Below are 46,183 nucleotides of genomic sequence, written 5' to 3'. Positions count from 1 at the left end.
CAAAAACGGACAGGTCGAAATTCATCGACGTTGAGAACAGCACTTCGCGGATCTCTTCCACGTCAAAAGCCTGTTGAGCCCAGTGCAGGAAGTTAACCGTATTGCGGTGCTCAATCATCACCCCTTTTGGCACCCCTGTGGAGCCGGAGGTATAAATCACATAGGCCAGATGCCGGGAAGTCAGCGCAGGCACCAGTGGATTACTGTCTGGCTGATTTGGCAAGGTATTCGGGTCAAGTACGGTCAGTCTGGTCAGCGTTTCCTCGCCTAATGCAGACCTGCCGGTCTTATCCGCCAGCACCACTGTCGGCGCAGCGTCATGCAGGATATGCACCAGACGTTCACCCGGATAAGCCGGGTCCAACGGCACATAGGCGCCGCCGGCTTTCAGTATTGCCAATATTCCCACCACCATAGCCGGTGAACGCGCCACACAAATCGCCACTCGCTGATCTGGCTCTATGCCCAGCGCAATCAGCTGATGGGCCAGACGGTTAGCACGGGCATTTAATTCCGCATAACTGAGGGTCTGCTTTTCATACACTAAGGCTATCGCGTCAGACGTTTTCTCCGCCTGTTGTTCAAACAACTGATGGATACATAACTGGTCAGGATAAGCGGCTTCCGTGGCATTCCAGGTTGTTAACAGCAAGGTACGCTCCGTTTCCGGCAGAATGTCCAACTGCCGTACCGGCATTTGCGGGGCCTGTTCCAGCGCTGTCGCCAGGCTTTCCAGTGCTTGCTGCATATAACTGCACAGGCTTTCCGGCTCAAACGGCTGCACGACCTGCGCCGTCAGCCCCAGAGCATCGCCAAAATCCTCTACTGATAGCATTAACGGATAGTTGGTCCGCTCCTGTGCGCCAAGAAACTCAATACCGCTCATCAAATCATCTGACATTACCGGCAAAGTATTATGTCGATAGTTTAACAAGCTATTAAACAGGGGTATCTCACCCTGTACGCCGCTGCAACGCTGCGCCAGCGCCAGTGACGCATGTTCATGCGCTAATAATCCGGCCAGTCGGGTATGGGCGGTCTGTACACTTTCCCGTACCGAGGTCTCATCCATATCCAACCGCAACGGCAAAGTATTGATAAACAGTCCCATGCCATTGTCAGCCCCGTCTCCCGCCGCCATACGCCCAAACAGCACCGTACCGAACACCACTCGATCTTGTCCGCTGGTACGCGCCAACACCTGTGCCCAGGCCAAATGACACAACGCCGCCAGACTCACACTCAAACGTCGGGCCTGACTGCGCAAACGGTTATTGAGCTCAGGCGCCAACATCCGGTGAGATTCAGCCACCTGCGAACCATCACGATGCACTTCCGTCAACCCGAACGGTAACGTGGGTTCATCTACCCCCGCTAACATGTCAGTAAAGAAGCGGGTGTGTTCTGCCTGATTCATCCCCAACCGGGCCTGCGCGATCAGATTACGGAAAGGCGCAGGCGCGGGCAGGTTTTCCTCCTGACCGGCCAGATACGCCCGCACTTCACGGTGCATTACTTCCATCGTTTCATGGTCGCCAATTAGATGATGCAGCAATTGCAGCAGGATCCAACGACCATCAGTTTCTTGTGCCGCCACAAAACGTAATAACGGCGCTTCCCTCAAGTCAATACGATGCTGACGCGGATCAAAACGCCGGGTTAGTTGGTCACTGACCGGACCATCAACCGGGTTCAGTGTCAGTTCCGTCACCGATAAGGCGGCCTGACGCCAGACCACCTGCGCCGGGACTGACAATCCCTGCCAGAGAAAAGCGGTACGCAGGATATCGTGGCGATCAACCACCCGCTGAACCGCTGCCAGATAACGATCCAACAGCGCCCGGTCAGCAAAGGCCATCTGGCTGATCAACAGATAGGGATCGCCTTCATTCTCCAGCAAATGGTGGAACAAAATGCCGTCCTGCAATGGCGACAGGGCATAGATATCCTGAATATTAGCCACCCCGCCCGGCACTTGCCCGACGATGCAATCAATGTCAGCCTGAGTCAAATCAATCAGCGGCAACATTGTCGGCGTCAACGCTGTGGTTGCTGGCGTAATGACGTTAGGCGGCACTTTCACCGCCTGATGCCGTCCCAATGTTTGCGCCAGGTCTGACAGCACCGGCGACTGGAACAGATCACGCGCCGTCAGTGTCAATCCCAGGTGACGCAAGCGTCCAATCATACGTACAGCGAGCAACGAATGCCCGCCCAAGGCAAAAAAGCTGTCATACCGACTGATCTGCTCAATGCCCAGTAATTCACGCCAGATCGCCGCCAGCGCGATTTCTGTTTCTCCCTGAGGCTCAGCGTAAGCCTGACGGGCAACAATTTCATTGTCCGGCGCCGGTAATGCCCGATGATCCAACTTGCCGTTTGGCGTCAACGGAAACGCATCCAGCCGCACAAAGGCCGTTGGCACCATGTAGTCAGGTAAAATGGTACTCAAGTGAGTATGCAGACTATCCGCCAGCCCGTCATTCTCTGATCCCACCACATAGGCCACCAGCCGTTTATTCTGCCCTTCCCCCCGTACCAACACCGCCACTTCACGTACCATTGGGTGCTCGGCTAACCGGGCCTCAATTTCTTTTGGTTCAATGCGGAAACCGCGGATTTTAACCTGCTGATCATTACGGCCCAGGAATTCCAGATTGCCGTCAGGCAGATAACGCGCCAAATCCCCGGTGCGATACAGGCGAGCATCCGGGTTATCACTGAATGGATCGACAAGGAAACACTCGGCGGTCAATTCAGGCCGATTAAGATAACCACAGGCCACCCCATCGCCACCCACATAAATCTCTCCAACCCCCCCCAACGGTACCGGCTGACCATAAGCATCCAACAGATAAACCCGTGTGTTGGCTATTGGTCGGCCAATCGGAATGTTGGTCGCTCCCGGTGCGACTGCATTGATTCGGTAGGTTGCTGTAAAGGTGGTGCCCTCACTTGGCCCATAGCCATTTAATAGCTGTTGCGGTGGATTGGTGTTCAGTACCTGGCCGATAACATGCGGATCAAGAGCATCGCCGCCAACAATCAGCAGCCTTATCTGTGGCAAAACCGGGGACAGTTCTTCGGCTAGCTGGTTAAATAATCCGATGCTCAACCACAGAACCGTAATTCGTTGAACCTGTAGAACCTGTACAAATTCTGGCGGCGTCAGCAAAGTGGCGTGATCGACAACCACTAATGCGCCGCCATTCAGCAACGGCGCCCAGACTTCAAACGTGCTGGCATCGAAAGCCGGGTTAGCGGCAAAGGCCACCCGGTCATTGGGTTCGATTTCAGCATAGCCGTTGTTAATCACCAGCCGGACCACTGCACGATGGGGTACCAAGACCCCTTTAGGTATCCCGGTAGAGCCGGAGGTGTACATGATATACGCTAACTCAGTGCTGGCACGCGGTAAATCAAGGTTAAGGCGATCTTGCTCGTTGTCTGTATCTGTCTCATCCGAGAGACAAAACAGCGGCACAGCCAGATCCGCCGGAATATCCGCCTGTGTATCGGTCAGCAGCAATCTGGCGGAACTATCATTTATCAGCCAGTTTTTCCGCTCATCCGGCACATTGGGATCTATCGGCACGTAAACCGCGCCAGCTTTGAGAATCGCCAATTGGGCCATCACCAGTTCCATCGAACGCGCGAGTAAAAGCGCAACATGATCACCGGGACACACCCCTTGTTCGATGAGCTGACGAGCCAGCCGGTTAGCGCGGGCATTTAATTCGGCATAACTAAGGGTCTGATCTTCATACACTAATGCTATCGCGTCAGGCGTTTTCTCCGCCTGTTGTTCAAACAACTGATGGATACATAACGCATCAGGATAAGCGGTTGCCGTGGCGTTCCAGGTTGTTAACAACAACGTCCGCTCTGCTTCCGGCAGGATGTCCAAGGCCCGAACCGGCCTGTCCGGCGTTTGCTCAAGGGCTTCCACCAGACTTTCCAGCGTCTGTTGCATATAGCCGCAGACCCGTTCCGACTCAAACGGTTGCACAACCTGCGCTGTCAGCCCCAGTGCATCGCCAAAATCTTCCACCGATAACACTAACGGGTAGTTGGTTCGCTCCTGTATGCCAAGGAATTCAATGCCGCCAATCAGTTCATCTGATGCTGCCGATAAGGCATTATGCCGATAGTTCAGCAGGGCGCTAAAGAGCGGCGTACCGCTGGCAACCCCACTGCAACGCTGAGCCAACGCCAGTGACGCATGCTCATGCGCTAATAATCCGGCCAGTCGGGCATGAGCAGTCTGTACACTCTCTCGTACCGGGGTTTCATCGATATCCAACCGTAATGGCAGGGTATTAATAAACAACCCCATACCATTGTCAGCGCCATCCGCTGCCTGCATACGGCCAAACAGTACGGTGCCAAACACAACTTGTTCCTGACCACTGGTGCGCGACAACACTTGCGCCCAGGCCAAATGACACAACGCCGCCAGACTGACGCCCAAACGCCGGGCTTGACCGCGCAGACGGCTATTCAACTCAGGAGCCAACATCCGGTGAGATTCCGTCACCTGTGAACCATCACGATGCACTTCCGTCAACCCGAATGGCAGCGTGGGTTCATCGACTTCTGCCAGCATCTCGGTAAAGAAACGGGTATGTTCCCCCTGATCCCCCCCCATCCGGGCCTGCGCCACCAAATTACGGAACGGTACCGGCACCGGTAAGCTCTCCTCCTGACCTGTCAGATATGCCTGAACTTCGCGGTGCATCACTTCCATTGTTTCATGGTCGCCAATCAGGTGATGCAGCAATTGCAGCAGAATCCAACGGCCATCGGTTTCTTGCGCCACGACAAAACGCAATAGCGGCGCTTCACTCAAGTCGAGACGATGCTGACGGGGATCAAAGCGCCGGATTAACTGCTCTCCGACCGGACCATCAACCGGGTTTAATGTCAGTTCAGTCACCGATAAAGCGGCCTGACGCCAGACCACCTGCGCCGGGACTGACAACCCTTGCCAGATAAAAGCGGTACGCAAGATATCGTGGCGATCAACCACCCGTTGCACCACCGCCAGATAACGATCCAATAGCGCTCGATCAGCAAACGCCATTTGCCCCGTCAACAGATACGGATCACCTTCGTTTGCCAGTAAGTGGTGGAACAAAATACCGTCCTGCAACGGCGACAGGGCGTAAATATCCTGAATATTCGCGATCCCGCCCGGCACCTGTCCGACGATGCGGTCAATATCAGCCTGAGTGAGATCAATCAGCGGCAACATCGCTGGCGTCAGGGCCGTAGTTGCTGGCGTAATGACGTTAGGCGGTACTGCCACAGCCTGATGCTGCCCCAATGTTTGCGCCAAGTCTGACAGCACCGGCGATTGGAACAGATCACGCGCCGTCAGCGTCAATCCCAAGTGATGCAGGCGTTCAACCACCCGTATCGCCAGTAGCGAATGCCCCCCCAGAGCAAAAAAGCTGTCATACCGGCTTATCTGCTCAACCCCCAGTAATTCACGCCAAATCGCCGCCAACGCAATTTCCGTTTCTCCCAGAGGCGCTTCATAAGCCTGACGGGCAAAGGCTTCACTGTCCGGCGCAGGTAGTGCGCGACGATCCAATTTACCGTTCGGCGTTAGCGGAAACGCATCCAGCCGCACAAAGGCTGACGGTACCATATAGTCAGGCAAAATAGCTTGCAGATGAGCACGCAGACTGTTCGCCAGCCCGTCATGGGCTTCCGCCGCCACATAGGCCACCAGCCGTTTATCCTGCCCTTCCCCTCGTGCCAACACCGCCGCCTCACGCACCGTTGGGTACTCAGCTAACCGGGCTTCAATTTCCCCCAGTTCAACGCGAAAGCCGCGGATTTTAACCTGCTGATCGTTTCGGCCCAGGAATTCCAGATTGCCGTCAGGCAGATAACGCGCCAAATCCCCGGTGCGGTACAGGCGAGCATTTGGGTTATCACTGAACGGATCGGTCAGGAAACGCTCGGCGGTCAATTCAGGCCGATTAAGATAACCACAGGCCACCCCATCTCCACCCACATAAATTTCTCCGACCATCCCTAACGGCACCGGCTGACCATAGGCATCCAACAGATAAATCCGCGTGTTGGCTACCGGTCTGCCGATCGGGATATGGGTCGCTCCCGGTGCGACTGCATTGATTCGGTAGGTTGCTGTAAAGGTGGTGCCCTCACTTGGCCCATAGCCATTTAATAGCTGTTGCGGTGGATTGGTGTTCAGTACCTGGCCGATAACATGGGGATCAAGGGCATCTCCGCCGACAATCAGCAGCTTTATCTGCGGTAAAACCGGTGACAGTTCCGCTGCCAGACGGTTAAACAACCCGACACTCAGCCACAGAACCGTTATTTGCTGACTCTGTAGATCTTGTACAAACACCTGCGGCGTCAGCAAAGTGGCGTGATCAACAACCACTAATGCGCCGCCATTCAGCAACGGCGCCCAAACTTCAAACGTGCTGGCGTCAAAAGCCGGATTAGCGGCAAAAGCCACCCGATCATCCGGCCCGATTTCAGCATAGCCATTATTAATAACCAGCCGGACTACCGCCCGATGCGGCACCAACACCCCTTTGGGCGTCCCGGTAGAACCGGAGGTGTACATGATATACGCTAACTCGGCGCTGGAACGCGGTAAGCCAGGATTGATGCGATCTTCTTCACGGCCCGAGTTTGCCTCATCCGAGAGACGAAGCAGCGGCACAGTCAGGTTAGCCGGAATATCCGCCAGTGTATCGGCAAGCAACAATTTGGCGGCACAATCACTTATCAACCAGTTTTTCCGTTCATCCGGCACACTGGGATCTATCGGCACGTAAACCGCGCCAGCTTTGAGAATCGCCAATTGCGCCACCACCAACTCCATCGAACGCGCTAGCAGAAACGCAACATGATCACCGGGGCACACCCCTTGTTCGATAAGCTGACGAGCTAGCCAGTTGGCGCGGGTATTCAGTTCCATATAACTGAAGGTGTTATCTCCCGCTATCAGTGCCGTCGCTTCTGGGGTTTTCTCCACCTGTTGTTCAAACAATTGATGAATGCATAACTGGTCAGGATAGGCGGTTTCCGTAGCGTTCCAGGTTTCCAGTAACAACCTACGTTCAGCCTCTGGCAACAAATTAAGCTGCCCAACAGGGATTTCATCATTCGCCCTTTTTGATGACGCCAGCACCTGCAAATGTTCGCTCATCCGCAGAATCACTTCCTGGCTCAGGCGATTTTCATCATAGATCCAGCGAAAACCGCCCTGCGAATTTATCTGGAATGTCAGCAATTCGCCGGATACCGCCTGATCACTCGATTTATCATCCTGTATCACAGAAACGGCGATCTGCCACGGTCGGCTTGTTCTTAATGCCGGGATAGCCCGCAGTGAAGGAGAACGGGAGAGAAGATCACGACTAAATGTGCGGTGCCGCGCCAATCGGACCAGCTCGTTATCCATCCAGTCAGCTACCACAGACCACGGCTTATCAAACGCCACCTCGACAACCATCGGCACTACCGATGACAACCCGGTCAATATCTCTGGTTTATCGTTTGCCTCATCCACATACCAACCGATTTGCAGTTCAGTCTGCTGAGTCAAACGCGCAAGGTAGATAACGAATACCTGCAACAGTGTCTGTAATGGGTCTTCTCCAGCATTCGACAGTGGAGGCTGCCAGGGGCTGATTCCCCAGCGGGGTTCTGTCGGCTTCTCAATCATTTCAAAAGGCAACTGGAGTGGCTGCAACGAGGCAAGACGCTTATGCCAAAATGATTCACCAGGCGCGAGTGTTTGAAGGGTCTCTTTTACATTCTGCGCTTGTTGTGAGGAGAGTAAAGGAAGCTGTTTGCCCGGTCTAAGTCCCGATATCTCGGCAAGCTCTCTGGCAGACAGCAACTGCCCTTCAAGGGTGGCGAATCCCCCGATCCGCACATCCTCACTGCCGGTCGTCACCTGCCAGGCATCCTCCTCCACACTCATTAACGTACCGGGTACCCCCTCGGAACTCGTGTTCAACCGCTGAAGCCAGGAAATTTGTACCGGGCCTTGTTTCAGTAATAGTTTCGGGCAACCCAATGGATTTAAATAATTCTCCCCAAAATCTAATGCCCGCACTAAAGCTGACAGGACTTCGCCCGACTGCTCCCAACACAAATATCCCCCGCCATCGGGGCGACGTGACTGAGCATAAAAACTCCGTTGCGAAAGATCCTGAGGATGAGTCACCAGTGCGTCGCGGCCCAGATTTTTCAGCAGTGCGACAAATCCTTTCTGAGCCGCCTGGTAACATTTCAGATTCAATGAGAAAGCGTTATCCTGTTCTTCAATCGATACCGGCCATTGCACAGCAATATCGCCAGTATCCACACCACCTTCAATACAGTGCCAGGAAATAGCGTAATGAGTCTCCTGAGCTAACAACGCCCAAGAAGTTGCATGACTACCCGCATAGCGCGGCAGGGGACTATTGTGATAATTAAAGGCACCGCCACGAATGTGTTCAATTAATGACACCGGCAGGATGATTGGGTTGACGATTGAGAAAAGCCAATCGACAGGCTGTGACGTGATTTGTTCTTGTAATGCATCAACCGAGTTCACACAAACAATCCCTTGCTGGGCAGCCCACGTTTGTAGAACAGGATCAGTAGGTAGCACTGCTTGTATGGTATGCCCAGCCGCCAAAATTTGTTCGGCGCAAAACACCGCCAGGGTTGTTCCTCCCACCACAACACATTCTCGTGATGGAATCGATGTATCATACGTATTATGAGTTATATTTTCACATGACATCTGAGAGAGAGTTTCGTCTTTAAGAACATTTCCCGCTGTAGCAATGTTACCTTTCATCTATTACCTCAACGAATCTGTTAGAAATTTGAAAACTGTCATACCCGACAGCCATCACCAATATTTCTTTCTTACTTCTTGCCCCCAAGAAATAAAAACGGACGCATCCGACATCAATTCAAGATATTCAAAAATCGCACCATCGCTCGATTAATAACGGACAATTAGTCATTTTTGCACGCTAATTCCCCTAATAACCGAACAAATAATCAAGCTTAATTGAATAAATAAAATACTCTATTCTTATTCCTATAAGAACATTATTATATTCAATACCGTAAAGAAACAGTACAAATTACAATTAATATCACCACATACTATTTCACAATAATAAAACAATGTGGCATATATAATAATTAACTCAATAAAATACTGATTGTAACAAGATGTATTCCAATTAAATCGTTTTGTGATGTTATTTTTATGACGCCCAGAGATATTTATCAAGACGCAGTGCAAGATGGGATTAAATTTAATATTATTCAATTACATACCTCTCCCAATACATACATTTATTGCCTATCCAACAGGACTATTTTATTTGCTATTCTTTGCCATAGAGAACGAAGCGAATTACCCTTCACATATTACGTGTATACGTCAGGCTCTCTGCACTGTCTGTATTTGTTGTTCACTTATAATAACAGCCAGCAGTAATCACGCCTAATAGGTGGGATTTTAATTATCACGAACCTTTAAAATAAACCCAATATATTCAAAAACGAGCCATGAAATTAAGGGTCATTAAATCAGCCTATATCCCCCTAAAAAACACATTACCATGATCACATCTTCGATTATTTTCTCATAATTATCTATTACAATAAATATTCCCAACAATAACGACACAATTAAAAATATAATTTTGATACCAAGGCAATCAACAAAACAAAATAAAATCAACAATAAAATCCGTTCGAGATCACACAATATAAAATAGCAACAATAATAACAAAGAAACCTAAAAAAATAACCGATATGGGAATGATAAGTTCCCTTATTCTATTTTAATGCATAAAAAATCCGGCATAATAAATACATACCGGATTATCACACTCGAACTAAATAATTGAGTACTTCCTTAATATATCAGTATTACGAAGCCTCCTCGTCATAGTGGATTGCCAACGCCCTATTCAAAATCTGAGCTAACGCGGTTTTATTTTTATCATCCTCCAATAAACTAAAATGATTACCCGGAGTAGCAATCAACTGAAGTGAAGTATCAGGCATTACCCGCTCCCAACCTAACGATGGTTCTATGTTAACGGACTCCGGCTTTTCATCCGTCACAAAAGAAACGGCAGGGGAAGATTCTGCCGCATAGAACTGATGCAACGTTATTGCTAATGCTGGCGGCTCATAATCCGCAACTATCTGCGCGTAACGTTCGATCTGCTGCCAACATTTTGCGATCACATCAGCACGCAGGTTTGCTGGATATAACGCCAATTCTTGCGCCGCAGCAATAAACTGCACCAAATTCAGCTCATCAATTCGCCGATATAACGCCGCAATCTTTTCTTTGCACGCCTCCCCTGACTGCCGGGCCAGCTCAGTAAGGAAATGATGTTTGGACTGCATGACCTCTTTGCCAAAATAATGAGGCGCAGGCGTATCAATCAACCCCAGGAAACTGACTTGCTCGCCAGCGCTCAAAAGCTGCTGAGCAATGGCATAAGCCAATATCCCTCCAGAAGAGTAACCGCTTATCCGGTATGGGCCTGCCGGTTGAACGGCTTTCATCAAGGCGATCATTCTGGCTGCCTGCGCTTCCATCGTTAACATCGGTTCTTCACTGATGGACGGCCAGGGCAGCGCATAAATCTGGTAGCCCGACGGGATATGCTGAGCCAGCCCGAAGACATAAGAATAATCACCCATGCCACTGGGAACAAAGAACAGTGGCAATCCTGCCCCATCAGGTCGCACCGATATAGCGCTGCTTTGCGGTTGAGACAATAAATCTGAGGTGATTTTCGATGCCAATTCGGCCAGCACCGGGAATTGGAACAAAGTATTTAGTGTAAAAATCAACCCTCGGCCAGCGGCAAGATTCATCATTCGCATCGCAAGCAGCGAGTGACCGCCCAACGCGAAGAAATTGTCATACCGGCTAACCTGCTCAATCCCCAGCAATTCACGCCAAATCGCCGCTAATACGGTTTCCGTTTCGCCTTGTGGCGCCTCGTAAACCTGACGGGCAAACGCTTCACTGTCCGGCTCCGGTAACGCATGACGATCCAACTTACCGTTTGGCGTCAATGGAAAAGCGTCCAGACGCACAAAGGCTGACGGCACCATATAGTCAGGTAAAATGGCATTCAAATGAGTACGCAAGCTATTCGCTAACCGCTCATCCGCTTGCGCCGCCACATAAGCCACCAAGCGTTTGTCCTGCCCTTCCCCCAACGCCAGCACCACAGATTGACTTACCGCAGGATGCTCCACCAACCGGGCCTCAATTTCACCCGGTTCAACCCGGAAGCCGCGAATTTTCACCTGATGATCATTACGCCCCAGGAATTCCAGATTGCCATCCGGCAGGTAGCGAACTAAATCCCCGGTGCGATACATCCGTGCATTTGGATTATCATCAAACGGATCGGTCAGGAAGTAGTCCGCGGTCAGTTCAGCACGGTTGAGATAACCCCGTGCGACACCAGCGCCCCCAATATACAACTCCCCCACCGCGCCTAACGGGACTGGCTGCCCCTGTACGTCGAGCAGGTAAACACGTGTATTCGGCAGCGGACGACCAATGATATTGGCCTGCCCCATCCCCTCGCTTAGGCAGGATGTCGTCGTGGTAATTGTGGCCTCAGTAGGACCGTAGCAATTAGCCAGAACAGGGTATTCACCGTGAACCGATAGCCAGCGTTGTAACTCATGATCAGGTATCGCTTCCCCACCAATGCAGATAATTCTTAGGCCCTGATAGATATCGCCTTGATTAACATTTGAGATTATCCGCCAGAATTGGGCTGGTATCGCAAGGTAGGTAATTTTATAACACTCGCACAGACGCCAGAACTCCTGCGCACTCAGGAGCCACTGATCTGTTCTCAAAACTAATTGTGCCCCCAAGGTTATTGCGCAAAATATTTCTGATGCGCAAACATCAAAAGAGGGGTTGCAAAATTGTAATATATGGTCAGATGCGTTAAGCGACCACTTCATGTTCAAAGAAGTAATTTGACTCACCAGTTGCCGATGTTCAACCATCACCCCCTTTGGCGTACCGGTCGAACCGGAGGTGTAAATCACATACGCCAGATGTCGTGAGGTCAATTCCGGTATCTGTGGATTGCTGTCTGGCAGGTCAGGCAATCTATTCGGATCAAGCACTGTCAGCCCAGTCAGCACGTTTTCGCCCAACACAGTACGCCCAACGGCATCAGCCAGTAAAATAACCGGTGAGACATCGGTCAAAATATGTGATAGACGTTCGCCCGGATACTCCGGGTCCAGCGGCACATAAGCCGCGCCCGCTTTCAGCACCGCCAATAATCCCACGACCATCGCCGGTGAACGTGTCACGCAAATCGCCACCCGCTGGTCCGGTTCTACACCTAGCGCAATGAGCTGATGGGCCAACCGATTAGCGCGGGCATTTAATTCGGCATAACTGAACGTTTGCTCCTCATACACTAACGCTGTCGCGTCCGGGCTTTGCTCTACCTGTTGTTCAAACAATTGATGAATACATAACGGGTTAAGATACGAGGTTTCCATCGCATTCCAGGTGTTCAACAGTAACGTACTCTCTGTTTCAGGCAGAATGTTCAATGTCCGTACCGGCGTTTCCGGGGTCTGTTCCAGCGCCGCCGCCAAGCTTTCCAGCGCCTGTTGCATATAGCCGCATACCCGTTCAGGCTCAAACGGTTGGATCACTTGAGCCGTCAGCCCTAACGCATCACCAAAATCTTCCACCGACAAGGCAAACGGGTAGTTGGTAAATTCCTGCGCTCCAAGGAATTCAACGCCGTCCATCGTTCCATCCAGAGGATCAGGCTGATCGTTATGTCGGTAGTTCAACAGAGCGCTAAACAGTGGAATACCATCCTGCACGCCGCTACAACGCTGAGCCAGCGCCAGTGAGGCATGTTCATGTTCCAACAATCCCGCTAACCGGCTATGTACTGCCTGTACACTATCACGCACCGGCGTATCATCCATATCCAGCCGCAACGGCAAGGTATTGATAAACAGCCCCATACCGCTGTCAACCCCTTTCCCCACCGCCATACGCCCAAATATTACGGTACCGAACACCACCTGTTGCTGTCCGCTGGTGCGCGACAATACCTGCGCCCAAGCTAGATGACATAACGCCGCCAGACTAACACCCAAATGTCGGGCCTGACTGCGCAAACGGTTATTTAGCTCAGGCGCCAGCATCCGCTGCGATTCCGTCACCTGCGAACCGTCACGGTGCACCTCCGTCAATCCGAACGGCAGCGTCGGTTCATCCACCCCGGCTAACATGTCAGTAAAGAAGCGGATATGCGCTTCCTGACTCACTCCCAGCCGGGCCTGCGCCACCAAATTGCGGAAAGGCGTCGGCGTCGGCAGGCTCTCCTCCTGTCCATCCAGATAAGCTTGTACTTCACGGTTCATCACGTCCAGCGTGGTATGGTCGCCAATCAAATGATGCAGCAGTTGCAGTACAATCCAACGGCCATCAGTTTCCTGTGCCACCACAAAGCGCAATAACGGAACTTCACTCAGGTCCAGACGATGGTGACGGGGATCAAAACGCTCAGCCAATTGCCCGCTAACCGGTCCATCGACTGGGTTCAGTGTCAATTCAGTCACCGACAAGGATGCCTGACGCCAAACCACTTGGGCGGGCACTGACAGCCCTTGCCAGATAAAGGCGGTACGCAGGATATCGTGTCTATTAATCACCTGTTGCACCGCCGCCAAATAACGATCCAGCAAAGTTCGCTCGGTAAAGACCATCTGGCCGGTTAATAAATAGGGGTCCCCTTTGTTTGCCAATAAGTGATGGAACAAAATACCGTCCTGTAACGGCGACAGGGCATAGATATCCTGAATATTGGCAACCCCGCCCGGCACTTGCCCGACAATGAGGTCAATGTCAGTCTGAGTCAAATCAATCAGCGGCAACATTTCCGGCGTCAGCGCCGTGGTTGTCGAGAGGATAACATTAGTCGGCACAATGACGGCCTGATGCTGTCCCAACGTTTGCGCCAAATCTGACAGCACCGGCGACTGGAACAGATCACGCGCCGCCAGTGTCAACCCCAAGTGACGCAGGCGTTCAATCATGCGTACAGCGAGTAGTGAATGGCCGCCCAACGCAAAGAAGCTGTCATACCGACTAACCTGTTCAATCCCCAGTAATTCACGCCAAATCGCCGCTAACCTCATTTCCGTTTCGCCTTGTGGCGCTACGTAAACCTGACGGGCAACGGCTTCACTATCCGGTATCGGCAGCGCCCGACGATCCAGCTTACCGTTCGGCGTCAACGGAAACGTATCCAAGCGCACAAAGGCCGACGGCACCATATAGTCAGGCAAAATTTTGCTCAGGTAATCACGCAAACTATTCACCAGCCCGTTATCCTCGGGCGCTACCACATAGGCCACCAGCCGTTTATCCGACCCATCACCTAGCGCCGATACAGCCGCCTCACGCACCGCCGGATGCTCCACCAGACGCGCCTCAATTTCTCCCGGTTCAATGCGGAAACCGCGGATTTTAACCTGCTGGTCATTTCGGCCCAGGAACTCCAGATTACCGTCCGGCAAATAGCGAGCTAAATCCCCGGTGCGGTACATGCGTGCCTCTGGGTTATCACTGAACGGATCGATCAGGAAACGTTCGGCGGTTAACTCAGGACGATTGAGATAACCTTGGGCTACCCCATCGCCACCGACATAAATTTCACCGATCACACCCAGCGGTACCGGCTGACCATACGCATCCAGCAGATAAACCCGGGTATTGGCTATCGGCCGACCGATAGGTATCCGGCTCACTCCCTGCGGTAATGTTTCGATAGGATACATGGTGGTAAAGGTGGTTCCCTCACTCGGACCATAAGCCTGCAATAATTGTTGTGGCGGACGATTATCCAGAACCTGAGCAATCACCTGTAAATCGGGTATATCTCCGCCAAAAATCAGGATCTTAATTTGCGGCAGAATGGGAGATAACTCTGCCGCTAACCGGTTAAACAACCCGATAGTCAGCCATAGAACCGTGATGCGGCGCTCCTGTAAAGTCAGCACTAACTCCTGTGGCGTCAATAAGGTGGCGCGGTCGATAACCACTAAGGCACCACCGTTAAGCAACGGCGCCCAAACTTCAAACGTGCTGGCATCGAAAGCCGGATTAGCCGTAAAGGCCACTCGATCCTCCGGCCCGATGTTGGCATAGCCATTATTAATGACCAGCCGAACCATAGCACGATGCTGCACCAAAACCCCTTTGGGTGTGCCAGTCGAACCAGAGGTATACATGATATACGCTAACTCGGCGCTGGAACGCGGTAAATCAGGGTTGATACGATCTTGCTCGCTGTTCGCACTTTTTTCATCCGAGATACGCAACCGCGGAATAGTCAAGTTAGCCGGAATATCAGTCCGTGTATCCGTGAGCAACAATTTGGCTGCACAATCACTTATCAGCCAATTTTTCCGCTCATCCGGCATACTGGGATCAACCGGCACGTAAACAGCGCCAGCTTTGAGAATCGCCAATTGAGCCACCACCAGCTCCATCGAGCGCTCTAACAGGATCGCAACATGGTCATTCGGACGAATTCCCTGTTCGATTAACTGATGGGCCAACTGGTTAGCGCATGTATTCAGTTCCGTATAGCTTAAGGTTTTATCTCCCGCTATTAGCGCCGTCGCCTCCGGGGTCTTCTCTACCTGCTGCTCAAACAATTGATGAATACATAACGCATCAGGATAAGCGGTTTTCGTGGCGTTCCAGGTTTCTAATAACAGTGTACGTTCTGTTTCAGGCAAGATGTTCAAGGCGCGTATCGGTGTCTCCGGCGCTTGCTCCAAAGCTTCCACCAGACTCTCCAGCGCCTGTTGCATATAACCGCATAGACTCTCCGGCTTAAACGGTTGCACGACCTGAGCCGTCAGCCCCAGAGATTCACCAAAATCCTCCACCGATAGCACAAATGGGTAGTTGGTTCGCTCCTGTGCGTCAAGAAATTCAATACCGCTGATCAGTTCATCTGACGTTGCCGATAAAGCATTGTGCCGATAGTTCAACAGTGCGCTAAAGAGTGGCGTACCGCTGGCAACCCTACTGCAACGTTGAGCCAGCGCCAGTGACGCATGCTCATGCGCCAGTAATCCGGCGAGTCGGGTATGGGCGGCTTGCACGCTATCCCGTACTGGGGTCTCATCGATATCCAGCCGCAACGGCAAGGTATTGATAAACAACCCCATGCCACTGTCAGCACCGCTTCCCGCCTGCATACGGCCAAACAGCACAGTACCAAACACGACACTCTGCTGACCACTGGTACAGGACAACACCTGCGCCCAAGCCAGATGACACAACGCCGCCAGACTGACGCCCAAACATCGGGCCTGACGACGCAAACGATCATTTAGCTCAGGAACCAACATCCGGTAGGATTCCGTCACCTGAGAACCATCACGATGCACCTCCGTCAGCCCGAACGGTAACGTCGATTCCTCCACCTCCGCCAACATCTCGGTAAAGAAGCGGGTGTGTTCTTCCTGACTGACGCCCAACCGAGCCTGCGCCACCAGATTGCGGAAAGGAACCGGCGTCGGCAAATGCTCCTCTTGCCCTGTCAGATACGCCTGCACTTCGCGGTGCATCACTTCCATCGTTTCATGGTCGCCAATCAAGTGATGGTGCAATTCCAGTAACAACCAACGACCATCCGTTTCCTGCGCGATAACAAAACGCAGTAACGGGGCTTGACTCAGGTCAAGACGATAGTGAGCGGGATCAAAACGCCGGGTTAACTGGTCGCTGACCGGACCATCAGCCGGGTCCAGAACCAGTTCAGTCACTGACAATGGGGCCTGACGCCAGACCACCTGCGCCGGCATTGACAATCCTTGCCAGATAAAGGCGGTACGTAAGATATCGTGCCGAGCAATGGTCTGTTGAATCGCCGCCAAATAGCGATCCAACAGCGCCCGGTCAGCAAAAACCATCTGGCTGATTAACAGATACGTATCACCTTCACTCTCCAGTAGATGGTGGAACAAAATACCATCCTGCAACGGCGACAATGCATAAATATCCTGAATATTCGCCATCCCGCCCGGTACCTGTCCGACGATACGGTCAATATCAGCCTGAGTTAAATCAATCAGCGGCAACATCGCCGGTGTCAGCACCGTCGTATCCGATGTAATACCGTTGTCAGGCACCCGGATTTCATCATGCTGAACCAGAGACTGAGCCAAAACACAGAGTGTTGGATGTTGGAATAGCGTTTGTACCGATACACCCAGACCAATACGCCGCAATCGTTCAATCATGCGCACGGCAAGCAATGAATGGCCGCCTAAAGCAAAGAAACTGTCATGCCGACTAATCTGCTCAACGCCCAGTAACTCACACCAGACAGCCGCCAGCATCGTTTCTATCTTCCCTTGCGGAGCTTCATAAACTTGACGAGCAAACGCCGCCTCTCCCGGCGCCGGTAATGCCCGGCGATCCAGCTTGCCATTCGGCGTCTGCGGGAAGCTATCCAGCCGTACAAAGGCCGCCGGTATCATATAGTCAGGTAAAACTGCTTTCAGATGTTCACGCAAATCAACCGCCAATCCCTCATGCTCTTGTGCCTCCACATAGGCCACCAGCCGTTTGCCCTGCTCATCATCCAGCGCCAGCACTGCCGCCCCTTGCACCGCCGGGTGTTCCACCAGCCGAGTTTCAATTTCCCCCAGTTCAACCCGGAAGCCGCGAATTTTAACCTGTTGGTCGTTACGACCGAAGAATTCCAGCTCACCGTTCGGCAGATAACGCGCTAAATCTCCGGTGCGATACATCCGCCCATCAGACATCGGACTAAAGGAGTCTGGTATAAAACGTTCCTCGCTCAGTGTCAGTCGATTCAGATAACCCCGAGCCACACCCACGCCACCGATATACATTTCGCCCACGCAGCCCAATGGCACAGGTTGGCTGTATTTGTCCAACAGATAGACACGAGTATTTTGAATCGGTCGACCAATAGAACGATCGTCTGCCGGGGATACTATTTCTTTACAGGTCGCCGTCACGGTATTTTCCGTCGGACCATATGCGTTCAATAGCTGAGGCCGGTGGCCTTCCTGCCTAAACCACTCCTGAATAGCGTTCTTTTTAACCGCCTCACTGCCAATGATGATCAGTCTGAGACACTCAGGCAGCGATAATCCGTTGTCTCTAGCCGCCAGTTCAGACCAGAATAAAGTCGGCAGAAACATCACCGTGATACGGTTTTGCCGGGCTAAAGCAATAAATTCCGCCATTGAAGCCAGCCAGCTATCATCGCGAATCACCAGCGTGGCGCCGTTGCATAATGACGAGAAGCACTCTTCCACTGAAACATCAAACGCAAACGCCGCAAATTGCAACACCCGGTCTTGCGCAGCGATGGCATAGATTTGATTAACCCCCAGATAACGTCGATACACCGCCTGATGTTCTACCATCACCCCTTTCGGCTGCCCGGTTGAACCGGAGGTGTAAATCACATAGGCCAGATGCTGTGGTGTTAATGCCGTCACTAATGGATTGCTGTCCGGTTGGTCAGGCTGGATAGTCGGGTCAATTACCGTCAGCCCGGCCAATGCCTCGTCACCCAGTGCGGCCTGTCCGATCGCATCAGCCAATACCACTGATGGGGCAGTGTCATTCAGGATATACGTCAGACGCTCCGCCGGGTAGGTTGAATCTAGCGGCACATAAGCTCCACCGGCTTTCAACACCGCCAACAATGCCACCACCATCGCCGGTGAGCGTGTCACGCAAATCGCCACCGGTTGTTCCGGCGTTACGCCACATGCAATCAGTTGATGGGCCAACCGGTTGGCGCAGGCATTTAACTCGGCATAACTCAGTGTCTGCTCTTGATACACCAGTGCCGTGGCCTCCGGGGTTTTCTCCACCTGTTGTTCAAATAACTGATGAATGCATAACGCCTCTGGATATGGGGTCTCCGTAGCGTTCCAAGTTTCCAGTAATAATGTGCGTTCCGTTTCCGGCAGGATATTCAGTGCCCGTATTGGTGTCTCTGGGGCCTGCTCAAGGGCTTCCACCAGACTCTCCAGCGCCTGCTGCACATAACTGCATAACCGATCCGGATCAAACGGTTTCACCACATGAGCGATCAGCCCCAACGTGGCGCCATCATCTTCCACTGACAGTCCGAAGGGGTAGTTAGTGCTCTCCTGTTCGCCCAAGAATTCAATCCCTTCCATCATTTTATCCAAAGGAACCGACTGATCATTATGGCGGTAGTTCATCAAGGCACTAAAGAGCGGCGTACCGCTGGCAACTCCACTGCATCGTTGAGCCAGCGCCAGTGAGGCATGTTCATGTTCCAACAATCCCGCCAACCGGGTATGTACTGTCTGTACACTGTCCCGTACCGGCGTATCATCGATGTCCAGCCGTAGCGGCAGGGTATTAATAAATAACCCCATGCCATTATCTGCCCCTTCTCCCGCTGCCATGCGCCCAAACAGGACGGTGCCAAACACCACTTTCTCCTGACCACTGGTACACGACAGTACTTGCGCCCAAGCCAAATGGCATAACGCCGCCAGACTGACGCCCAAACGCCGAGCCTGACTACGCAAGCGGTTGTTCAAGCTGCCCGTCAGCAGTCGATGGGATTCTATCTCCTGAGATCCATCACGATGCACATCCGTCAGCCCGAACGGCAGCGTTGGCTCATCCACCTCCGCTAACATCTCGGTAAAGAAACGGGTATGCGCTTCCTGATCTCCCCCTAGCCGGGCCTGCGCCACCAGATTGCGGAACGGTACCGGGTCAGACAGGCTATCCCCTTGTCCGGCAAGGTACGCCTGTACTTCACGGTTCATCACTTTCATTGCGGTATGGTCGCCAATCAGGTGATGCTGCAATTCCAGTAACAACCAGCGGCCATCGGTCTCCTGTGCCACCACAAAACGCAACAGCGGGGCCTGACCTAAATCGAGACGATATTGACGGGGATTAAAACGTTGAACAAGTTGATCACAAACCGGACCATCAGCCGGGTTCAGCGCCAACTCAGTCACCGACAAAGATGCCTGACGCCAGACTACCTGAGCCGGTACTGACAACTCTTGCCAGATAAAGGCGGTACGCAAAATATCGTGGCGGTCAACCACCTGTTGCACCGCCGCCAAATAACGATCCAATAGAGACCGGTCAGCAAACGCCATCTGGCTGACCACCAGATAGGGATCACCTTCGCTTGCCAATAAATGGTGGAACAAAATACCGTCCTGCAACGGCGACAGGGCATAGATATCCTGAATATTAGTCATCCCGCCCGGTACCTGCCCGACGATACGGTCAATCTCAGCCTGAGTCAGATCAATCAGCGGCAACATTTCCGGGGTAATTTTCGTTGTCGCTGACGTAATGACATTCGGCGGCACCGCCATAACCGATTGCTGCCCCAGTGTTTGTGCTAATTCAAACAACACTGGCGACTGGAACAGGTCACGCACTGCCAGCGTCAACCCCAGGTGACGCAAGCGTTCAACCATCCGCACAGCCAACAACGAGTGGCCGCCCAATGCAAAAAAGCTGTCATACCGGCTGATGTGTTCAATCCCTAGTAATTCACGCCAAATCGTCGCCAGCGCAATTTCCGTTTCGCCTTGCGGCGCAGCATAAACCTGACGGGCCAAAGCTTCATTGTCCGGTGTCGGCAATGCCCGGCGATCCAACTTACCATTCGGGGTTAACGGAAACGCATCCAGACGCACAAAGGCTGTCGGCACCATGTAATCCGGTAAAATAGCACTCAGGTGATCACGCAGACTCATCGCCAGCCCCTCATGAGCCTCCGCCGCCACATAGGCCACCAGCCGTTTTTCCGGCCCATCGCCTAACGCCGACACAGCCGCTTCACGCACCGCCGGATGCTCCACCAGACGATTCTCAATCTCCCCCGGTTCAATGCGGAAACCGCGGATTTTAACTTGTTGGTCATTACGGCCCAGGAATTCCAGATTGCCATCCGGCAGATAACGAGCCAAATCCCCGGTTCGATACATGCGTGCATCCGGTTGATCACTAAATGGATCTGTCAGGAAACGTTCAGCAGTCTGATCAGGGCGATTAAGATAGCCGCAAGCAACCCCATCTCCCCCCACATAAATCTCACCGATCGCACCTGTCGGCACCGGCTGACCGTAAGCATCCAGCAGATAAATACGTGTATTGGCTATCGGCCGACCAATGGGTATCCGAGTCACTCCCTGCGCTAATGCCACGATAGGATACATGGTAGTAAAAGTGGTTCCCTCACTCGGACCATAAGCTTGTAATAACTGTTGCGGCGGGCGATTATCCAGAACCTGAGCAATCACCTGTAAATCGGGTATATCTCCCCCGAAAATTAGGATGTTAATCTGCGGCAGAACCGGCGATAACTCTGCCGCCAGCCGGTTAAACAACCCGATAGTCAGCCACAGAACCGTGATGCGGTGAGCCTGTAAAACCCGCACTAACTCCTGTGGTGTTAATAACGTGGCACGATCAATAACCACCAATGCCCCGCCATTGAGTAACGGCGCCCAGACTTCAAATGTGCTGGCATCGAAAGCCGGATTAGCCGTGAAGGCAACTCGATCATCCTGACTGATTTCGGCATAACCATTATTAATGACCAGCCGGACCACCGCACGATGGGGCACCAACACCCCTTTGGGGGTCCCGGTAGAACCGGAGGTGTACATAATATACGCTAAATCAGTGCTGGAATGCGGTAAATCAGGGTTGAAGCAATCTTGCTCTCTGCTCGTGTCTGTCTCATCCGAGAGACGAAACAGCGGAACCAAGAGGCCGACCGGAATCTCAGATTGTTCATCAGTAATCAGCAACTTAGCTGAACAGTCATTTATCAGCCAATTCTTCCGCTCATCCGGCACACTGGGATCAACCGGCACATAAACAGCGCCGACTTTCAGAATAGCCAATTGCGCCACCACCAGTTCTATCGATCGCTCTAGCAAAAGCGCAATATGATCACCGGGACGAACCCCTTGTTCGATTAACTGACGAGCTAGCCGGTTAGCACAGGTATTCAGTTCTGTATAGCTCAGAGCCTTATCTCCTGCTATCAGCGCCGTTGCTGTTGGAGTTCTCTCCACCTGTTGTTCAAACAGCTGATGAATACATAACTGTTCAGGATAAACGGTTTCCGTGGCGTTCCAGGTTTCTAACAACAAGGTACGCTCCGCTTCCGGCAGGATATTCAATACCCGAACGGGCATTTCCGGGGTTTGCTCCAGCGCTTCCACCAAACTCTCCAGTGCCTGTTGCATATAACCGCAGAGGCTTTCCGGATCAAACGGTTGCACTACCTGAGCCGTCAGCCCTAGAGTAGAACCGCCATCCTCCACTGACAATACAAACGGGTAGTTGGTTCGCTCCTGTTCGCCCAGGAATTCAATTCCGGCCATTGTTTCATCTAAAGGATCTGGCTGCTCATTGTGGCGATAGTTCAACAGGGCGCTAAAGAGCGGCGTACCGCTGTCAACCCCACTGCCTCGTTGGGCCAGCGCCAATGGCGCATGCTCATGCTCCAACAATTCAGCCAGCCGCAAATGCGCCTCCCGCACACCGTCCCGTACCGGGGTCTCATCCATATCCAGCCGCAGCGGCAGGGTATTGATGAACAATCCCATTCCTTCCCCCACGGCCATGCGCCCAAACAGGACGGTGCCAAATACCACTTTCTCCTGTCCGCTGGTGCGCGATAACACTTGCGCCCAAGCCAGATGACACAACGCCGCCAGACTGACGCCCAAACACCGAGCCTGATTGCGCAGACGGTCATTTAGCTCAGGAGCTAACATCCGATGAGATTCCGTCTTCTGAGATCCATCACGATGCACCCCCGTCAACCCGAACGGCAACGTTGGCTCATCCACTGCCGCCAACATATCAGTGAAGAAACGGGTATGCGCTGCCTGACTCACTCCCAACCGGGCCTCAGCCACCAAATTACGGAACGGCACCGGCGCAAGCAAATGCTCCCCCTGTCCGGTAAAGTAGGCCCGCACTTCACGATGCATCACTTCCATCGTTTCATGGTCGCCAATCAAGTGATGCTGCAATTCCAGTAAGAACCAGCGGCCATCGGTTTCCTGAGCGATAACAAAATGCAGTAGCGGCGCCTGACTCAAATCAAGACGATACTGCGCAGGATCAAAACGCCGGGTTAACTGGTCAATCACTGGGCCGTCAGCCGGATCTAGCGTCAGTTCTGTCACAGGCAACCGAGCCTGACGCCAGACCACCTGCGCCGGGGCTGACAATCCTTGCCAAATAAACGCCGTCCGCAAGATATCATGGCGATCAATCGCCTGTTGCACCGCCGCCAGATAACGATCCAGCAAAGAGCGGTTAGCAAAAGCTACCGGATAGAGCACCAGATAGGGATCGCCTTCCTGTTCCAACAGGTGGTGGAACAGGATACCGTCCTGCAATGGCGACAACCCATAGATATCCTGAATATTCATCATTCCCCCCGGTACCTGCTCGACGATGCGATCAATGTCAGTCTGAGTTAAATCAATCAGCGGCAACATCTCCGGCGTCAGCGCTGTGGTGGCTGGAGTGATGACGTTAGGCGGCACGATCACAGCTTGATGCTGCCCCAACGTTTGAGCCAATGCCGACAGCACCGGAGACTGGAACAGATCACGCGCCGTCAGTGTCAAACCCAGGTGACGCAAACGCTCAATCATCTGTACGCCGAGTAGGGAATGACCACCCAACGCAAAGAAACTGTCATGACGGCTGATTTGTTCAATGCCCAATAATTCACGCCAGATAGCCGCCAAGGTGATTTCAGCCTTGCCTTGTGGGGCTTCATAAATCTGACGGGCAAAATCGTCTTCCCCTGGCGCAGGCAACGCCCGACGATCTAACTTGCCACTCGGGGTCTGCGGGAAGGTATCCAGACGTACAAAGGCCGTCGGCACCATATAGTCAGGTAAAATAGCACTCAAGTATTCACGCAAATCAGCCGCTAATCGCTCATTCGCTTCCGCCTCCACATAGGCCACCAGCCGCTTGCCCTGATCGCCATCCAATGCCAGCACCGCCGCCTCTTGTACCGCCGGGTGTTCCGTCAGTCGGGTTTCAATTTCCCCCAGTTCAATTCGAAAACCGCGGATTTTAACCTGCTCATCGTTGCGGCCCAAGAATTCGAAATCACCGTCCGGCAGGTAGCGGGCCAAATCCCCAGAGCGATACATCCGTTCGCCGGATACCGGACTAAAAGGGTCCAGCATAAAACGTTCCACGCTCAATGCTGGCCGGTTAAGATAACCCCGAGCCACACCCACGCCGCCAATGTACATCTCGCCTACGCAACCTGCGGGCACCAGTTCGCCATATCCGTCCAACAGATAGATACGGGCATTTTTAGCCGGTCGGCCGATAGAACGGGCATCTTCCGGGGATAACACATCCTTATAAGTTACCGTCACGGTGTTTTCCGTCGGGCCATAACCATTCAATAACCGGGGCCGGTGGCCTGCCTGTTTAAACCACTCCTGAATGGCGCTCTTTTTCACCGCCTCACCCCCAATGATGATGAGCCGGAGACAATCCGGCAGCGGTAATCCAAGATCTCTGGCTGCCAGTTCAGACCAGAATAAAGTCGGCAGTGACATCACCGTGATACGATATTGCCGGGTTAAGGCCACAAATTCTGGTATCGAGGCCAGCCAGCTATCATCCCGGATAACCAGTGTGGCTCCGTTGCATAATGACGAGAAGAAATCTTCTACTGAAACATCAAACGCAAACGCGGCAAATTGCAATAGCCGGTCTTGCGCGGTGACAGCATAGGTGTCATTAAAGCCCAGATAACGTTGATAAATCGCCTGATGTTCCACCATCACCCCTTTCGGCTGTCCAGTTGAGCCAGAGGTGTAAATCACATAAGCCAGGTGCTGTGGCGTTAACGCTGGAATCTGCGGGTTGCTATCGGGCTGGTCAAGTTGGATATTCGGGTCCAATACCGTCAGCCCTGCCAGCGCCTGTTCGCCCAGCGCCGCCCGGCCAGCTTCATCAACCAGCACCACTGACGGCGCACTATCGCTCAGAATATATGCCAGACGTTCCCGCGGATAAGTTGAATCCAGCGGCACATAAGCCCCGCCGGCTTTCAACACCGCCAACAATGACACCACCATCATCGGGGAGCGTTCCACACAAATCACTACCCGCCGGTCTGGTGTAACGCCCAGCGCAATCAGTTGATGAGCCAGTCGGTTAGCACGAGTATTCAATTGCGCATAACTGAGGGTCTGTTGTTGATATTCCAACGCCGTGGCGTGCGGGGCTTGTTCTGCCTGTTGCTCAAATAATTGATGAATACATAATGGGTCAGGATAAGAGGTTTCCGTGGCGTTCCAGGTTTCCAGCAGCAGGGTACGTTCAGCCTCAGACAACAAATTAAGCTGCCAGATAGGAACTTCCTCTCCCTGCCTTTTTGAAGCTGCCAGCATCTGTAAATGTTCACCCATGCGCAGAACCATTTTCGTGCTCAAGCGGTTTTCATCGTAAATCCAACGAAAACCGCCCTGCGCATTGATTTGGAGCGTCAGTAATTCGCCCAGCGTCGCCTGATCACACGGCCTACCTTCCGCTATGACAGAAACCGCAATCCGCCACGGACAATGAGTTGTCAATGCCGGAATAGACCACAATGAAGGAGAGCGCGAAAGGAGATCTCGACTAAATGTGTGGTACCGGCTCAACCGAGCCAACTCACCATCCAACCAGTTCGCTGCCACATGCCAGGGCTTATCAAACTCCATCTCAACGACCATTGGCACCACCGGCGCCAAATCTGCCGACTTATCGTTTACTCCATCCACGCACCAACCAATTTGGAATATCGTCTGCTGAGTCAGACGCGCAAGATAGATAACGAATGCCTGCAACAACGTTCGTAATGGCTCCTCTGCACCATCTTTTGGCAACGGGGACTGCCAGTCACTGATTACCCAACGGGGTTCCGCTTGTTCTCCCGTGGTTTCAAAAGGTAATTGTAGGGGTTGCAAAGCAGCAAGACGTTCACACCAAAATGATTCACTGGATGTAAACACCTGGGGAATATTCTTTACATTCTGAGTCGGTGGCAAAATATTATTTACGTTGGTTATATTTTCTGATGTTTGAGAGAGGAGTTCAGCTTTAAAAGCACTTCCTGCTTGAGTAATGCTATCTTTCATTTACTACCTCAACGAATCTGTTAGAAATTTGAAAACTGTCATTTCTGACAACCATTACCAATATTTCTTTATCGCTTCTTGCCCCCAAGAAATAAAAACGGACACATCTGACATCAATTCAAGACATTCAGATACGGGATGCCACAGTCCGATTGACAACAATTAATTAACAATTTTTTGACGCTAATTTTCCTGACAACAGAATAAATAATTCATCTTAATAATCCGGAATAAAATATTTTATTTTTGTCTCTGTTTTTTAGATAAGTTCTATTAGTTGACTGCAATTTTAATTGGCTGACGTTGAATTCCATCATTTAAAATGGAATCGTTAACTGTATTTAATCATATGTAAATACCAAATCACTCCTGTATTTTATCTAATTTCCTATTAATATCTAGTTAAAATTATTTCAAAAACAAATTAAAAATTCATGAAGATAAAATGAATAAATTAACCATCAATTATCAAAAAATTTACTTTGATAATTATCTATAAAATAAATTTCTTATCTTAATAATTAACTAATATTTCAATTACAAATGTAACTTATTCAACATTTACACGCCATCCTATATATTCAATTATTTGAAGATATAAGCCTGGGTTAAAGTAATTCATAACACACTATTTTTCAACAAATAAATAATATGATTAATGTAAATACCGTAAACGAACCAATACAAATTAAAATTAAATTCATTATATTGTTTTATAATAACAAGATTATAAATTCGATATAAATATTATTATATTTAATACCATAAAGAAACAATTTAAAACTAGAAATGGCTTTATTGCACACTATATTACAACAAACATTAATGTTATAAAACAATAAGCTATGTAATGAATCATTCATTACAATGACAATATCCCCCAAGTAAATTGTTCTACAAGGTAATTTACTTTACGCCCTGCGACATTTATTAATTTATAGTTTAATTTCAAGATATCAGAGAAATATATAGACATTATATTGACCAATATTAACAATAGATAATATAAGGCTATTTTTTTTAAAATTTACATTAATTATTCTTAATGATTCATGAAAACAACAATGAAATGTATTTTTACATATAGCAAAGAAAATCAATAAAAAAACAAAACCAGATTAGATTAAATTACTATCAATGACAGAAAAAACTTGACTAAATAACCCACATGGAAATTATCAATTCTCTTATTTTGTTTTAAAACAAAAACAATCCGGTATAAACCATATATACCGGATTGTCACACCAACATTAAATTATCCAATATTCCTTACTTATGAGTATCACGCCACCTCCTTTTCAAAACTGATTGCCAACACCCTATTCAAAGCCTGAGCTAAAACAGTTGCCTCATTCACACACCAACCAATTTGGAATTCAGCCAGCTGAGTCAAACGCGCAAGATAAATGACGAATGCTTGTAATAAGATCCGCCATGCATCCCCTTCACTGTTTTTGGGTAGTAGTGGTTGCCAGGGACTCATTACCCATTTGGGTTCTGCCTGGCTCCCGGCGCTTTCAAAAGGTAATTGAAGGGGCTGAAACATAGTAAGACGTTCGCACCAGAATGATTCACTCAGTGTCAATGTCTTGGGGATATTCTTCACGTTTTGAGTCTGTTGTGAAATATCATTCTCACTGGTTATATTTTCTAATGCTTGAGAGAGGAATTCAGCTTTAACAATACCTTCTTGTTTAACAACGCTATCTTTCATTTACTACTACTTCAACGAATCTGTTCGGAATTTGGAAACTGTCTTGAATGACAGTTATCGCAAGGGTTTTTCTTTTATTTCTTGCTGCCAAGAAATAAAAGCCGGCATGCCTGACATCAATTCAAAATACTCAGATATTGGATGTCATAGCCCGGTTAATTACTATTAATTAACAATCCTTCGATGCTAATTTCCTTGGCAACGGAATAAATAATTCATCTTATTATCTGAAATAAGATATTTAACCTTCCCTATTTTTATATAACTTAAATTAATCTCTGCAATTCTTATTTGACGATACCAAATTACACAACCAAAAATTTAACTATTAAGTTAAATATCTAAAAAAAATCAATATAAATTAAAACCAAATTAATTCCATCCTAATAATTATTATTTTCAGGTCATTATTATGAATATGAAATAGGTAGCTAATATACTGTTATGCATTTAGATGATATTCAAAACTCCCTCTATATCAATTAAAAAACAAACTCTCATAAATGTCTTTCAAATGCAATAGCCTCAACTTACAGCATAATACTATATATTTCTGTTTTGTTACTTAAGTGTTTGTATTTAACAACAAAGTAACAAATCGGATATTCCAATTAAAATGCATTTTCAGACTTGTCTTATTTTCTATAAATTTTTTTCTCAATAACAATCTGACTAATCAGAAAAATAATAAAACAGACTATTCCATCAGGGCGAGTCTCAAGCCTAAAACCACCCAGATAATTAAGCCTATTTTAATACGTTATTTTACAAATTCGAATTAGCAACAATTTGCGTACTAGCTTGACCTTTTAAGTGCACTATAATACAGTGAAATGGAATAAACTGAGAAACTTAACTGCCTGCGAGTGAGCGCTTCTTGTAGCTCTCTGCTGGATTAAATGGTTTTCATGCCAAATGTAAAATAGATGAAATTGTGACTTGATTATGAACCTTTGTTTTTACACGTCTAACTCAAAGAAATACACTTATGCCGAATCTATTTTTTCCAGTCATGCTGACATAAACTTGGTTCATAAAAGCTTCGACTTTAAAGAGTTACAAACTGATGATCCTCAAGAAAACCTACTATTTAAATTAAATCAGGTTCCACACGTCCCTTCTTCCTATGTTTTTATTGAGGACAGCACCTTCCATATAAATTCTCTTAATGGTTTCCCCTCGCTGTACACTAAATACATTTTATCTTCATTAGGCGTTCAGGGAATTATTAATCTATTAGCAGGAAAAGATAATCGTGAGTGTTATTTTATCAATCACTTGGCGCTCAGAACGGAAAATAATAAGGTCATCTTTTTTTCAGGCACGACAAGAGGGTTATCTATTTCGCTCTCTCCCTTAGAGCGCAGTAATGAAACAGGCTGGTCTGATCTTTGGCAGATATTAAAAGTAACAGATAGTGGGCAGTTCTACAGTCAGTTAACTGAAGGACATAAGTACCTTTTCAACCAACAGAATAACAATACTGATGCTTTTCAACTACTCAGAGAACATCTTACTAAGAGAGAGTTATAAAACTAGTTTTATTCACGTTACATTAGATGTTTTTTAATTTTATCAATACATAAACGACTATCGCTCACAATAATGATCTTAGATACAAACTCTGGATGAACGCCAAAGAAGTTATCTAAACGATTATCGAATTGTTTAGCAAAACGTAATAGCTCTAGAGTGTTATAAAATGTCTCTTTAGGTCGTGTTCTTGCTCACTTTGATAATAACAATCGTTTGACTATACATATAGCGAAAATCCAGTACGGAACTTTAAATCTAATGATTAATGACCATTCTTTAAAAAAAGGAATTAAACGTTTGTCATAGGCCCCTTCAACAATCTACTCATTTTTAGCTTTAATTTCACGCACAAGGCCGTTAATAACTTTTTGTGAATTTTTTACGTACTCACCAATATAAGCATTATAAACCAGATAAATATCCACATTAAAACGGCCCTTGACCGTTTTTTTACCCTTATTATTACTAGTCATTTAAAATAAAACTAATATATAAAAAAGTGAAACCATTAAATTAAAGCGAATTAAATAAGACAAATATCACCATCAAAAAACACGTTACCATTACCAAATTTTCAATTATTTTTTATCAAAAAATATTTTCAACAATAACTCTACAATTAAATATATGACTAAAATAATAAGTCAGTTAAAAAAACAAAATTAACAATAAAATTCGGTTTAGATTACATAATAGATAATAACATCAATAATAATAATGAAAAATCCCGACTAAATAACTTATATGGTAATTATTATTTCCCTTGCTTCGTCTTAATATAGAAACAATCCAATATAAAAAATATATACCGAACTACCATATCAAGGTTAAATTATTCAATATTCCTGACTATATCAGTATTACACTACGTCCCTTTTACAACCAACTATTAACGTCCTATTCAGGACCTGAGCTAAAGTAGTTTTATTCTTATTATCCTCCAATAAACTAAAATGATTACCCAGAATAGCAATCAACTGAAGTCAAATATCAGTCATTATCCGAACCTAACCTAACGATGGTTCTATACTCACAGACGCTGGTTTTTCATCCATTACAAAAGAAATAGTGAGAGAAGGCTCTGATGCAACGTGACTAATAATACCCGTCTGCTGCCAATTTTTTACGGGCAATCATATCAGCATGCAAATTTGCCTGATATAAAACCAATTCCTGCGTTGCAGCAATAAATTGCACCAAATTCGACCATTATCGCTATTGACGTCAGATCTACCGATTCATCACTAGTTTGGGTGCTGCTCATTCACCGGCTGTTTCGAAAAGTCACTGAGAAGATTGCAAAATTGCAAGGCGTTTACACCAGAATGAATCACGCCCAGAGAATATTCTTTGCGTTATGAGTTAGCAGCGAAGGGGTATTTACGACCTGAATGAATTTGTTAGAAATCTGAAAGCGGTCATTCCTGACAGACATTACCAATATTTCTTTCTTAACTTCTATCCTCTCCAAAAATAAAAACGGATATGTTTAATATCAACTTAATATATTCAAATGGTGAATGCCACAGCCTGATTAATAACGATATATTAGCAACGTAAAATTAACAATTTTTTGACACCAACTGTCCTACAATGAAATAAATAATTCATCTTATGATCTAAAATGAGATATTTTATTTTCGTTCCTATTTTTTAAGATAATATCGCTTAATTAATTGCAACTTTCATTAGCTTTAACTTGCACCCACCTATAGAAATGACATATAGTCGAATTAAAGCCCGTGCTATTAATACAGATTATTATTAATTGACTCTACAATACATCATTGCGGAGGGGCTTTTTTATGTTAACAACGTGAGAACGGTATCACGTGAGGGAGAATTACAATGAATAGAGAAAATATATCCGCCAATGCCGATGCATTGCCATCTGCTCTTAACTGTTGCCGATTATTGTTGCAATTAGCTAAAGGTGAAGCTCAGGAAGCACAATACTTGTTCTCCCACAGCAAACTGAAACCTGCAATAAAAGAATACGGCAAGGCACATGATGTTGATCTGGCATTGTGCCGTTTAAAATTCTCCAAGCTAACTCCTAAGCTACTGCCCCTGGCCTTTCGCGATAAACAGGGGGGATTTGTTGTATTAGCGCGTCTTTCTACTGATCAGGCTCTGATCCAGTCTCCTCACGCCGTTTCACCCGAAATACTCCCCATCAACGAGCTAGAGGACCGATGGAGCGGAGAAGTGATCCGGTTAGGGGAAGCTTCCCTCCGGTTCGATGTCTCTTGGTTTATACCTGCGTTTATCCATCATCGCCGCCTCCTCGGCGAGGTGCTGCTTTTTTCCCTGATGCTTCAATTACTTGCCCTAGTCACTCCCCTGTTTTTCCAAGTGGTGATGGACAAGGTGTTGGTGCACAAGGCGTTATCTACCCTGGACGTACTAGTGATAGTGCTGGTGGTGGTTGGGCTGTTCGAAGTGGTGCTCCGGGGACTGCGCGAATACCTTTTTGCCCACACCGCCAATCGCATCGATATCACCTTGGGGATCAAGCTGTTCCGGCACCTACTCGGCCTACCCCTGCTCTACTTCAAACACCGTCAGGTGGGCGCTATCATCACCCGGGTACAAGAGCTGGATAACATTCGTGACTTCCTGACCGGCTCTATGCTAACCCTGTGCGTGGACTTAGCGTCCGCCTTTGTCTTCTTTGGCGTAATGGCCTGGCTGTCGCCGTCCCTAACCTGCGTGGTACTGGCAATATTGCCTCTCTATTTCCTGCTGGCCTGGCTGAGCGCCAAACCGTTACAACAGCGCATCGAACAACAATTCCAGACTGCTGCCCTCAATACCTCATTCCTGAACGAGTCCGTCAGCGGCGCTGAAACCATCAAGAGCCTGGCGGTAGAACCCAGGATGCAACGGCGCTGGGAATCCCAGACTGCGAACATGGTCGAAGCCGGTTTCCGCACCCAAACCCTTAATAGTTTTATCAGCCACGGAGTTATGCTGCTACAGAAGACGACCGGCGTTGGGATTATCTGGCTGGGTGCCAACATGGTGATCTCTCTGGAGCTCACCATAGGCCAACTGATCGCTTTCAACATGATGGTGTCCCACATCAACCAACCCATCGCCAAACTCATCGACCTGTGGCAACAGTTTGTCCAAACCCGGGTCGCTGTCGATAAGCTCGGCGACATACTCAACCTGCCCGTCGAGCAAGAACAGGGGAACATCCGTCCTCAACAACCACTCTCTGGCGATTTGCAAATACGCAACCTGGTGTTCCGCTACCAGCCCCACCAAACCCCAGTGTTGCAGGGAGTTACCCTACATATCAGGTCCGGCGAGAACTTAGGCATAGTCGGTCCCTCCGGTTCAGGTAAGAGTACACTGACCCGCTTATTACAAAAGCTTTACGCTCCGGACGAGGGGGAGATCTTGATCGACGGCATTCCCCTGCATCGGTTGGACCCAAGCTACCTGCGCCGCCAGATTGGGGTGGTTCTACAAGAGAACTACCTGTTCAACCGTAGCGTACGCCATAACATAGCACTCAAAGATCCCTCCGCCTCGCTGGAGAAAGTGATGGCCGTCGCTAAACTGGCAGGCGCACATGACTTTATCCTGCAACTCCCTCTGGGTTATGACACGGTTCTGGCCGAGGCTGGCAGTTCCCTATCGGGAGGACAGCGCCAGCGCATCGCCATCGCCCGAGCGCTAATGGCCGACCCCAAGATATTGATCTTCGATGAAGCAACCAGTGCCCTTGATGACGAATCCCAGACGCTGATCCAGGCCAACATGGCCGAGATCGCTCTAGGGCGCACCGTCATCATTATTGCCCACCGCCTGTCCACGGTACGTCACTGCGACCGCATCATCACTTTGGAGCAGGGGCTTATCACCGAATCAGGCAACCATCGCCAGTTGCTGGCTAAGGGAGGCTGCTACGCCAGATTGTGGCAGATGCAACAAGAATTGCGAAAGGAGACGGCGTGATGTCATTCAAGAAACACCTAAAAACCGTCCTCCTGGCCTGGCGTCGGGAACGTAACGCTCCTCAAGCAACGAAGCGCACCCGCGACGAGTACGAGTTTCAGCCCGGCTACCTGGAGATCGTTGAACGCCCTCCTGCGCCTTGGGCAAGGTGCACAGCGATAGCATTGACCCTATTTCTGCTGGTAGTTCTACTCTGGTCCATTGTCGGTCGCCTGGATATCCATGCCAACGCTACTGGCAGGCTGCTGGTGTCCAGCCACTCTAAGGTGATCCAGTCCCTTGAACCCGGCGAGATTGTGGCAATTCATGTGCGCGACGGACACAGGGTTAAGGCCGGGGATGTGCTGATCAAACTCAACCCCATAGGAGTCGAGGCAGAACTGAAAGAGCGGCAGGAGCAACTAAACTTCAAGCGGTTGGAGCAGGCTAGACTCCAGGCCCTACTAACCGACGCCCCCATTGAGCATTTCACCGTACAGGAAGGTATACCGCAGGCACAGGTCAAGCTAGCTAGAGAGCACCTGGTCAGCGTCTGGAAAGAGGTGGCCGCCAATCTAGCAAGCCTGGATGGAGAGATGAACGTCAACCAAGCGAGCCAGAGTGCGCGTAACACCGATATCACCGAGCTGGAAAAACTGCTAACCAATATCAAAGTGCGTCTTGAGGCCCGTCGAACCTTGGCCGCCAGCAAGCTACTGCCAAAAGTCGAGCTACTGGAGCAGGAGAAGGAGAAGCTAGAGATAGAACGCACCCTTTCTCAACAGCATGCCGAGCTAACCGTCCTCAAAGCGCAGTATCAGGTACTAGAGGAGAGCCGGGACCGCTACCTAGCCAAGATCCACCGGGAATACTACGACCAGTTGAACGAAGCTCAAGCCGCCATTGCAGTGATGACACAGCAATTGATAAAAGCCAGCGAAAAACAGCGGCTACAGAGCCTACGGGCACCGGTGGATGGCGTGGTGCAACAGTTAGCGATCCACACTCTGGGAGGCGTAGTGCAACCGGCCCAACAGCTAATGGTGATCGTACCCGATGATACCCCCTTGGAAGCCGAGGTGATGGTGTTGAACAAAGACGTGGGGTTCGTGCACGCGGGCCAGACGGTGGAGATTAAAGTCGACTCATTTCCCTATACCCGCTATGGCACTATACGGGGGAAGGTCGCTCACGTCTCCAAGGATGCGGTCAAGGATGAGCAGCTTGGCTTGGTATTCCCCGCCCAGATCCAGATGGAACACGCCTCCATCACAGTGGACGAACATGAGGTACCGCTACAGGCAGGCATGAGTATCACCGCGGAAATCCGCACCGGTGATCGGCGGGTGATCGACTACCTACTCAGCCCACTGCAACAGTACCAGTCCGAAGCATTGAGGGAACGATAATGTCAACCAGCAAATCTATTCTGTCGGAACCGACCATTATCGACGAGTCCAAGGCCGTAGCAGACGGCGGCCTCCTAGCTTTGGCTCATGCCGCCCGCCATTTCAACTTATCGGTGGAACCGGAACAACTGAGCCACCGTCTCGGACGCACTCAAGGGGTCTCGAACAACCAGGATCTATGCCGCTGCGCCCGATGGATTGGTCTGAGGGCACGACACATCGCCACAGATATGAGCCGTCTCGATACTCTGCCCCTTCCCATCCTGCTGGATACAGAACAGGGCTGGCTGGTGCTAGAGAAAATCGAGGGCGAGTTAGTTACCTTGTATCAACCAAGCACGGGTAAGACATGTCGCTATCCCCGGACCGTCCTCGCTAACCACTGGCAAGGCAGCGCTGTGCTACTGGCGGAAACAACCGAACCGCCGAAACGACAGCGGTTTGGCTTTGGCTGGTTCGTGCCTTCCATCCGCAAGCATGTCAGCCAGTTCAGGAACGTGATCCTGGTGTCTCTGATGCTACAAGTGATCGCCCTAGTGACTCCCATACTGTTCGAAAACGTGATCGATCGGGTATTGGTCAGCCGTAGTCTATCCAGCCTACAAGTACTAGGAATCGCCATGTTGACCCTAGCTTTGTTCGAGCCCGTTTATGGTTTCCTTCGTTCCTGGCTATTCGCCAACCTCGCCAGCAAGGTCAACTCCGAGCTCTCCAGCCGCCTTTATCAGCACCTAACATCCCTGCCTACAGGCTATTTCCAGCAACGTCAAACCGGCGAGATTATCGCCCGGGTACGTGAAATGAGCCAGATCCGCCAATTCCTCACCGGTTCGGCGCTGACCATAGTGTTGGATTTGGCCTTTGTCGGTCTATTTATAGCCGTGATGTTCTTCTACACCACCGAACTAACTTGGCTGGTGCTCGGTTCCCTAGCGCTCTACTTCCTATTCTGGCTGTGTATCGGGCCAGTGCTGCGTGCTCGGGTATTGCGGGAATACGAGTTAGGGGCCGATAACACCGCTTTCCTTACCGAGTCGGTCACTGGCATCGAAACCATCAAAACCAGCGCCACCGAAGCCGGTTTCCTGCATCGCTGGGAGCGGCAATTATCCGCCTTCGTCCGCGCCTCATTCCGCGCCAAAGTCGTGGGGATCTTGGCTGGTCAGGGAATCGACCTAATCCAGAAGCTGACCTCCGCCCTGCTGCTGTGGTGGGGCGTTACTCTGGTCATGGAGGGCAAGCTCAGCCCAGGGGAACTGGTGGCTTTCAACATGCTCTCGGAACACGTGACCCAGCCAATTCTGCGTCTGGCTCAGGTTTGTCAGGATTTCCAGCACACCCTAATCTCGTTACGCAGGATTGGCGACATTCTTGACGAAGAGGGGGAAAGTGGCAATGGCGGCCTGGCCTCCGTACCCAAGTTACAGGGAAGAGTAAGCTTCAAGGGCGTACGCTTTCGCTACGACAAGGATGGTCAGGAGGTGTTACGCAACCTCAACCTCGAAATTCATCCCGGTGAATTCGTCGGCATCACAGGTCCGTCCGGCTCGGGCAAATCCACCCTAGCCCGGCTGTTACAGCGCCTCTATGTGCCCCAGCACGGCCAAGTGTTGGTGGATGGGATCGATTTAGCGATCGCCGATCCGGTGGCATTGCGTCGCAACATGAGCATAGTGCTGCAAGAAAGTGTGCTGTTTGCCGGCACCATCGCCGAAAACATCCGCTTGTGCCGCCCCCAAGCCAGCGATGCGGAGGTGCATGAAGCAGCGACTCTGGCCGGCGCCGACAGTTTTATCAAAGCGCTGGACCGAGGCTATGAGACCCAAGTCGGCGAACGCGGCGGCCAGCTCTCCGGCGGGCAACGCCAACGCATCGCGCTGGCCCGAGCGTTGCTAACCAATCCGGGGATACTGCTACTGGATGAGGCCACTAGCGCCCTGGACTACGAGTCAGAAGCGGCGGTAATGGCTAACCTACAGCGTATTGCTCAGGGCCGTACAGTGATCAGCGTCGCCCATCGTCTTAATACCCTGCGCCATGCTCAGCGGATTCTGGTGATCGACCAAGGTCAGGTAGTCGAACAGGGCAGCCACGAACAACTGCTCGCCTTAGATGGGCTCTATGCCCGGCTGTGGAGCTTACAGATGAACGATTCTCAGTTCGCAGACGACCAACCGTGTCCAACATAGCCCAGCCATTTATGAAGCGTTGTAATCCGTAAATATCAAAGTAGGACTTTCCTAAGGAGAACCATCATGCCCAGTAATAGCTACCAGTCGCTGCTTGCATCTGCGCAGGCCACCTTTAAAGAGATGAGAAGCAAACCGAAAATCCAAACGCTGGTCCAAGAGATCAAGAAGGGGTTCCGTGAAAACGGTCGCAAATGGAGCCCCCAACTACTCCAGCAACAGAAAACGCTAGAACAGACGCTGGAGGGCAGCGCGTACCGGCGCTACAGTCATGACAGGCCAGTTGGCATCAGTAGCCTCGACAAAGGCGAGCAACAGGCATTTGTCAGTTATATCAAGACCCTGGCGACACGCACCACGACGGTCGACATCTTGGTACAAGGCAATGAGAAAACGGCTCTGTCTTCGCAAACTGATGACGCCTTGGGCAATGCCGAAGCTTTCCGGATGCTGCCCAAGGATTTTGCGCAACGTTATGGCGCCCGCGGCAAGCTTGGTGCGCGGCTGACCATCAACGTTAGCAAGGTGCATTTCAACTTGCTTGCCCGGGCATTGACCCAATTGTTCAATGATGACAATCGCGGCTGGCTGGAACAAGCCAAGATCATGGGGCCGAAAAATCTGGGCAGCCGTACCGACCAAGCCGTGATCTACCTTTCCAGAGCCGGGATCGAGCATGCCCAAACTATCAGTAAAAAGCTTAACGAACTGTTACCGGCGACAGCCTTTGTCGAACACACTCCAACTGGTATGTATCGCGTGGGCAAAGGCATTTCCTACTCTGAAACGGCCGCGGGCGGATCGAGCAGTCATGGTCAGTCCCGAGCACAACTGATTGCGGCAGCAGGTGCACAGTCCTTGCTGACCGATATTCCGATCGAGAAGGCTCTGGCGCATACTTTGCAGACGCGCGGATACGATGTACACAACCCGGCGCTGCTCTCACAAGCGCTACGGGATAGTGAACTCAAAGGGAAGCTGGTGCCCATGAATGGCGATTCTGAGCCTCGTCGGGGCAGCGCCGATATCCATCAGTTCGCCGCCGATCCTGTGTTGTTCGCCAAATCCAACATCATCAATGCCGAGACATTGATCAGGTCGGGGAACCTCCCGGCAGAAGGGAACGTCCAGCTAGTGAAAATCGGATCAGGCTTGTACGAGCTCGACTACACCGATCGAAGCGCTAATAATGATGTAGCAACAGAAGGCGCTAACAGCATACCCGCGTATTTTCTCGGCTACGACAGCGCCAACCAAGCCAATGCGTCACCAGCCTACATAGACATTCCTAAACATGCGATCGCAGGAAGCTTTCTGTTTACCGGAACACTATCGGGCGGTTCGGTAATAGTGACCAACCTCGATGCCAATACCTACCGGGTCTACCACGACGGTCGAATCAACAGTTCGCTGCTATACGATAACGTGGTAATGGCCGTGGACTACAAAGATTACCAGGTAGCTGCCACCACCGAAGGTCTCGCCGTGGCATACATGCAGTACGTCAATGACGAATGGCAGTTGGCGCTCCAGCGCCAAGAGTATCGGCAAGACGGCCAGATACTTCGGCTAAAGTTACGCGACAACGAGGAGCCACTCTCGATTCAAGTCGCAGACAGTCAAGTGATTGAACGCAACCAAACTCAGTTCGTCACTTACCGTGAACAGATTCACCAACGACTAAAAAAAGTAGCTGCCCAATTCGGGGTATCAGTCGAAGGGATCACCGATGGTGTATACACAGAGGGTGAGTTTTCTCCTGATCATCCTGCAATTGCTGCATGGAGCAAACTACGCGCCGAAGTTTACGACAAGATGAACGCTGATACCAAACAGTTGGCAGACAAGCGAGACAAACTTTATGAGGAACGGCGCACTAGCTCTCAGCACGACCTGATTAATCAACAGATAAAACAGATCAATATCACTCTGGAGTATTACAAAGCGCAATACGATACGGTTCTGCGTGAAGCAGGCTTCGCCGAACAAAGCTGGTTATGGCAGCAGATCAAGTCCAAGGACGGCATGGCTGCCGTGGTGCGGATCGACAATACACCCGTCCAGAACAGTGGACCGGAACATACCAGTAGCGTGGGCGAGCGTTATGCGATCGCCGAAACTTACCAACATCGTGTGCACGGCACCGCGTTTACCGATGGTCAGCGTAACTTCCGCGATATCAACATCCCCGGGATGTACGACAGGATGTCGGCTCTGGAAATGAAGATCCTGTTTCTCAAAGGCCAGCTCACTCCCAAACAACAAGGTGCCTTAAGCGCTCACATCACTGAAACCAGTCAAGCAGAATACATCGATAAGGTATTGCAGTGGGCGGCAGTGTACAGCGAGGATTTTCATCGCATCGGTAGTAGCTTCGACCGTCTGGCGCCACAGGACTTTTACCTGTCGCTGGTCGGCGACAAATCCGGCGGCCGTTGCTATCCCTTGGTCAGAGCGATGGCGGTGGCGCTGACTAACAGCGGAGAAGCGGGTATCAACAATCTGGTGGAAAAACTCTTTTTGGCTGCCGCCGATCCCCACGCAGGTAGTTCCACACTGCTGAAAAACAGCCTGATCAAACTACACTCTAATAATATTGAGGCCGTACAGGCGTCAACAGCAAGGGGACAGTTTAAACTGTCCGAAGTGGTTTCCCTGTTGAAAAAGACGCCCAAGACCTCAACGTTCGCGCTCAATACCCCAAATCACTCGATGATGGTGGGAAGTACGGTCGGACCCGAAGGACACCGTTACTATTTCTATGACCCAAATGTCGGGATTTTTGCCTTCAATAATACAAGCAGCTTTTTACAGGCCATGAAGAATCACTTAGTGGGACGCAAACTGGCCGCCTACTACGGTTCGCCTGGCGGCGAGTTGACTCCTATCTTCAACTTGGTGGAGATCGATGCCAACAAGATGGCAGAAGTGCCGGTGGGTAACGGCCTGAACGTGTCAGACCTGACTCGCCCTGATGAACTAACCACAGTCATAGAACAACGTCGGCAGGTTGAGCAAGCAGTCAATGCCCAGATACGGATTGCCAAGGACGCTCGGTTGCACACTACATTAGTGACCCTCGATGCCGAACAGTGGGGAGCAAGGTTCGCCGAGGCTAGTACACAGCTCGCCCAAGAAAACAACCTTGACCAGCGCTGGATGCCAGTGATTAGTAATACCGAAGACCAAGGCGAAGGCCGCTACCGAGTCCAGTTCATCAATCGCGACCAACCCGAGGAGACCCGTTGGGTGAGCAGCGGCGATGCCACCTTTACCGAATTCCGCCGCTTCGTTGATGAACATATGCTCACTCTAAGCCAACATTTTATCTTCGAACATGGCCAGATACGGCCAAAAAACAGTGTCGGCGAGGCAGCTCCAGTTGATGGGCTGAACGCCGGGTTTGCGATACAGACGCTGATCCAATGGTTTGCCGACAAGAACCGCAACGATGCGGCACGTGGGATCGCTTCGCCTGATCTAGCCACTGCGCTCAAGGTCCACAGCTACCTCAACTTTGTCCAGATGGCTCATGGTAGCGTGCAGGATATAGCCAAGGTCACTGCGCTGGTGCGCACGGCGCTGCGCAGTGAAGTGATGGCTGCCGAAACCTCGTTTAAGGGCTTTGCTGCTAACCTAGGCCACACCGTTAGCGAAGGCGCCGGGGTGCTGTTTGGCGGCGCTATGGTCGGTCTGGATGCTTATGAGCTGGCCCACGCTGAGAACGATGTGCAGAAGGCCGTATTCGGTACTCAGTTAGCGTTCGATTCGGCCAGCTTCGTCACCGGTACCGCCGGGGTGGGCGCCGGGTTGATGGGTGCCTCGACAGCCGGGGCAGTACTCGGTGGGGCTGGTGTGATCCTTGGTGGGCTTGCGGTAGGCTTTACGGCACTAGCGCAAGCCTTCGGTGCAGTCGCCGAAGATGCTAAGGCAGTAGGCCGTTACTTCAACACGCTCGACAATGCTTACAAGGGTAATGGCTATCGGTATGACAACGAGAAGAAAGTGCTGGTTCCCCTACCCGGGGCTGTGATCAAAACCCTGGATCTACGCAAGAGCCAGATCGACTTCGACAGTCAGTATATTTACCGTACCCATTCGGGCTCTACCGGCTCAGGAAGAATCAATTATTTCTTCTGGATCGGCGACTTTCCAAAGATGGTCCATGACCGCAGCCAAGCGATCGAGGTGCGCAGTGGAATCGGTTACAAGGACGTTTCCCACAGACTCGACCACAGCGACAGCAATGTTCTGATCTTGCCGGGTACCCCTAAATCCTTCATCAGTTACGAATACATGCAGCTTCCTGGCGCGACTACACGTCATGATGCCGGTTTCGATGTGATTCGCAGGCTCGAAGAGGACAAACGATTCGACTACGACTTCTATATCTTTCCGGGGGAGGTGACGATTCGTAGGATTCATCAAGAGTATGTGGCGACCCCAATCGAAGTGATGCTCGACCAGCGCAACCGACAACTGATAGTGCCCGAGCTACCCAAGGAATTACATGGCTACCTGCATTACGAGATCAAGGGCGCAGGTGGTGAGTACCTCATTGGGCTGAACGAGGGCGCCAGCGTGAAGCTCACAAGAGACGCCCTGAATAACCCGGACGGCAGTGCGCCATCGCGCTGGATCATCGACAGCAGCCAGCTTGCCAGTGACAGTATCAGTGTATCGAAGAACCGACTGGTAGTTGGTGGAGTGGTGGTCGAACTCGATTCAGACTGGAAAGAGCAAGTGCTGGTGGTCAACCGCAAGGGCGAAGTACGCGAAGTTGACTTCGCCAGACTGACAACTGAGGTGGTAAGCGAAGATGCGAGCAAGTGGCAGGTGCCCGGCCAGCAAATCGAGCAGCACCTGAGTGATCTAGCCAAAGCACATCAGTTGCACGGGCAGTATGTGGTGGTGGAGAACTACAACCGCAATGGGCGTGATGTTGGTCGAGCATTCTACGACGTGGCCAACAATAGGATGCTGTTCACCGACACCCCCCACGAACAGGCCAGACATGCCCAACTGGGTGCGGTGATGGGCGACCATGCCTATTTCTACGATGCCGACAACGCTGCGGCGTGGCGGGTAGACATCCCCACCGGACAGATCGACGCACAATTTGAGCCCTGGTTTAACCAGAGTGCAGGCCAGATCAGTCGGTTATGGCAAGAAGGGGATGCGGTTTATCTGGCTCGCCGTTATCAGCTAAAAGGGAAGGAAGCTGAACTGAGCTATCGGCTCCTCGATGACCGAATGGAGTTGGTCAGCGCAGTAGGTGATGATGCGCTACTCCAGCTTTCGGCACGTACCGGCCGACATGGTGATGAACTCAAAGCCATACTCCAGGGCTACGAGAACAATAGCATCAAACGTGAAACTCCGGCGTATACGCTGGACGCACGGCTGATCCAGCCGACCAGTGCGGCGCTGGTCACGGTATTTGGCGTAGATGCGACTGGCGTGGCGCACCGCTACTGGATACGCACCGGCGACGGTACGCTGATCAAACCGAATCTGGCGCCTCCGGCGGATCAGACCTTGCACTTTGAAGCGCACGAACAGGCTCGCAGTGCCTGGCCGATCCCGGCTGATCTCGTATTGGCGGGCAGCATTCCCCACCCTGCGGGTACAGAAGTATTCTTCTTCTACAGCAAGGAACAGAAGGCCCTGTTCCGCCAGGAAGGTCCCGGCCAGACTGTTCTCGACGCCAGCCATCCCAGTGCATTACGCATCAGCACTCCAGCGTTGGCTAATCTGGTCAACCTGAACGGTAGCCTGCTCGCCATCACCGAGGATGGTCGTGTGGCCCGGCTCGATGCGCAGGGGCAGCTTAATTACGAGGCGGTCAACGAGCATTGGCTCAAGGGGCGTACCCACTGGTGGCAAGATCTGGCTAATATCACCGACCGCAGCACCACTCTGGCCGTGTTCGGGATCAAGGGCGCCGACGGCAAAAACCTACTGCCGGTGTGGTACCACAACGGCCAAGTGGTGGCGGCTTCGGCGGCACTGTTGGGTAAGTCGTTGCAATTTTTGGGATTCGAAACAGATGGCACCTCCGCGCGTCTCTTCGAGCCCGAAAGCGGTAAGCTGTATCGCCAACCAGCCATGACCGCGAATGCGTTAGCCGCAGCTTTTGGCAGCACCGGCCAGATGCTTAGCGCCTCGGCGCAACTTCCTGCGGCCAGTGAGTTAACGCCTGAGTTGCATCTCAAGGCGGCGCAACAGGTCGATACCGGCATACGCCTGATTACGGTCAAGGGCGAGATCTTGCTACGAACCAACAACGGCGAGTTGCAGCTAGTTGGCGTTGACAAAAGCTGGCAACAAAACAACGTGACCCAACTGCCACAGGCGCTCACCAAACTCGCTGACCAATGGCAGGCCAAAGGGATACTAACCTTGCAGGACAACAAGGAACTAGGCTGGTTCGATATCGGCAGCGGCCAGATATTTTCGGGTAATGGCATCCCTGTCTCGAATAATCTACGCTTCGTGGGGATCGCCGCCAACGAGAAGGCGGCATATGTGTACAGCCCGATGACTCAGGCGCTGTATCAGATCAAGGATGGCAACGCGCAGATGCTCAACAGGTTTACGGGCGTGGAGCGCGTCGGCTCGTCCCTTCTGCTTCAAGGCGGAGGAGTTGGCGGCAGCAAAGATGATCTGACGCCACCGGTCATTGCCGGTGTCGACAGCGTAGTGCTGCATGGCGGAGCTAATAAAGATACCTACCGCCTCAGCAAGGCGATGTGGTCCCATTACCGTACAGTCATCATCGATAACGACGACCGGGGCCAGGCCCTGGACCGCCTGATCCTACCGTTGGCTGATCCGGAGAGCATCCTGGTGAATCGCCACGATGACGACTTGATGTTAACCGATTCCAGCAACGGAACAACCGTGGTGGTGCGTCAGGTATTTGGCAACCAAGCTATGGCCCATCGGCATCTGCAAATCGAGCTGGAAGGTTCCTCGTCGGTGATCAACGTGGACCACCTGGTCGAGGGCTTTACCCAACGGGGTTACACCAAGGAAGGTCTGATGGAACTGTCTTGGGCTAGTAAGCAACCCGTCATCACAGCTCATGCCGTTGCCTCTGTCCCGGACGTAGAAGGGCCGAGCCTGACGAAGCTAAGCGGGGCTATGGCCTCGTTCCCTGATACCGGCGGTGCCCGCGAGCACTTGCCGCAAATTCGTCAGGCTTCGCAAGCGATGCTGGTGCCATCGCTGCTCTAAGGTAGCACCAGAAATAACAGAAGGGGCGAAATGTCCCTTCTCAGACCGCTGACGAACCTCGTTGAAAAGAAGGTGTCGCAAAAGGTTCGTAATGTTCCGGGGTATATCGGCTACGGCTCATGGTGTCAGTCTCCAGGTGAAGATAAGGAAGCAGTAGCGTGCATGGGCCGGAGAGGAAGAACAAGGTGAGATGACCGGACGTTTACCCTCCAGATGCTGGGTCAGGGCATCAATGCCCCGGCGCATGTCGACGGGCTCTCGCACCAGAAAGAGCTGTTGCGGTTTCAGCATCGGGCCAGTACCCGCATCACGTCAGGCAACAGCGTCAATGGACAGGCGATGGCATAGCCGTCTGGGGTATGCAGGGTGACGGTGGGCGCGTCGTCAGGCTGGAGTGAAACCGGCAAGAGGGCGGGCAGTGTCTGGCTGAGAGGTTGGCGCATTTTGTGACTGTCGGCAATCCAGTCGCGGAAAGAGGAAAAACTCAGCTGATGCTGTTCGCAATACTGTTTTCGGGTCAGGTCACTGTGGCGCCATTGGGTCACATGTTGCTGTTTTTGCTCCGGGGTATATCGGCTACGGCTCATGGTGTCAGTCTCCAGGTGAAGATAAGGAAACGGTAGCGTGCATGGGACAGGGAGGAAGAACAAGGTGAGATGACCGGACGTTTACCGTTTACGGAGCATTACAGTATAAAAATAACAAAGCCGGAAAGATCACGGGGATCTTTCCGGCTTCTACATTATATAATTACCACGCCTTAAGAAGATTGAATGAATCAAGTTCTACAAATAATATTTTTTCTTTTTCAAAAAGCAGTACTATTTCATCCCATAGCTCAGGTTTAAAGACAATTAATGTTTTACCTGATTCAGGCATATAAAAATCACTAATAATAAAACCACAGTCACGTCTTATTAATTCATTAACCTTTTCAGAGCGATACAAATTATCTTCATAGAGTTCTAAAAGAACAGGTTTTAAAGGTAAAGAAATAGGAGGTAAACCTTTTTTCTCTCTAAATTTATTTTTTAATATAATGTGACTGTAATTATAAACCTCATTCATTATTTTTTCATTTTCACTGTTTTCTCCATAAAGATATATTCCATCTTTATTAATATTTTCACATTTCTTCAATGAATTGATTGTAGAGTCAAAAAAACACAGCTCATTGAATATGCTGGATATTATTTTTTGAGCTATATCAGTAAGGAAACCGTAAGGTCCATAACCGTTCTGAGTAACATTGTATTGATAGCAGATACAATATGGTTCAATGATTAATTTATTTACGTCAGTAAAAACGTTTGCCCATTCAGGAAAAGGATATTTAATTAATTTTTCTATATACATATATGTGGTCACCTTATTACCATACAAAAATATTCTCAATTCCCTTCGGATCTACTGCATGTATATGCCCTCCGGAGTGATGTTCTGGAATACCTGGTTGTCCAGCGTCAGGATGACCGTCTGGATGTTCAAACCAACTGTTTTTGCCATTGGGATTGCGGCGACCTAATTTTTTACCACCTTCAGCCTTCATTTTGCCCCAATTATCCCCACGGCTACTTGCATTCAATTCATCAATTCCAATATCTTGACCGCCTCTTGAATTTCTAGGAACTTGCGCATGTTTTTTTGCTCGACGGATAGCATCATTCCTACTTTTTGCTTTGACAGCATTACATCCGGCCAACCCTAACGGGTCTTAGGGACTGCCCCGACACGACCATACTTTTTGGCCGGGATTTTTTCTTTAATAACAACCTGTTAAAGAGCCACTTTGTCCCACTGCACTCACCCGTGCGAACCTAAAACCCCGATGTG

Annotated in this window: 11 protein-coding genes; 5 read left to right on the top strand and 6 right to left on the bottom strand. The window is 50.5% G+C overall.

Annotation, left to right across the window (positions count from 1 at the left end; translation table 11 throughout):
- The 3 genes from EAE90_RS19625 to EAE90_RS19615 all read right to left on the bottom strand — a co-directional run.
- A partial coding sequence (locus tag EAE90_RS19625) for a non-ribosomal peptide synthetase (RefSeq protein WP_214054912.1) occupies positions 1–8,848 on the bottom strand: 8,848 nt, incomplete at its 3' end.
- Between the two features lie 1,095 nt (positions 8,849–9,943).
- Positions 9,944–26,314 carry a non-ribosomal peptide synthetase gene (locus EAE90_RS19620; RefSeq protein ID WP_214054911.1) on the bottom strand — a complete coding sequence of 5,457 codons (16,371 nt, stop codon included), beginning with the start codon at positions 26,312–26,314 and terminating at the stop codon, positions 9,944–9,946.
- Between the two features lie 1,283 nt (positions 26,315–27,597).
- A complete protein-coding gene (locus EAE90_RS19615) occupies positions 27,598–28,029 on the bottom strand; it encodes a hypothetical protein (protein ID WP_214054910.1) in 432 nt (143 codons plus the stop codon).
- A 945-nt stretch (positions 28,030–28,974) separates the two neighbouring features.
- On the opposite strand from EAE90_RS19615, the gene EAE90_RS19610 reads away from it, so the two are divergent.
- The 5 genes from EAE90_RS19610 to EAE90_RS19590 all read left to right on the top strand — a co-directional run bounded on the left by EAE90_RS19610 (position 28,975) and on the right by EAE90_RS19590 (position 44,350).
- Complete coding sequence (locus tag EAE90_RS19610) at positions 28,975–29,562, top strand: non-canonical purine NTP pyrophosphatase (RefSeq protein WP_214054909.1); 588 nt, start codon at positions 28,975–28,977, stop codon at positions 29,560–29,562.
- 1,851 nt (positions 29,563–31,413) lie between these two features.
- Positions 31,414–33,534 (top strand): type I secretion system permease/ATPase, encoded by a 2,121-nt coding sequence (locus EAE90_RS19605; RefSeq protein ID WP_214054908.1) that lies wholly within the window; start codon positions 31,414–31,416, stop codon positions 33,532–33,534.
- Entirely contained in the window at positions 33,534–34,922 is a 1,389-nt protein-coding gene (locus EAE90_RS19600) for an HlyD family type I secretion periplasmic adaptor subunit (RefSeq protein ID WP_214054907.1), read from the top strand. Before EAE90_RS19605 ends, EAE90_RS19600 begins: the two co-directional genes overlap by 1 nt.
- Positions 34,922–37,111 carry a type I secretion system permease/ATPase gene (locus tag EAE90_RS19595; protein ID WP_246550982.1) on the top strand — a complete coding sequence of 730 codons (2,190 nt, stop codon included), beginning with the start codon at positions 34,922–34,924 and terminating at the stop codon, positions 37,109–37,111. The genes EAE90_RS19600 and EAE90_RS19595 overlap by 1 nt, the downstream gene beginning before the upstream one ends.
- A gap of 66 nt (positions 37,112–37,177) precedes the next feature.
- Positions 37,178–44,350, top strand: coding sequence for a TcdA/TcdB pore-forming domain-containing protein (locus EAE90_RS19590; protein WP_214054906.1), 7,173 nt, complete (start codon positions 37,178–37,180; stop codon positions 44,348–44,350).
- A gap of 284 nt (positions 44,351–44,634) precedes the next feature.
- On the opposite strand, the gene tnpA is transcribed toward EAE90_RS19590, so the two are convergent.
- From tnpA to EAE90_RS19575, 3 genes are all read right to left on the bottom strand, one after another.
- Complete coding sequence (tnpA, locus tag EAE90_RS19585) at positions 44,635–44,937, bottom strand: IS66 family insertion sequence element accessory protein TnpA (protein ID WP_105398610.1); 303 nt, start codon at positions 44,935–44,937, stop codon at positions 44,635–44,637.
- A 163-nt stretch (positions 44,938–45,100) separates the two neighbouring features.
- A complete protein-coding gene (locus EAE90_RS19580) occupies positions 45,101–45,706 on the bottom strand; it encodes a hypothetical protein (RefSeq protein WP_214054904.1) in 606 nt (201 codons plus the stop codon).
- A gap of 16 nt (positions 45,707–45,722) precedes the next feature.
- Positions 45,723–46,052, bottom strand: coding sequence for a hypothetical protein (locus EAE90_RS19575; RefSeq protein ID WP_214054903.1), 330 nt, complete (start codon positions 46,050–46,052; stop codon positions 45,723–45,725).
- Positions 46,053–46,183 lie beyond the last annotated feature (131 nt).

The organism is Photorhabdus caribbeanensis (assembly GCF_018448885.1).
Lineage (GTDB): Bacteria > Pseudomonadota > Gammaproteobacteria > Enterobacterales > Enterobacteriaceae > Photorhabdus > Photorhabdus caribbeanensis.
This window is presented reverse-complemented; position numbering and strand designations above follow the sequence as displayed.

Bases quoted from the DNA above. Each gene is read 5' to 3' on its own strand.
- EAE90_RS19620 (WP_214054911.1), bottom strand. From the start codon at position 26,314: ATGAAAGATAGCATTACTCAAGCAGGAAGTGCTTTTAAAGCTGAACTC.
- EAE90_RS19615 (WP_214054910.1), bottom strand. From the start codon at position 28,029: ATGAAAGATAGCGTTGTTAAACAAGAAGGTATTGTTAAAGCTGAATTC.
- EAE90_RS19610 (WP_214054909.1), top strand. From the start codon at position 28,975: ATGAACCTTTGTTTTTACACGTCTAACTCAAAGAAATACACTTATGCC.
- EAE90_RS19605 (WP_214054908.1), top strand. From the start codon at position 31,414: ATGAATAGAGAAAATATATCCGCCAATGCCGATGCATTGCCATCTGCT.
- EAE90_RS19600 (WP_214054907.1), top strand. From the start codon at position 33,534: ATGTCATTCAAGAAACACCTAAAAACCGTCCTCCTGGCCTGGCGTCGG.
- EAE90_RS19595 (WP_246550982.1), top strand. From the start codon at position 34,922: ATGTCAACCAGCAAATCTATTCTGTCGGAACCGACCATTATCGACGAG.
- EAE90_RS19590 (WP_214054906.1), top strand. From the start codon at position 37,178: ATGCCCAGTAATAGCTACCAGTCGCTGCTTGCATCTGCGCAGGCCACC.
- tnpA (WP_105398610.1), bottom strand. From the start codon at position 44,937: ATGAGCCGTAGCCGATATACCCCGGAGCAAAAACAGCAACATGTGACC.
- EAE90_RS19580 (WP_214054904.1), bottom strand. From the start codon at position 45,706: ATGTATATAGAAAAATTAATTAAATATCCTTTTCCTGAATGGGCAAAC.